The organism is uncultured Duncaniella sp. (genome assembly GCF_910578445.1).
GTDB lineage: Bacteria > Bacteroidota > Bacteroidia > Bacteroidales > Muribaculaceae > Duncaniella.
The window spans coordinates 1-57,671 of the sequence record NZ_CAJTQC010000008.1; the positions used below are offsets into that span (position 1 = coordinate 1).

Sequence of the window (57,671 nt, forward strand, 5' to 3'; positions counted from 1 at the left end):
TAGAAGATGTCTCGGAATACCGAACAGTCGCGATGGGCGTTCTGATATGCCACTGTCGATTTTGATGGCGCACGGCTTATACCGAGATGGTTGAGGTTGCCTGTGGCGGATTTCAGCCCGTTGGATATGTCCCGCACGGAGTCGCAGTTGGAAAACTGACAGAAGACCATGCTGATTAGCTGACTCCACGTGTCATAACCCTTGTTGTGCTTGTCTGTTTGGGCCTCGCGGATTATTTTTCTGATTGTTTGACGGGGTAACTGGGCGATTGTTTGTGCGAAAAGTGTTATATTTGCCATAGGAAGTAGTTGAGTTGGTCGCTCACTACTAAGGTAGTCATTTTTTGCCTTAGTAACTACTTCCTATTTTTATTTTTGCCCAAAACGTTTAGGACAATATTGCTCTAAATCTCCCCAAAAATGGAAGACAAAAAAATCACGCCACAGGAAAGTATGGCGATTATCACGAAAATGATTGAGGATTCAAAACAGCGCCTTGCCACCCCCGACACTCGTGTGTCTGTGATGTGGGCTACACTGTCAATTGTTACAGCAGTCCTTGTCTGGATTCTTTGTTCGGTTACGAATGATTCGAGATACAATTTTATCTGGTTTTCAATTCCTGTCATCGGCTTGCCTCTTAGCTTTTTAATGGGACGCAAATCAGCAAAAAAACGTGTCAGGACATATGTTGAATATGTGACAGATGGAATTTGGCGAATAGTCGGTTACATCTCGATTGCTCTTATTGCGATTTGTCTGATTTACGATCTGTTCGATTACTCGAATATATGGTTGGCTATGTTTTATTTCGCGTTTATCGTTGTCGGTTTTGCCGCTGCAGCGACAGGTGTAGTATTGAAAGAGAAGTCATATTTATTCGGAGGAATATTTTCGACTGTGGCAGGCTTGATAATTTCGGTAAGTTCTCTTTGCGGGATACCGTTACTAATGTCATGGGTTATTCCGCTCTATATCTTCTGTTTCTTTGTGATGTTTATCGTGCCGTCGTTTATTATCAGACATAAATTGAAAAAGACTGCGGAATGAAAGAGCTGAATCCATTGCTGCATTCTCAACTGCGGTTGGCTGTCATGTCTATTCTGATGAATGTGGAGGAGGCTGATTTTGTATATCTCAAAGAAAAGACTGAATCGACTGCCGGAAACCTGAGTGTGCAGCTCGACGAACTTTCGTCGGCCGGATATGTGGCGATAGAGAAGGGGTTTATCGGGAAGAAGACACGGACTGTGTGTCGCGTTACCGATTTTGGCCGAAAGGCATTTGAGGAATATGTCGAAACCCTGAAAGAGTATCTGAATCTGTAACAGGCATTGATTAGGATTACCTTGGTAATCGTCTAAAAAAAACGAGGGAGAAGCATTACGGCATAAGCTTCTCCCTCTTCTTCAAAATCAACGTCAAAACTATTGTTATATAGCGCCGTAGGTTTTGCTGTTAATCAATATGGGAAATCGGAACTATTTTTGTTCTGCCAGTGATTTTAGTGCATCAAGGTTGCGGTTGCAGTCCTTCTGGAGTTCGGGTCTCAGGATTCCTGCTTCCTGTGAATCTGTCATGTTCAGGTCTGCATAACGGTCTTCATTCATCACATATTCCTCCACGTTTCTGACCGGTTCGCTGTTAGGATATGAGGGCGATGCAGTCAGCTCGGATGAGCCGTTTGAACCGCTATTGTCAGTGCCCGGTATTGGTCGGTCGATAGACAGGGCTTTCTCACCTTTGGCATAAGCTTCCGGATTGAAGCGGTAGAGTGGCCAATAGCCTGATTCTACGGCTCTGCGTTGCTCGACGATAGAGTGCCCGAGTCCCGGCCGGATTCCGTGGGTCAGACATGGGCAATATGCGATTACGATGGCTGGCCCGGGGTAGCGTTCGGCCTCTGAAAGAGCATCTATGGCCTGTTGGTAGTTTGCTCCGAGAGAAATGGATGCGACGTAGACCGAACCATATGTCATCATCATCCGCCCGAGTTCCTTTTTTGCCACGCGTTTGCCGTCAGGCGAATATTTTGCCACCGCACTGCGAGGTGTAGCCTTAGATGTCTGTCCGCCTGTGTTTGAGTAACATTCCGTATCCATTACGAGAATCTTTATCGGTTCGCCGGATGCAAGAACATGGTCAAGCCCGGCAAATCCGATATCGTAGGCCCATCCGTCGCCACCGATACACCAGACGCTTTTCTTTCCGAACATATCGGCATCTTCAAGCAGCCGGGCGTATGCCGGATTTACATCTTTGACAGGAGTGAGCATGGCTTTCAACTGTTCGCCTGTCGCGGCCGACAGCTTTGGATCGTCTTTGGCGGAGTACCATGCCTCAAGCGGCTCTCTGAGATATGGCAGAGTGTCAGGACTGTCGATGAGCTCTTTGACCAATCCGGCTATCCTGCTTCTGCGTTGCTCGACTGCAACGAGCATTCCGTAGCCGTATTCGCCGTTGTCCTCGAATAGAGAGTTGCCCCATGCCGGACCTTTGCCTTGCGGATTGGTGCAGTAGGCGTTAGATGGGAAATTAGCACCCCAGATTGAGCTGCATCCCGTCGCATTTGCAATCAGGAGGCGTTCACCGAAAAGCTGTGTGAGGAGTTTGACGTAGGGAGTTTCTCCGCAACCTGCACACGCTCCTGAGAATTCCAGACATGGCTGTTGTAGCTGAGAGCCGTTGACGGTGGTGCGTGGAAGAAGATTGTCTTTAAGTGTGATATTCTCCTTGGCCCATTCGAGCAGAGGAATCTCTGTGTCGAGCACATCATCAAGCGGTGTCATCGTCAAGGCGTGTCCCGGACATATTATGGAGCATGACGAACAGCCAAGACAGTCTTCCGGATAGTTCTGGATGTGAAATTTGTATCCTTCCAGAGCCGGAGACCCGTGTGCATCCTTCATCGTGAAGTTCTCCGGTGCTTTCGCCGCCTCTTGGGCAGAGAGAATGAACGGACGTATGGCTGCATGAGGGCAGACGAGCGAACATTCTGCACATTCCACACATTTGTCGGCATTCCATACCGGCACACGTGTGGCGATTCTGCGATGTTCGTAGGCGGTCGTGCCCATAGGCAGTATTCCGGCCGGGTCGAGTGCCGAGACAGGTATGAGGTTTCCGAGACCTTTGATACACGGAGTGTGGATGTTTTTTATAAACGTTTCAAGCTGTGAAGATGCAAATCTCTCCTTGTGCTTTGTTTCGGTTTCAGGTTCGGTCAGCCATTCGGCTATTTCGTCGTAGTTGACAGCTTGAAGCGCGTCGACGGTCATGGCTACAGCCTTGAGATTTTTCTCTACGACATCGCCGCCTTCATGGATGTAAGTTTTCTTTATCTGCTCTTTTAGCGCAGCGATTGCCTCTTCGAATGGTATGATGTTTGTCAGATAAAGGAAAACTGTCTGCATCGGCATGTTTATGCGTGTAGCCAGCCCGCATAGGGCAGCTATCCGGTCGGCATCGATATTATAGAATTTAAGTTTCTTTTCGGCAATGGTCCTGCGCATCGCGAGCGGAAGTTTTTCGCACATCTGCCGGGGATTCCAAGGAGAGTTCAGCACGAATATGCCTCCGTCCTTGATTTTGTCTAGCATTGAGAAGCGGTTGACATATGACGCTTTGTGGCATCCTACATAGTCAGCTCCATTTATTCCGTAGGCCGAAGTGACAGGTTGGCGGCCTATGCGCAGCTGGGAAATGGTATAGCCTCCTGACTTCTTTGCCGAGTAACTGAAATAGGCCTGCGCATACAGTCCCGGAGTGTTGCCGATGATTTCTGCGACCTGTTTTGTACCGCCTACCGTGCCGTCGTTTCCGATGGCATACAGGATGGACTGGAATGTTTGTGCGGCCACGTCGGTTTCGATATTGTCTGTCACGTCGAGCGACAGATGGGTGACATCGTCGGTGATTCCTACGGTAAACGGATTCTTTGGAGTGTCTTTTGCCATTTCATCAAACACGGCCTTGACCATCGAAGGATCAAATTCTTTGCTTGAAAGGCCGTAGCGACCACCAATGATTCTGATTCCGGATGAAAGTGATGTATTGCACAGAGCCGACATGACATCCTCACACAGAGGTTCATGTTGAGCTCCGGGCTCTTTTGTGCGGTCAAGAACCGCAATTGTTTTTACGCTGTCTGGAATGGCCTTGCGAAAAGCCTCGACCGGAAAAGGACGGTAGAGACGAATTTTTATGACACCGGTTTTATAGCCTTTTTCCCGGTTAAGATAATCGACGGTCTCGCTGACCACATCTGCGGCCGAGCCGATTGCAACTATCACACGGTCGGCATCCGTTGCTCCGTAATAGTCGACGAGATGGTATTCACGTCCTGTCAACACTGCTACTTTATCCATGTAGTCTTGGACTATTGCCGGAAATGCGTTGTAAAATTTATTGGATGCCTCACGGTTCTGGAAATACACATCGGGATTCTGCGCTGAGCCTCTTTGATCCGGATGGTCAGGATTCATGGCCTTACGCCGGAACTCGTTTACCTTGTCCCAGTTTACAAGCGGACGCATGTCCTCATAGTCAATGACATCAATAGTGTCCATTTCAGACGATGTTCGCCATCCGTCAAAGAAATGTAGTACAGGAAGTGAACCTTCGATTGCCGCCAGATGTGCTACGAGCGCAAGGTCCATTGTTTCCTGCACCGAAGCTGATGCAAGCATTGTAAAACCTGTCGCACGGCAAGCCATCACGTCCTGATGGTCACCGAATATGGAGAGTGCGTGCGTGGCAAGCGACCTGCATCCGACATGGAACACCACGGGAAGCAGCTCACCGGAGATTTTATACATGTTTGGAATCATGAGCATCAATCCCTGTGATGCAGTGAACGTCGTGGCGAGTGCTCCTGCAGCCGCCGCACCGTGGACAGCTCCCGCCGCACCGAGTTCACTTTCCATTTCTTTGACCATCAACGCTTGTCCCATGAGATTGCGTCGGCCGGCAAGTCCCCATTTCTGGGCGGTCTCGCCCATGGAGGCAATTGGAGTTATTGGATAGATGGTGGCCACGTCGCTTAATGCGAACGCCACATGTGCGGCTGCGGTACATCCGTCAAGAATTTGCTTTTTCATCTCCGTTTTTCATTGATAGAGTGGTGTGTGGGTCTGAGAGAGGATAAATAGTGGACATAAGGGAATGCCATTCCCTTATGCCCTGTGATTCAGGATTCTTGGATTTGAATTAGAGCGCTGCGGAGTGTACACACATATCGGTGATCCACAACCACAACGGACAGAATCCGATAAATAAGATTACTGATAGAGTCAGTGAAGATGTGCCTTCGGCTACGTAAGTGTCGTATTCGTCGGCGATGATGATTCCCGAGAATGCCGGAGGAAGGGCAGCCGCTACAACGAGCATCTTGAGGTTGAGCGGATCCATATGGAAAATGAGTCCCATGATAAGTATGACCGCCGGCATCATCACCATCTTCAGGATTGAACCGAGTATAACCTGCCAGTCGATTGAAATTTTGATGGCTGAAAGTGTGATACCGGCTGAGAAGACGGCCATAGATGCGTTTGCACCTTTTATAAGGTCAAACGAAGGACTTGCCCATTCAGGCCAAGGTATACCGACGACAACCCAGACAACAGCGAGGATAGGCGCCCATGCCACAGGCTGCTCGAGTGCATGGATTACAGGAGCCCATGCGCTTTTGTTTTTTGACGAACCGGGATTCTGTTTTTCAAGTGACGCGTTGAGCAGGGACAGTCCCACAGGAATGCCGACCGCATTGACGACGATACCTACGATTGCAACGACGAGTGCAACTGACGGAGTCGTGCCGAAAATCGGCTCGAGTACTGCAAATCCGAGGAAGCCGATGGTCGGCGAACCACTGATAAGAGCCGAAATCGCAGCGTCAGCGCCGGTGTTCTTTTTAAACATCAGGAATACAAAGTAGACAATCATGAAGCAGAGCATGATTCCGACAAGCGAAATAAGCGAAAGCTTTATGTCTTTGGCGAGCATTTCGCGGCTTGCCTGAACGATTGACACGAACAGGGCTGCGGGAAGGGCGTAGTCAAGCACGACCTTGTTGAATTTTTTTGCATCTTCGCCTGAGAAAATACCCTTCTTTCCCGAAATGTAACCGGCCAGCATCACTACGATGATAGGGACGATGGCATAAAGGATAATGTGTTTCATAAACTATGAATTGATGATGAGTTTGACTTTTAGAGACACGGGCGCATGGCTGATTTCTATGTTTCAGATGTCAGATGCGCCCGTGTGAGTCGCGATATTTCGGGAAATTTCCTTAAACGGTGATATCCTGAAGAGGTGCAGGATTCAGATAGCCGATATGGCCTGATTCCTTTCCTGAGTCTGCGGCAAGTTGCACGTCGATGAGACATGGTTTCTTGCTTGCGATGCTTTCGCGCAGAGCCTTGTCGAGTTCGTCGGGAGTCTGGACATAATAGGTCTGAGCGCCGAATGCCGCTCCGAGCTTGTCGTAACGGGCGTGAATGTCGAGTGTGGTTGGAGCCGGGTCTGTTGTCTTGTCGAGCGGAACTCCGACGCCGTTATATATGCCGCCGTTGTTGAATATCACGACCGTTACCGGCAGATTGAAGCGACAGATTGTCGAGAAATCCATTCCTGAGAACCCGAATGCAGAGTCACCTTCAATAGCTACCACAGATTTGCCGGTCGCGACGGCTGCACCGACGGTTGAACCCATGCCCATGCCCATGATGGCCCATGTAGCGCAGTCAACGCGGTGACGAGGGAGCGACATATTGATGGCGTCGCGTGTGTCGTCAAGTGTGTTTGCTCCTTCGTTGATGAGGATTACATCAGGGTTGGATTCAATGATGGGTTTGACAACTCCGAGAGCTGTCCAGTGGTGCATCGGCATCAGCGATTTGGCTTCGGTAAGGCGGTTTGCGAATTTGGCATCCTTTTCCTTCGTCTCTTGTTGCAGCGACTGAATCCATGTCGGGTCAGTACTCATCTTTTTCCCTTCCATCTTTGCAAGCATGGCATCGAGTGCAAGCCCCATATCGCCGACGACAGGTGCGGCAATGGGGACATTGACATCAATTTCCTGTGGCTCGACATCAAGCTGGATGAATTTCATGTCGGGATTCCATTTGCCTCCGTGGCCGAACGAGAGCAGCCAGTTTAGGCGAGCGCCGATAATCATGACGACATCTGCTTTCGCCATTATGGTCGAACGGCATGACAGCGCGCTCAATGGCCCGGCATCAGGCATAAGACCTTTTGCCATGGACATCGGGAAATAAGGAATGTTGTATTTTTCTATGATTGTCTTGATTTTGTCATCGACTTGGGCGTAGGCCGCTCCTTTTCCGAGCAGGATTGCGGGACGTTTGGCTGATGTGAGGATTTCGACGGCGCGCTCAACGGCAGTGTCGTTGGGTGCTACCGGAGAGTAGATGTCGACAGGCTGGTAGAGTAGCTTTTCTGCTTCATCTCGGTCCATGATTTCGCCGAGAGCCGGAGTTGTCATGTCGATATACACACCTCCGGGGCGACCGGAAACGGCTGCTCGATACGCGCGTGCGACTGCCGAGGGGATATCCTTGGCATGGCTGCATCGGAATGCCGCTTTCACCAAGGGTTTGGCTGTGTTGAATTGGTCGAGCTGTTCGTATGTGCCCATGTTCATGTCGACCATAGTCGGATCGCTCGCGCCTGAAATCTGAATCATAGGATAGCAGTTGACGGTGGCATTGGCAGTAGCTGTCAGGCCATTCATGAAGCCGAGTGAGGAGACGGTCATAAGCACTCCGGGTTTCTTTGTCAGGAAGCCTTCGGTGGCGGCTGCCATGCCTGCCTGCTGTTCGTGGCGGAATCCCACGAAACGGATTCCCTGTCCTTGAACGAGGTAGGCAGCCTCGGTAATAGGAATACCGACAAGTCCGTAGACATTTTCGATACCTACGTTTTTGAGCGCCCTTGCCAGAATGTACATTCCGGTCACCTGTTCCGGGAAATGTGGTGACGCTTGCTGGGGTGCGATATTATTGTTGTTAGTTGCCATAAGAATAGATTTGATAGTTGATTGATAGACGTTGCTTATTGTGCTCGGGCTTTACAACTCTAAAAGAAGCGAGGGGACAATTCTCAATTGAATCTGTCTGGCAGACAATTGGAAATTGTCCCCTCGCTTATAATCGTGAAATAAATTTTAGATTTCGTTGAGTGTGAGGCTCAGAAAGCGTCAATGCTTATTTACCGGTTGGCTCGGGCTTTGGGGTAGTTGTGTTGTTGGCTGCGAATTCTGCAATCTGTTCGTCGGTATAGCCATAAGCCTTAAGGATTTCGGTCGTGTTTCCTCCGAGTTCAGGACAAGGACCGTATGTCGGCTGATAGTTTGAAAGGGTGAACGGACATCCGACAGTCACGAATTCACCGACCTTGCCGCCCTGATTGATTTTGACGAGTGTATTGCCGTCATAGAGGCTTTCGTCAGTCATGATTTCTTTGGTTGACAATACCGGGCCTACCGGCACAGCTGCCTTCGAGAGAAGTTCGGTCACTTCAAATTTGGTCTTGTTGATAGTGAACGATTCGATTCTCTTGTAGATTTCCTGTTTGTGTTTGTCGCGTGCGTCGGCGGTGTTGAAATCCGGGTTAGTAAGCCAGTCTTCAAATCCGAGGGCCTTGCAGGCAAGTTCGAAACTCTTGGCATCGCGCTGTAGAATCACATAGACGTAGGCGTTAGGATCAGTTTCCCAGCCTTTACATTTGTATGTCCAGCCAAGAACACCGCTGCCTTCCTGATTACCGCTACGCGGAACGAAGTCGCCGAATTTCTCATTGGGATATTGCGGGAACTGTGTGAGATATCCAAGACGGTCGAGTGTGAGCTGGTCACGGGTCTTGATACGGCAGAGGTTGAGACATGCGTTGTGCATCGACTGATAGACGAAGCAGCCTTCGCCTGTCTTCTCACGCTGTAGGAGTGCGGAAAGAATACCGATAAGAAGGTGCATTCCGGTGTTGGAGTCGCCAAGCGCGGCGCCCGACTGGGTAGGCACATTGTCAGGCCCTTGCCACCATCCTGTTGTAGAAGCGGCAGCTGCGGTCACCTGTGCGATAGGTTCATAGGCCTTGAGGTCTTTGTATTTTGAAGATACCGGGAATCCTTTTATCGTGCCGTAGATACATTTAGGATTGAGTTTATGGACAGCTTCCCAGCTGAAACCGAGCTTATCCATTGCTCCGGGATGGAGGTTTTCGATAAACACATCGGCAGATTCAATAAGCTTCGTGAGGATTGCTTTTCCGTCAGGAGTCTTGGCATCAAGTGTAAGCGACTTCTTGTCAGAGTTGAGCTGAAGGAAATAATAGCTTGGACAATCGGGGTCAAACTGTAGCTCTTTACGTGTTGCGTCGCCCTTGCCCGGACGTTCGATTTTGATTACATCTGCTCCGAGCCAAGCGAGCATCTGAGTACATGAAGGGCCTGATTGTACTTCGGTGAAGTCTATCACCTTGATTCCTTGAAGTGGTGCGGTGTTCATAGTTATAAGTATGAAAATTAGAATTGATGATTATTTATGTTTTGTGCTGTAGTCTTGGATTACTGGTGTTTGACCTACATACACTCCTTTATATTTATGTGTGTATTTTATGTGTGTTTTTGACTTAGACCGGCACTTCTTATATTATGCCGTTGCTTGCCCAAATCTTTATACTTATAACAAACCGATATGTGAAAAGTTGATTTTCCATCTTCTTTAACCAATTTTTTGTAAATTTGCGCCTCTAAATTATTCATGTTTCCCCTAAATTTAAATTTATTAGCTTGAATTTCAGCGTATAATTATTATTGGAGCAACAAGATGCTTAAATTTTTGATTTATGAATAATATCTGTTTGCAATTATTTATTTCGTTTTTTAAAATCGGTGCATTCACCTTTGGTGGGGGATGGGCCATGATTTCAATCATAGAAAAGGAGATTGTCGATAAGCACCGTTGGATAGAGCGCGACGAGTTTCTTGATCTTCTTGCGGTGGCACAGTCTTTGCCGGGTATATTGGCTGTTAATATATCCGTAGCCGTAGGCGACAAGCTTCGTGGCATGAAAGGTTCGCTTGCAGCGGCAGCCGGGTGTATATTGCCGTCGTTCCTGATGATTCTCTGTATCGCGATTTTCCTGACACCTGATCTGATTAAGAATAATCCGACACTGTCGGCTATATTTAAAGGTGTGCGACCCGCCGTGGTCGCCTTGATTATCGCACCTGTGATTTCATCGGCAAAAGCTGCAAAAATAGGGTGGAAGACTATTCTCATACCTGTGGGTGTGGCTCTTCTGATTTATTCAAAATGGCCTGTGGTATCTAATCCCATATTATATATTATAATAGGTGGCTTTTTGGGCTGGCTCTGGTTTTCACATCATGTGAAAACACTTCAGAAAGTTGAAAAGGAAATCAGAAAGGAGGACGAGAAGTTATGATTTATATTAAACTTATATGGTCTTATCTGAAAATCGGTCTTTTCGGTTTTGGTGGAGGCTACGCTATGCTTGCTCTTATCGAGCGTGAGATTGTTGGTCCGGGTTGGATAACAGAGCAGATGTTTACGGATATAGTGGCGATTTCACAAATGACACCGGGCCCAATCGGAATCAATTCCGCTACATATATAGGATATGTCGCACCGGCGGAGTATTCCAGCGATTTTGCCTCACCTCTTTATGGCATACTTGGTTCGCTTATCTGTACGCTTGTGGTCGTGCTGCCGTCGTTTATTCTGGTTGCTTATACAAGTCATCTGATACGCAGGCATAAAGACAGTGTGGTTGTCAAAGGTATTTTTGCAGGTTTGCGTCCTGTTGTCGTAGGTCTTATTGCCTCAGCGGCATTGTTGCTGATGAATGCAGCAAATTTTGGAGAGGAAATGTCACAGGTGCTTTGGAGCATCGCATTGTGTCTCGCCGCATTTGTCCTTGTTTATTGGGTGAAATGGCATCCCATCCTTATAATTTGTCTTGCCGGTTTTGCCGGATGGATAATATATTGAAAATATAGAGTATAATTGGTCGAATTTTAATTGTTAAGCCATGACTTATCAAGAAGCTATTGATTTTTTATATAACTCTCTCCCGGTGTTTCAGCGTGAGGGGGCTTCGGCTTATAAACCGGGGCTGGCTACTTCGGTTGCCCTTGATGATATTTTCGGGAATCCACATAAAGCATATCCTACCGTACATATAGCCGGAACAAATGGCAAAGGTTCGACAGCTCATACGTTGGCTGCTGTTCTTGCCCGTGCAGGACTTAAAGTCGGACTTTATACGTCACCGCATATTTTTGATTTCCGTGAACGCATACGTGTGAATGGTCGTAAGATTTCACAGGAAGCCGTGGTTGACTTCGTGGAGCGATGGAAAAGGTCTGCTTCGGTGGGTGAACTCTCTCCAAGTTTTTTTGAATTGACCTCGACAATGGCGTTTGAATACTTCGCCAAGGAAAATGTCGATGTGGCGGTGATTGAAACCGGGCTTGGAGGACGGCTTGACAGCACTAATATCATATCGCCATGCCTTAGCGTCATCACAAACATATCGCTTGACCATACCGGACTTCTCGGAGACACCATTGAAAAGATTGCTTATGAGAAAGCAGGAATAATCAAACCCGGTGTGCCTGTTGTCATAGGTGAACGGTCGCCGGAAAGCGAGCCGGTGTTCATAAGCAAAGCTAAAGAGGTCGGTGCTCCGATATATTTTGCTGACAGTGTCGAGGCTAGAGTGGAGAATGGTGGAATTGTCTATCCGTCGACTCCGTTCGGCAAGATTGTCGGTGAGCTTTCAGGGGAATGTCAGATAAAAAATACGGCTACTATCCTTTGCGCCATACAGCGGCTGATAGAAAACGGTTTTGCAATATCGTCAGAAGCCGTAAGGGAGGGGTTTGCAAATGTCTGTGGTGACACCGGTTTGATTGGACGCTGGATGACGATATGCAAATCGCCTCTCACTGTATGTGATACAGGTCACAACATTGGCGGATGGGAATATATTGTCCATCAGCTTTCGTCTCGCGAAAGCGGAAAGCTGCATCTGATTGTCGGATTTGTGAATGACAAGGACATCTCTGCGATTCTACAGAAGATTTCGGACATAGATGCCGATAAGATGATTTATTTTTCAGCTCCTTCAGTCCCGCGTGGGCTTAATGCCGGTGAGCTTGCGGAAAAGGCTGCGGAATTCGGTCTGTCAGGGATGGTTGTCCCTGATGTCAACGACGCTTTGTCGTTGGCCACGCAATCGGCCGGTGAGGATGATCTCATACTCGTGGCCGGTAGTAATTTTCTTGTCGCGGACATCAGACTTGAAATCTGATTGTTGATTCCCGCCGTTGAGTCGCTACAGGTGTTTGAGGAACTCGATAGGAGTAAAAAACAGCATCCTTGGTCCGGAATAGCGCATGACAACGCGAATCTTGTGGCGCATTGCCGGAGAGTAACAGTGAATCCGGCAATGTCGGCAGGAACTTTTCCGGTCTCCGAAGGGACATCGTGATAGCCGTGTCTGTGCGTAATCGAGCAGCTCTTTGCAATCATCGCATAATGTCCCATTTCTGTCATGATGACGGTGGCAATAAAGACGTATCATCATTTCGATGATGCGTTTTTCTTTTTCAATACGTGAAGATTTTGCCATTGTATTCGTGATGTGTTATGCCGGGATTCCGGGATTCAGCGACAGAATTGAGTTGTAGTATCTCGCATCGCCGGTGACTTCCTTGCCAATAAATTCAGGCAGAGGTGGTTGGCAGTCAGCCGATGGCATCTCGATTTCTGCTACGATCAATCCTTCGTGTCGCCCGTGGAAAACATCTATTTCCCATTTCCACCCCATGTGGTCGACGATATAGCGAGTCTTGTCGATTGAAAATCCTCCACAGAGGCTCTGCGCCATGTCAACGGCATCGGAGCATGGTATTGAAAATTCCCATTCGTCGCGCACAGCCCCTTTGTTGCGCCCTTTGACAGTCATATAGGCATGTGAGTCTTTGATGCGCAGGCGCACTGTCGAATCAGGATTTGTCGAGATGTATGCCTGCCGGATGTTTGTCGATGATTCGGCTATGGATATGAAAGATGTGTTGGTTACGAGGAACTTACGTTCGATTTCTTTTGCCATTCAGAAACGTTTTTTAGTCTTTTGAGTGTTAAAATAGTGAAAATGGATGGCGACAATGGTGTTAGTATTGTCGATTATATCTACTTTTGCAAAGTTAAAGAAGATTGTCACGATTTGCAACGATTCCACATGGTCAATTTGCGCCCGCGTTTGCGCATCATCATAATTTTAGTCTACATTCTATCCTCATTTAGTGTCGCCGCTGTCAATGTGACAGTGACCGGTGTGGTGCGTGATTCCATTTCACGAGAGCCGGTCCCGTTTGCCACTGTGATGCTGAAAGGAACTGAACGAGGTGTACTGACTGATGACGCAGGCCGTTATACGATTTCCACATCGCTTAGTTTTGACAGTATTTTTGCTTCGGCGATAGGTTATGGCGACAAGACTGTCGCCGTTAAATCAAAATCAGGTTCAATAAATTTGGATATAGACCTGCATCCGACAGGCGTGATGCTTGGTGAAGTGATTGCAAGGCCTAAACGCGAACATTATTCCAAGAAAAATAACCCTGCTGTCGAGTTCATGGAGAAAATCCGGCATACTCAGGACTTTAATGATCCATGCCGTAACGACAATTACAACTACGATAAGTATGAACGCATAACTCTTGCTATAAACGACTATCATCCGCAGGACTCCGGAAAAAAGGGTATAGGGGGGAGTTTCGCATTTCTAAAGGAATATGTTGATACTTCTGAAATTTCCGGCAAGCCGATACTTAACGTCGCTTTACGCGAGAAGCTTTCTTCGGTGCATTTCCGCAAATCGCCTGAGTCGCAGAAAGAATATGTCAGCGGTCTGCGTTCGTCAGGTTTTGACGATGTGCTCGACAAGCAGAGCGTCCAGACTTTTTATGAAGACGTCATGCGTGAGGTTGATGTCTATGATAATGATATAACAATATTGCAGGTGCGCTTTGTCTCTCCTCTTTCACGGATAGCGCCTGATTTCTATAAGTTTTATCTGACAGATACGGTGATGGTCGACACGACACGGTGTGTCGAGCTGACATTTGTCCCGCGCAATCCGAGCAGCCTTGGATTCACAGGCCGCTTCTATGTTCCGGTGGGAGACACAACCATGTTTATCAAACGGATAATATTGCGTGCCCCACACGACATTAACCTTAATTTCATCGAAGGACTTGTCATAAAGCAGGACTATGTAAAGGCATCTGACGGCTCACGCTTGAAGGTGAAGGACGACATGATGCTTGAAGCACGTATCTTGCCCGGCACGCCGGGACTTTACGGCCATCGTTACACCGTCTATGACGGCCACAACTTTGATCCGGCTGCCGATCAGTCGTTGTTTGACCGTGGTGCTGACCAGATTTATGCTCCCGGGGCGAGGTATCAGGACACAGAGTTCTGGACCGAGAATCGAAAAGCCGAGATAGGGCGTGGGGCGAATTCGATAGAACAGATGATGACACGTCTGCGCTCTGTCCCGTTGTTCTATTGGGGTGAAAAGACGGTTCGTCTCGTTACTTCAGGTTATGTTCCGACCGGTAGGCCATCATATTTTGATCTCGGCCCGATGACAACAATGTTCTCATATAATGCTGTCGAGGGGCTTCGTCTAAAACTCGGAGGCATTACAACGGCCAACCTTTCACCCCGTTGGTTCGGACGCGGTTACATAGCCCGCGGTTTTAAGGACCATAAATGGAAATACAGCGCTGAGCTTGAATATTCATTCCGTGACAAGGAATATCATTCGCGCGAATTTCCGGTGCATTCTATCCGTGCGACGCAGCTGTATGACATTGACCGCTTAGGCCAGTTGTCAATGATGCACAATGTCGACAACGTGTTTCTCTCGTTCCGTCGCATGCCTGACCGGCAGGAGACCTATCATCGTGTGAGCAAACTGGAATATATACTTGAGACTGAAAATCATTTTTCGTTAGAGGCGCGCATCCAGCAGGAACGTCAGTACTCCACTCGTTTCATGACATTTGTCAATGGCTATGGTGAAAACTTCGCTCACTATACCATGAATTCATTCCGTCTTCTTCTGCGTTATGCCCCCGGCGAGAAGTTCTATCAGATGAAGACTGGCCGTATGCCTATTAATCTTGATGCGCCGGTCTTTACTCTTTCCCACACTTTCGCGCCTAAAGGATTCATGGGCAATCCGTTTGCATTAAATGTCACTGAAGCCTCTGTCAGCAAGCGATTCTGGCTGTCGGCATTCGGATGTGTCGATGTCGGGATAAAGGGTGGTCATGTGTGGTCGCGCTCTCCTTACCCGAATCTGCTGATACCCGGAGCTAATCTTTCATACATCATACAGTCCGACCTTTTTTCCTGCTTGAATCCGATGGAATTTATCAACGATTCATATGCGCAGTGGGACATTACATATTGGGCCAACGGGGCTATTCTTAACAACATTCCGTTGCTCAAAAAGCTTAAGCTTCGTGAAGCTGTCACATTCAAGGGTGTCTGGGGACATCTGAGTGACCGCAACAATCCGCGTCTTAATCCGGACCTTTACGCATTTCCGGCTATCGCCGAGACTCAGGAGATGACAAATCGTCCGTATATGGAAATAGGAGCGGGACTTGACAATATATTCCGCATTCTGCGTGTGGATTACACATGGCGTCTTACCTATCGCGACAATCCCGGGGCATGTAAGAGCGGCGTGCGTTTCACATTCCATTTTTCATTTTGAAAAATCATTGTTGTCCATCCTGTGGGAATCGCAGCCTATTTTAAGCCTTTTATTGTGCAAGCTCTGTAATGCTGTTTGGATAATAGCGAAAATTTGAGTAATTTTGCAGTTCTAAAAACGTTACAAATATGGGATTCTTCAATTTCTTCTCGCGCGAAAAGAAAGAGACTCTTGACAAGGGTCTTGAAAAAACACAACGTGGACTGCTCGACCGTCTTTCACACGCTATAGCCGGAAAATCGACTATAGACGACGAGGTGCTTGACAATCTTGAAGAAGTTTTTGTCACTTCGGATGTCGGTGTCGACACTACTCTGCGTATAATCGACCGTATACAGAAACGTGTGGCAAGAGACAAATATGTCGGTTCGTCGGAACTCAACCGCCTGCTCTGTGAAGAGATTGCCGATATGCTTGCCGAGAAGAGTGAAGCTTCCTCGATGGATGATTTTACAGTACCGGCCTCGCATAAACCACATGTGATTATGGTGGTGGGTGTGAACGGTGTCGGCAAGACCACTACAATCGGCAAGATGGCCGCTCAGTTTAAAAAGGCCGGAAACAAGGTTGTCCTTGGCGCTGCCGATACATTCCGTGCTGCCGCTATCGAGCAGCTTGAAGAGTGGGGCCGACGGGCTGATGTCCCTGTCGTGAAGCAGAAACTTGGCGCTGATCCGGCATCGGTGGCTTTCGATACGCTTCAGAGTGCGATTGCCAACAATGCTGATGTAGTCATTATTGACACCGCAGGCCGTCTGCATAATAAAAAAGGACTCATGGACGAGCTTACGAAAGTCAAAAACGTGATGCAGAAACTTGTCCCTGAAGCACCCCACGAGGTGTTGCTTGTCCTTGACGGATCGACCGGACAGAACGCATTTGAACAGGCAAAGCAGTTTGTCGCAGCTACTCAGGTAAACGAGCTTGCAATCACAAAACTCGATGGCACGGCCAAGGGAGGAGTGGTAATCGGAATCAGCGACCAGTTCAAGATCCCTGTGAAGTATATCGGACTCGGTGAAGGCATTGAAGACCTTCAGGTGTTCCATAAAAAAGAATTTGTTCAATCACTTTTCGGCGAAAAGTAAAAAAGCATGTCAAAGAAGATTGCAGTCATTACTTTGGGTTGCTCCAAAAATCTTGTAGATTCGGAGCGCCTGATGAGAATGCTTGCTGATGTCGGTTATGAAGTTGCCGATGCTGCTTCAGATGAATTTATCGGTAGCGACGGCGAAAAAATAGTTGTTATTAATACTTGTGGGTTCATTGGCGACGCAAAAGAGGAGTCGGTAAATGAAATCCTTGCATGGTGTGAGGCTAAAAATGAAGGAGAGATTGATGCTCTCTATGTCATGGGCTGCCTTTCGCAACGTTATGCCGATGAGCTTCCGGCTGAAATCCCGGAGGTCGACCGCTGGTATGGGAAGACCGACTGGACCAATCTGGTTACAGATCTTGTCAACCGTGCGCCCGGCAGTGCGCCATATGACCGTATCATCACCACTCCACGCCATCATGCCTATCTTAAAATTGCGGAAGGGTGTAACCGTTTCTGCTCGTTTTGCGCCATTCCTCTCATAACAGGTCATTATAAGTCGCGTCCTGTCGAGGAAATTGTCGATGAAGTCAGGATGCTTGTGGGCAGAGGTGTCAAGGAATTCAATGTCATCGCTCAGGACCTGACTAACTATGGCAAGGATTTATACGGTCAAGTTGAGATAGCCCGTCTGGTTGATGAAATCGCCAAGGTTGATGGAGTGGAATGGATACGTCTGCACTATGCCTACCCGAAAGATTTTCCGATGGAGCTGCTTGATGTTATGGCTCGCCATAGCAACGTATGCAAGTATCTTGACATAGCCTTGCAGCATATTTCCGACAATGTCCTTGAAAATATGCGCCGTCATATCACAGGAAAGGAAACGCGTGAATTGCTGGCCGAGATTCGTCGTCGTGTCCCCGGAATACATATCCGCACTACTCTGATGGTCGGATTTCCCGGAGAAGGAGAAAAGGAATTCGAGGAACTTGTCGAATTTGTCCGTGAACAGCGTTTCGAAAGAATGGGTGCTTTTGCTTACTGCGAGGAGGAAGACACTTATGGTGCGAAGACTTTTTCCGATGATATTCCTGACGAAGTGAAACAGGACCGTCTTTCGCGTCTGATGGCCGAGCAGGAGGAAATATCGCTCTCGATTCAGGAGTCAAAGATTGGAATGGAGATGAAGGTCGTGATTGATCGTGAAGAAGATGAATTCTATGTCGGACGTACCCAATTTGATTCGCCCGAGGTCGATCCTGAGGTTCTTATCCATAAGACAGCCCCATTGAAAAAGGGAGAGTTCTACAATGTCAGGATTCTTTCTGCACTTCCGTTCGAGCTTATGGCAGAGCCGATTACTGATAACGAAACGACATTCAATTAACCGACATGAAAATTGACGAACTGACAAGGGAGGCGGTGTCTGCATGTTTGAGCCGTAGAATCCCTTTTGTTCTTTATGCCCTTCCCGGTGATGACCGGCTGGCGTTTTACGCATCGCCTGTGGGCGAGACAGGAATGTCGCCGGCATTTGTCGATGATTCGACCGATTGTTTCTTCATAAACTTTTTTGATAATGATGAGGCTTATACATCCGGAGTGAAGTTTTCGCTTGATGCCGGGACGCTGGTTCAGCTGTGCAAGGCCAAGGATTTCAAGCAGCCTCTTGCTGAGATACGTCCGCGTGTGTCGCCAACGTTTCGGGCAAGTTATCATGAAGCGTTTTCACGCATAATCCCGCGTCTGAAGGCGGAGGGAGGGAAGACTGTATTGTCGCGTCACCGCACGATCTTCACAAAACGGTCGCCCATCGATATGGTCATTGATTATTTCGGCCTGACGGATTCGACGTTCCGCTACTTGTCATATACACCTGAGACCGGTGTCTGGTTCGGGTCAACTCCTGAGCTTCTGCTTGAAAGTGATGCCGAAAGCCGAGAGGTCAGGACAATGGCTCTCGCCGGCACTCGGCCTACCGATGACAGCGAGCCGTGGGATGAAAAGAATCTCTACGAACAGTCAATCGTTACCGATTTCATCGCTGAGACTTTGAAAAAAGAAGGCCTTGACGTGGCAATAGACGATTTGTCAGAGAGACGTTTCCTTAATATAAAGCATTTGTGCACGGAAATCACTGCGCGTGGCGACATTGATGTCATCGATCTGATGCAGGAACTTAGCCCGACTCCGGCAGTTGCAGGCTATCCTCGCGATGAAGCTCTTGAGGAAATCAGCCGCTACGAGACTCATCGCAGGAATTGCTACGGAGGTTATGTCGGGGTCAGGATTAATGGCAATTATCATGCTTACGTAAACCTTCGCTGTTGTTTCATGGCCCCTGCCGTCTTTGTGCTTGACGGACAAATTTCGGGATGGCTATGTAATCTTTATGCCGGAGGTGGAATTGTGGCCGATTCGATAGAAGAGGATGAGTGGAATGAAACGAACGCGAAAACCGAAGTGCTTGCCACTGTTCTCTCGGGTCGAGATGGCTCGTCGGCTGTTGAGGGAATGATGCTGAATTCAGGTAGCATAGAAATGCTTGACGCTCCGATGGCATTCTGAAACAACTGCCGCAAATAAACAAGTCTTTGCACAATCAACCAATCAAGGATTGCAATGAAAAAAGGATCTCCAGTCATTATAATAATTGTAGCTGTGGCTATAGTGGCCATAATGTCGCTGCTCCCTCTGTCAGAGTGGAGTGGAGGTCGTATTAAGGATTTCAGTCTCGTCAGCGACATAATGAAAGAGGTCGGGATAATGGAAGGTGCGCCGTCCTACGAGACAACCGAGGACATTGACCCGGCTCTTATTCAGGCTCAGACCGAAAATGAACCTATCGACATTTCTCATGATAAAGGTGAGCCGATTGATACGATTATTTCTCCTGTGAAACCCTCAAGAGTAGGTGAACTTGTCAAGATTGAGGATTACACGACTCTCGGAGTAGGTATGTCCAATTTCAAGGCGGCTCTCGGAGAGGGTGGTCTTGCGCGTGTCGCCGTTGTTGGCGACAGCTATATCGAAGGTGATATTTTCACTCAGGATCTCAGAGCGCTTCTTCAGGAAGCATATGGAGGCGAGGGGGTAGGATATGTAAATATGCACACAAACTTCCCCGGTTTCCGGCGGTCTGTAAAGCAAAGTGGCGATGGCTGGAAAACTTTCACCGCAAACAAGAAGATCGACAGAGAATATATTGACATCGCCGAACAGTATTCGACTCCTACCGGAACGGCAAAGTCGCTCTATGAAGGAACTTCTGCTTTTCCGCAAACCAAATCGTGGTCTCGTTCCAGATTTCTGTTTATATCTCCCGATGATGTGACAATCAGTGTTAAAACTGATGATTCTGAATGGGAGGAACGCAATATATCAGGTTCGCCGTCCGTTCAATGTCTGGAAGTGGGCGGTCCTGTCTCCAAGTTCGGCATAAAGACTTCCGCCACCTCTCTGATCGGTTTTGGAGTCTGGCTTGACGGCTCGACCGGAGTGAGCGTCGACTGTATGTCATCAAGAGGATTTTCAGGTATAACGCTCACAAAGGTCAACCCGGACCTTTCAAGAGAAATGGCTGAATATATTGACTATGACCTTATCATCCTTGAATTCGGGATAAATGCAATGAGTGCCAAGCAGAAGGACTACAGCATATATTGCTCTCGCATGGTCGATGTGATAAATCATGTCAGGCTGTGTTATCCTGATGCTGATATCCTGCTTATGGGTGTAGGTGACAGAGGAGAGAAAGTCGGGTCGCAGGTGAAATCAATGTCGACAGCTTCGGCTATGATCAGCGCACAGCGCGATGCCGCACGTCGCGCACACTGTCTCTTCTGGGACACCAGAGAGGCAATGGGTGGTGAAAATGCAGTGGTCGAGTGGAGCGGGACAGGATTTATTAATAAAGACTACATCCACCTGACACATAAGGGTGGTGCACGTCTGGCCCGAGAACTTTTTAATGCTATACAATCAGATTTGAAATGACTTCGTATAATAAAATAATATCTGCTTTTACATCACTGGTTTTACCTGCGTTTGTTTATGCACAGACTCCGCTGCCTGATAACAGCGGTGATGAGGCCGCTGAAGACATTCAAAAAGAAATGCGGGAAGATATGGTCGTTATTCCCGACGAGGCTAATGACATTGATATTCCAATTCCGTCATTCATCAAACGTAATGCCAACCACATTATATATAATGGTGCGGACTGGACCGGACTTCGCAAAGCATTTGAACTGAGCAATGAGTCTCCGGTGTCGATTGTGCATATCGGCGACAGCCATGTGCAGGCCGACATTAACACGTCGACAATCAGGGAACTTCTGCAATATGATTTCGGAAATGCAGGTCGTGGGCTTGTTTCGCCGTTGAAAATATGTGGGACAAATCAGCCTACCGATTATGTGTTTCAAAGCAGCAATTCATGGAAGACTGTGAAATTGATGAACACATCATGGATGCAGACCGTAGGCTTTACAGGAACTTCCATCCGTCCTGCAAGTTCTACAAGTGAACTTACAATCGGGACAAAGGATACTGACGATTATAATCCGTTTTCATCGACGACCATTTTCCATAATGGAAAACTATCCATCAAGGAAGTGACGGATGCCGATGGCAATAAGCTGGATTTCAGGGCTATTCCATCGCGTGACTATACTCAGATTGTTTTGTCGTCGCTTGCGACTAAAATTAATGTTAAATTTGCATCAGCCGGTGACCTTACGCTCTATGGGGCGTCTCTCTCCGGCGAACGTCCGGGGGTGTTCTATCACTCTATCGGAAATAATGGTGCTACGTTCGATTCTTATAACCGAATCGGGTCTGTCGGATTGGGGATAAATCCGCTGCATCCAAATCTTGTCATCATTTCTTTGGGTACAAATGAGGCATTCGGCCGTCAGGATATTGCCCGTTTCAAACGTTCGATAGATTTACTTGTCAGCAATGTGCGTCAGGCTAATCCTGATGCGTTGATTTTGTTGACCACCCCGATGGAATGCCACCGCAGTGTGGTCACAAAAAAGAAGGTACGTGTCAGGAGAAAAGGGCGAAAAGGTTATCGCACGGTGACACGCACCAACAAAACATATGCGGTCAACATGAACATTGCCCCTCTCAGAAAGGCCATACTTGACTATGGAAAGGCTAATGGGGTGGCTGTCTATGACTGGTATGATGTTGCTGGTGGTAGCGGCGCAAGTACTTCATGGATTAACTCCGATTTGTTTGCCAAGGACAGAGTGCATCATACCCATAAGGGCTATAACCTTGAGGGACGTCTGATTTATGATGCAATCATGGATGCTCTCAGAAGCCAGAATTGAAAGTGACGGATCGAGATTCATCGTTTAATTTATATTAAAAACTTTAACACCCTCTTGGAAATTGGAAGCATTAGCTGAATTCTTTTTCGGGCTTGCGGCCAAAGCCACAACAATGCTTGAAGCTGTAAATATCGACATTGATAGACTGGTGGACGTGTTGCGGTATGACCCGCATCAGCCTTTGATGTTCAACACGGGACTATTTATGCTTCTCTTCGTGGCCTTCATGATTTTGTTTTGGATTGTGAAGGGAGTCCGTGTTTTGAAGATGGCATTGGTCATTCTTTTTTCGATATATTTCTATTATAAGTCATCGGGAATCTGTTGTCTGATTCTTCTGGGTGTGTGCGTCAGTGACTATGTGCTTGGTCTGCTCATGGAACAGGCTGATAAGCGCGGCTTCCTTTCGGCTAAAAAACTGATTGTAGGTGTAAATGTCGTGGTCAATGTCGGAATGCTTGCTTATTTTAAATATTTCCATCTCATTCTCGACACGCTTTCTAATTTCTTTACAATCAATGGCGGTTTTGAGTCACTCCTGCTGCCGGCCGGTATCTCGTTTTTCACTTTCCGCTCCATAAGCTACATCGTCGACCTTTACCGTGGCCAGCTAAGTGCATGCCATAGTCTTTTCGACTATGTGTTTTTTCTCACATTTTTCCCGCCTTTGCTTGCAGGCCCGGTTGTGAGGGCTAAGGACTTTCTTCCGCAGATTAAAGGCAATCCGATTGTGACACGGGCGATGACGTCGGAGGGTGTCTATCTTATCATGACCGGCCTTGTGAAAAAGGTTGTGATTGCCGATTTTATCAGTGGAAATTTCGTCGACCGCGTGTTTGATAATCCGGCTCTCTACAGCGGATTTGAAAACATGATGGCCACTTTGGGCTTTACCGTCCAGCTTTATTGTGATTTCTCCGGCTACAGTGATATGGCGATCGGCATTGCACTGTTGATAGGCTATCGCTTCCTCGAAAATTTCAATGCTCCGTTTAAAGCCCAGAACCCTACGGAGTTCTGGCATCGCTGGCATATATCGCTTTCAACATGGCTGCGCGATTACCTTTATATCCCATTGGGAGGAAACCGGTGTTCGCGTTCGCGCATGTATTTCAATCAGTTTGCGACAATGGTGATAGGAGGCTTGTGGCATGGTGCTTCATGGATGTATGTGATTTGGGGAGCGCTTCATGGAGGTCTCTTGGTTATCCATAAATTCTTACGCAGGGTTTTTCCGTTGACAGTCTCACGCACAGTGGTCACTGAGGCCGGTGAAGTAGTCGTTGTGGATTCCGGCTTGTCATCTTCTCCTTGGATCAAGGGATTCAACATGATTCTTACTTTTGTGATTATTTCGGTGACTTTCATGTTTTTCCGTGCCCCTTCGCTCGAAGATGTCGGTATGATGTGGCATCAGATTCTGTTTGATTTCCATCTGTCGGTGGCTCCCCAGTTTGTGGCAGGCTATCTCAACATTGTCTTACTGATAGCCGGAGCTTACCTGATTCACATCACACCATCCCGGTTGACCAATAGGCCGAGAGTGCTGTTCGAGAATGCACCTGTCATTGTTCAGGCTGTAATTCTTGCCATAGTGATTCTCGTTGTGATTCAGGTACGTCAGAGCGATATTGTCCCATTCATATACCTGCAATATTGATACTTTGATGAGGAGAGAGGCTTGTCGCCGTATTGTGATATTTATGGTTGTAATGCCCCTGTCCTGTATGTGTGGCGGCAAGTGCCGGAAATAATGTTTTAGGGGAGGAGTGGTATTTTAGTGATTTTTTTTGAACGTACTTTAAAAAAAATCGTTAACTTTGGGTTGAAATAATTTAAACACTTAAAAATGCAATTACCATGCTAAGACCCGAAGATCTTGAACTCCTGAAAAACAAAGGAATAAGCGAAGCCGAAGTCGAATCACAGCTTCAGCGCTTCGTGACAGGATTCCCTTACCTTAAAATCAATGATGCCGCCCGAGTGGGAGCAGGCATATTCCGTCTTGATGACGAAGAAATCGATGCAGCTCTCGAGCGTTGGAGTGAATACCTCGAACATGGAGGAGAAGTCTGCAAGTTTGTCCCTGCATCCGGTGCGGCTTCCCGAATGTTTAAAGCGTTGTTTGAATATGTCGACGGTGGAACTGATGAGCTTAAAGAAGGCAGTCCGGTTGCAAAACTGATTGCCGATATTGATAAGCTTCCGTTCTTGCCGGAACTTCGTGAGACAGTGAGCCGACTTTATAATAAATCTCTTGATGAGCTCCTTGCTGAAGGCCGTAACCGGGACATCATTGCTGCCATAGTAAACCCCGAGGGCATGAACTACGGAGGCCTTCCAAAAGGTTTGTTGAAATTCCATACCTATCCTGAAGGTTCTCGCACCCCGATTGAGGAGCATCTGACCGAAGGAGCACAGACCGCTGCCAACTCAAAGGGTATTGTCAACCTTCATTTCACGGTTTCTGCAAATCATCGCAAACTATTTGAAGAGAAACTTGCCGAAGTGATTCCTGCGACTGAGGAACGTACCGGTGTGAAATTCAATGTGACAATGAGCGAGCAGAAGCCGTCGACTGACACAATTGCTGTGAACCCCGACAATACTCCTTTCATGGAGAATGGCCAGTTGCTTTTCCGTCCCGGAGGTCATGGCGCGTTGATTCAGAATCTCAACGATATGGAGTCGGCTGTGGTTTTCATCAAGAATATTGACAATGTAGTGCCTGATTCAAAGCGCGGAGATACAATTCGCTTTAAGGAGGTGCTCGGCGGACTTCTGCTTCAGGTTCATGACCAGATTGAAGAAGACCTTCTTGCCATTGATGAAAAGATTTATACCAAGGAGGATATCAAGCGCATGCTCGACTATCTCAACAACGTGTTGAACGTGCGTGACGCCAAGCTTGAAAGCATGGACGACGACAGCGTCGTAGCCTATATCCGCGAGAAGCTTGACAGGCCTTTGCGTGTATGTGGCATGGTGAAGAATGAAGGTGAGCCCGGCGGCGGCCCGTTCATTGCCTACAATACTGACGGATCTACTTCTCCGCAGATTCTTGAGAGCAATCAGGTTGATCCCAACAATGAAGAATATCAGAAGATGATGGCATCTGCCACTCATTTCAATCCGGTCGATCTCGTATGCTATATAAAGGACATACATGGAAAGAAGTTCAATCTGCCCGAATATGTCGATCCTGCGACCGGTTTCATCTCGTCGAAGTCAAGTCATGGAAAGGAACTTCGGGCTATGGAGCTTCCCGGGCTTTGGAACGGAGCGATGAGCGACTGGAATACCGTATTTGTTGAAGTGCCGATTTCGACCTTTAATCCTGTCAAGACAGTCAACGATCTTCTTCGTCCCGCACACCAGCAGTAAAACGGAGCTGTTTTTGACCGGATCTGACAGGAATCCGCAGCTGCTCCACTGAGTATATCGATATGAAATAGGTTTAAATGGTATCTGTCGTCTTTTTAGACTTCTGAAGAGGTGACAGATACTTTTTTATGGCCATCATAAACACAAAGAACCTTTTTCATGTGTTATACTATCATAATTTATTATGTAATGAAACGTCGTCACGATGAGTAAGAGAGATGAAATAAAGAAAATATGGACAGAATGCTTCAAGGATTCGCGTGAATATGTCGATATGTTTTTCGATAATGTGTACCGCGATGATGAGGCTATGCTTCTGACCGATCAGTCAGGTGCGGCTGTCAGCAGTCTGTTGCTTCAGCGCTATACCATGTCATTTCACGGGGCCGAAGCGCCTGTGAGCTATATTGCCGGCGCTGCTACACGGCGTTCTAAACGCGGTCAGGGTTACATGTCAAGCCTGATGATTGAGGCTTTGCGCGAATCGGCTGGCAGAGGGGATATGTTATGCTCTCTGATTCCGGCTGATGAGGCTCTCTTCTTTTTTTATCGCAGATATGGATTCTCCACGGTGTTTTATACGAAGGAGCAACGATTCACGGCATTCCACTCGTTTCCTGTCAAGGGGGACTACCACCATGTGGAAAACGATGCGAGCGATGAGGTCTGGTGTGCGTTTGACAGGTTTCAGCGTCGCAGGCAGTGCTACGTTTTGCATTCCAGACGCGACTTCTACAATATATTGTCCGATTTGAAATCAGACAACGGCAATTTCGTTGTCATGGCTCGTGATGATGAGGACCGTGGCAGTGAAATTGTGTCGATGGCATGGGCTGTCAGGCGTGACGATATTCTGCTTGTGACAGATGTGATGGGCGAGGATTCCGATGCCCGTTGCGGTGCGCTCAGGCAGTTGCGGTGTCTTAACGGAGACATGCCGGTATTGCTTTACGGTCATCCCGACGATTCAATGGGTGGTCGTTTGATGCCACGTGGAATGGGTCGTTTCGTCAACGTCGGGAAGGCTCTTGAGATTATAGCGGCCTCCGACCCTAAATTCAGAACTTGTATCAAAGTGACCGATGAGCTCCTCCCCGAGTATAATTCCCATACATTTATTGTCGCTGACGGGCGTTGTGAGATTGACGATTCTTACAGCGGGAAACTCGATTTCGATGTCACGGTCGATGTCTTTGCCGACATTGTCTTCAGTTCTTCAGCCATTGGTTCGATAATCCGCTTCCCGTCCGTAAGGCCTATGATAAGTCTCATGCTTGACTGATGATGTCCTGACCAAATTAGCTCTAAATAAATTAAAATATGATTATTAATTCTGCACGTTTCGTAATATCAAATGCCGTAGTTGGGAAATGTCCTAAAGATTCGCGTCATGAATACGCATTCATCGGACGAAGCAATGTCGGCAAGTCATCGTTGATAAATATGCTTACCGGCAACAAGGGTCTTGCAAAGACATCGTCAACTCCGGGTAAGACTCTGCTCATAAACCATTTTCTCATCAATGACCAGTGGTATATTGTTGACCTTCCCGGTTATGGCTTTGCCTTGCGTGGAAAGTCTCAGCGCGAGGCTCTGGAGAAGATGATAAAAGGCTATATCCTTAACCGGAAGGAAATGACAAATCTGTTTGTTCTCATTGACTCACGGCATAAGCCTATGAAAATAGATTTGGAGTTTTTTGACTGGCTTGGTGAAAACGGTGTCCCGTTTTCGATAGTGTTTACCAAGCTTGACAAAATGGGGTCGCAGGCCGGTAAACGCAATGTAGAGGAGTACTGTAAGATACTTCTTGAGACGTGGGAAGAGCTTCCGCCTGTTTTCCTGACATCAAGTGAGACCCGTCGCGGTCGTGAAGAACTGCTCGATTATATAGAGCAACTCAACAAGCTTCCTATTGAGTAGGCACACCGTGTGTTCGAACCCTTTAAGCTTCCATGATGTTATAAAGTAAAAGCTATTTATTTAACAATTTGGAATTATGGAAAAAAACAGTAAAAAGGGTGTAGACAAATACCCCGGTGTAGAAACCAATGTGGCTGATGACAACAAAGTCGATGCCGCTAAAGTAAAAGAGGAAGTCAAGGAACTTAATAACAATCCTCGAAATAATGATGTTGAGATGCCTTGATGTCTCACCATCCATCTTCATCTAAGATTAATTTGGTTAGAAAACAAAACCTACAGCCGTCGATTGTTTCAATCAGTCAGCGGCTGTGGTTGTGTAATATCGCTTGCAGAAGTTTTTAGCTAAATATAACATCCCGGTAAATATTATGGTGTTGTCGTATTTAGGATTATTTATTAATTTTGTAGGTTGAGAAACCAAAAAGATTCAATTGTGTCTACATCGATGAACCGCTTCTTTGCCACAATACTTCTGTCGTCGGTCATTTGTCCTGCATCCGTGTATGCCTCACAGCTTATATGGGATGGGGGAAATAGGACTGTTATCAGCATAGTCCCTTCAAATACTACAGGCTTGGCTGAAATCTGTGTGGCCTATGGCATGGAGGGGAGGAGCGTGTCTTTTCCGGCTTCGTCTGCTGCGGATGTGAAGTGGTATCGTTATTCGAATCTTGGTGCGGGTTTTGCTGAAGAAATTTCCGGAGCTGTATTCACCGACGGACTGTCGACATTGACCACGGTTGAAGGCGACATGGGTTATGTGGTTGAGACCGGCGGTAGGCAATACTGTTTCTGGGTGGTTGATTATTTGCGCCATCCATTCTCTGTGACATCGATTACGGAATCATCCGAGCGCGATTGTGACTTTACCCGGCTTGATGTCGACGGGACCGGGGCGGAAATTCCCTATTATGGGGTCAATGGCCGTCGTTTTATTCTTGACAGAGAGATTTCACTGGCATACAGGACTCTTGTGCCTGATGTCGAAAATATGACTTTCATCGAGACAAGGCGAGAGGTTTCATTGGAGTCTCTTGACAATCCGTTACGCGTGGAGGGTGTGTTTTGTCCGACAGATTTTGTGATTACAGGTGATCGGTTTTTACGAGAGTGGAACGATGCAGTCGAATATACGTCGCCTGTCATTCAGCCATATTCTGTAAGTGCGATAACATCTGCTGCCCAGACCGAGCGTGAGAATGACAATGAAGTGAATCCCGGTTCGGGGGATGCTTCTTTCGGAGGTTCCGCACCCTGTGAAGTCTCTTTTGAGGCTGCTGTTACAGACGGCGCTCTTTTCAGAGAATGGCAGTTGTCGAGGTTCGAGGATTTCGATGTCATTAATCTGAGTTTTCAGGATTTGAAGTTTGACTACACGTTTACAGAAGAGGGTACGACATACGTACGGTTTATATGTGCCAATTCTGACGGCTCGTGTGAGCATCACAGTGACATATATACTGTATCTGTCGGAGCATCATCTTTGAAATGTCCCAATGCCTTTTCGCCGAACGGTGATGGTATAAACGACGAGTGGAAAGTGAGCTATTCTGGCATAATCAGCTTCGAATGCACTATTTTTGACCGTTATGGCCATAAGATGATTTCATTTTCCGATCCATCGCAGGGCTGGGACGGAAAACATAATGGTAAGAATGTGCCATCAGGTGCTTACTATTATGTAATCAAGGCCCGCGGTGCAGACGGAAAGGACTATAAGTTGTCGGGCGATATAAATATTGTGAATTATAGTAAATAAGTTCACCTGAATGAAAAAACACATTTAACTTATTTAAAATTACAGACAATGAACAACTATCATAAATCATTTATCGGTTCGGTTGCAGTTCTTGCCGCTTTGGCATTTTTTGCTCCTGCAGAGGATTTGCAGGCTTTGACTCCTGCAGAGGAAGCGCCTGACGTGGAGAATGCTCAGAATTATTCTGAAGTCATCAATCCGCGCATCCCTAAAACTATTAAATTTGCCGGACAAAAAGTCGATCTTGACAAGACTGACAGATGGGAGCGTCTCGACCGTGAACTGACGGCGATGGCCTATACGCATGGCAACACACTTTTGGCCATAAAGCGGGCAAACCGTTATTTCCCTGTGCTTGCGCCTATTCTGAAGAAAAATGGAATTCCGTCCGATCTGATATATCTCGCTGTGATTGAAAGCACCTTGAATCCACGCGCGCTTTCTCCTGCAAAGGCTGGAGGTCTGTGGCAGTTCATGCCTTCGACGGCAAAAGAATATGGGCTGGAGGTCAATGAATATGTTGACGAACGCTATGATCCGGTCAAAGCGACTGAAGCTGCCTGTAATTATCTTAAAAAGAGTTATGCAAAATATGGCAACTGGGAGTCAGTGGCTGCAAGCTATAACGGAGGTGTGGCCCGCATTACAAATGAACTCGCTGCCCAACAGGTAGATACAGCCTATGACCTTTATCTGGCTGATGAGACCATGCGATATATGTTCAGGCTGCTTGCCATGAAGTTGATTATGGAAAATCCGCAGGATTATGGTTTCAGGATTTCAGCCGATCAGCTTTATCAGCCTCTTGAGTATAAAACGGTCGAAGTCAGCGGTCCGGTTGAAGATTGGCCTGCATGGGCCAAGGCACAAGGCATCGACTATATGACACTCCGTGACAACAATCCGTGGATACGGGCGAAATCGCTGCCTAACAAGACAGGCAAGACATATACAGTAAAGATTCCGACAAAAGATTCCATGTCGCGTGCGCGACAGAAAAAGTCGGTCTACAACCAAGCTTGGGTGACAGACTGACAGAAATGTCCGATTAAAGAGCAATGATAACCCCTGAGAATAATCCTACTAACAAAATTATCAGGCCATTGAGCAAACTCAGTGTGCAAGGCGCGAGGGTTCACAATCTGAAGAATATAGATGTGGATATTCCTCACAACACGCTTACCGTAATTACCGGCTTGAGTGGAAGTGGCAAATCATCACTTGCCTTCGACACCATATTTGCCGAGGGGCAGCGGCGCTACATAGAGACATTTTCGGCATATGCGCGAAATATGCTTGGAAATCTCGAACGGCCGGATGTCGATAACATCACCGGGCTCAGCCCGGTGATTGCAATTGAGCAGAAAACTGTCAACAAAAATCCACGAAGCACCATAGGGACGACAACCGAGGTCTACGATTTCCTTCGTCTGCTCTATGCAAGGGCCGGTCAGGCGGTAAGCTACGTGACCGGTGAGCCTATGGTCAAATATACACGTGAACAGATTGTCAATCTGATTCTCACCCGTTTCTCGGGGCGCAAAGTATATATTCTTGCTCCATTGGTCAAAAACAGAAAAGGACATTATAAGGAACTGTTTGAACAACTGCGCAAAAAAGGCTTTCTCACTGTACGTGTCGATGGCGAGCTCCGTGATCTCACTCTCAATATGATGGTTGACAGATATAAGAATCATGATATTGAGCTGGTGATCGACCGCCTGAAGGTGTCGGATAAAGATATTACCCGGCTTGATGCTACCGTGCAGGATGCCTTGCGTCAGGGCGACAAGCAGGTGATGGTCTATGATGTCGATGCTGATAAGGTGACGTATTTTTCTCAGGCATTGATGGATGCGGCGAGCGGAATATCATACCGTGAACCTGCGCCACATAATTTTTCGTTCAATTCTCCGCTTGGCGCTTGTCCGTGTTGCAAGGGACTTGGCTATGTCAATATAGTGGATAGGGGTAAAATCATCCCCAATCCATCGCTGTCGATTCATGAGGGAGCGATAGTACCGTTAGGGAAATATCGCAATGCCATGGTGTTCTGGCAGATTGATGCAATCTGTAAAAAATATGGGTGCACGATAAAGACTCCTGTGGCCAATCTGCCTGAAGAAGCTATGGGAGAGATACTCAATGGCACATCCGAACGCCTTGTGATTGAGAATGACACTATGGCTACCTATAACTATTTCCAGACCTATGACGGTCTTGTGAAATACATAGAAATGCAACAAGCCGATGAGGCTTCGGCTTCGGCGAAAAAATGGAGTGAAGGCTTTTTCTCGCGGGGCGTGTGTCCTGAATGCAATGGCGACAGGCTCAACCGTGAAGCGCTTCATTTTTTTGTGGACGGAAAGAATATCGCTGAATTATGCCGGCTTGACATCTCGGATCTCTACGAGTGGTCGAAAGATGTTGAGAGCAGGTTGTCGCCTACGCATGCCGTAATTGCCCATGAGATTATGAAAGAAATCCGTAGCCGTCTGAAATTCTTGATTGATGTCGGACTTGACTATCTTCAGTTGAACAGGGCGTCGGCTACTCTTTCGGGAGGCGAAAGCCAGCGTATCAGGCTTGCGACACAGCTTGGCAGTCAGCTCGTGAATGTGCTGTATATCCTCGATGAGCCTTCAATCGGACTTCATCAGCGTGACAACCGCCGTCTGATAGATTCGCTCAAACAGTTGCGCGATGCCTCAAACTCGATTCTTGTTGTCGAGCATGACAAGGATATTATGCTTGATGCCGACCATATAATAGACATCGGTCCGAAGGCAGGGCGTAAAGGCGGGGAAGTGGTGTTCAGTGGCACTCCTGAGGAAATGCTTGCGACAGACACACTTACGGCTCGCTATCTCAACGGGAAAGATGTCATTCCATGGCAATCGACTCCACGCAATGGAAGCGGAAAGAAACTCGTGTTGCGTGGGGCGAAAGGGAATAATCTGCGGGATGTGACACTTACTCTTTCGCTTGGACGACTTATCTGTGTCTCCGGAGTGTCGGGCAGTGGCAAGTCTTCGCTTGTCAACGGAACGTTGCAGCCGATACTGAGCCAGAAATTTTATCGTTCACACACTGCTCCGCTCCCTTACGACACGATTGAAGGACTTGAAAATATTGACAAGGTTGTCACGGTTGACCAATCGCCACTTGGTAAATCTCCACGCTCTAATCCGGCGACATATACAGGCGTTTTCACTGCTATCCGTGACTTGTATGCTTCACTCTCTGAGGCAAAAATCAGAGGCTATCGACCGGGACGATTTTCATTCAATGTGGCCGGTGGACGATGTGAGACCTGCATGGGCAATGGCTATAAGACTATCGAGATGAACTTCCTGCCCGACGTGCTTGTCCCCTGTGAGACTTGTGGCGGAAAACGGTATAACCGTGAGACACTTGAGGTCCGCTTTAAAGGGAAATCGATTGCCGATGTGCTTGACATGACCATAAATCAGGCTGTGGAGTTCTTTAGTGGAATTCCGTCCATTATAAATAAAATAAAGGTGCTTCAGGATATCGGTCTCGGATATATCAAGCTTGGCCAGCCTTCGTCAACACTTTCCGGCGGAGAGAACCAGAGAGTCAAACTGGCGACTGAGCTTTCGCGACGCGACACGGGCAAGACGCTTTTCATCCTTGACGAACCCACAACCGGGTTGCATTTCGATGATATTCGGGTTTTGCTTAACGTGCTTAACCGTCTGGTCGACAAGGGCAATACTGTGCTTGTGATTGAGCACAATCTTGATGTGGTGTGTTCAGCCGACCATATTATAGACATGGGCCCGGGAGGTGGTAAGAACGGAGGTTATATAATTGCAACCGGCACACCGCTCCAGATTGCAAAGTCTGATTCTCCGACAGCATCGTTTGTCCGTGAGACTCTTCAACAGCAGGGCGTCGATGTCAGTTTGCGCCAGTAAAACCTCGGGACATGGTATGATTCAAAAAATGAAGTTCAAAATATAGGCCGGAAGTAATGATTAATATCATGATTTCCGGCCTGTGTTTTGAACTATGGTAAATGCGGTGGCGTTTAATAATTGTAAAAACGAAACAAAAATTATTAAACGTGAGGCATTACTTCATTTCAATACTGTATATACTTATATTACCTTTTGCATTGGATGCCGGAAACTTGGAGAGTGACGTCCGTGCATCAGACGTGATATCACCTGACGCATGTGAGTCGGTGAATCAGGACTCGCGATTTCATTTCGCTCTACGCAGCAACGGATTGCTTGATATTGCTTTAATTCCGAACGTGACGTTTGAATTTGGCCGTGGCCGATATAGCGGAAGCGCCACGTGGGCTGCTGCGTGGTGGGGTGGCCGCAATAAATGTTGGCGCATGTATGGCGGAGAAGCCGAATGGCGTTGCTATTTTGGGAAGGCTTCCGGATGTCAGACGTTTGCCGGACATCACGCCGGTGTATTTGTCGGATTGTTTACCTATGATATAAAGCTTGGCGAAGTCGGGCGGCAGTGTCCTGATGTTGCGGCAAGCTGGGGAGTGAGCTATGGCTATTCCTTTCCGATAGCCCGTCAGCTGAATCTTGATTTGAATATTGGTTTAGGTTTCATCCATTCCCACTATACGCGTTATCGCTACATGTGTGACCAGCATATCTGTGACGGCAACCGCAAGTTGCATTATTTCGGACTAGTAAAGGCCGAGGTGTCTATTGTGTGGATTCTTGGTAAATAAAGCCGTCAGAGTCATTGACATTGGTGGCGGTCGTGTTGTGGATGTTTTGACTATGTCTTTTTGTCGGCTATATTATTTAATGTGGTTTGCGTGAAACATGGTTTTAACATCCTCTTAATGTGGTTTGTGTCAATGGCTAAAGTTTTGAGCCATTGTTGCGGCGAGATGCTTTTTACATATAGTTTTTGTGGTTCGGTCGAATTAAGCTTGAATTTTAGATAGGAATTTATTAAATTTGCATGTTAAAACAAGCTCAGAACTCATGAAAACAACAAGCAAATTAATAGCTTTTTCTCTTGCGACTCTTCTTGCCTCATGCTCAGGAGGCAACAAATGGCATCTTGACGGCAAGATTTCAGGACTTGGCAACGATGATGTCGTGGTGCTTGAAGGCAATAATCAAGGATATTGGTATCCAATGGATACGTTGAAAATCTCATCTGACGGCTCGTATTCCTATAGCCGTGAGGCTCAGGGATATCCGGATATTTATCGTCTGAGGGTAGGTGAGAAGTCTGTATATTTCCCCATTGACAGCATCGAATCTGTCACTCTCTCGGCCGAAGCTCCCGATATTGATTCACATTATACACTGGCCGGTTCGCCTCAGGCTGAAAATCTTGTCAGGGTTGACAGTATGCTTCTTGCTGTGGCTGCCAGAAACGGAGCTGCTGCAGTCAGCACTGATGCTGAACTTAAGCGTGAACTCGGCAAAATGATTATTGCAGATCCTGCCGGAATCGTCACCTATTATATAATAAACAAGAGCATCGCCGGAAAACCTTTGTTTAATCCTGCCGAGAAGTCGGATTTGCGTATTATCGGAGCTGTGGCCAATGCTTTTAATGAGCGTCGTCCGGAAGATCCCCGTTCGGGTTATCTTCGTCGGCTCTATCTCGGCAATCGTCCGAGAACCTCTCAGTCTGCGAGTGGAGAAGCCCCTGTCGCTAATGAGGTGCGTGCTTTTGACATCAGACTGTTTGATAATACAGGCAAGGAGCATTCTCTGCTCGAAGAAACTTCGAAGGGTAAGGTTGTGCTTCTGAACTTTACAGCCTATACCGCTGATGAGTCGCCTGCGTTCAATGTCGCACTCAACAAGATATATGAGAAGTATCATTCGCAGGGACTTGAAATTTTTCAGGTGGCTTTCGATGAAGATGAATATGCGTGGAAACAGACAGCCAAGAATCTGCCGTGGATTACAGTGCTGAATGGTCCGACTGATGGCGACAAGGCGTTGCGTGACTATAATGTCGGCTCGCTTCCGGCGATATTCATTTTTGACAGGAATGGCGATGTTGTCGAACGAGTGACTGATATCACAAAACTTGATTCTGCTGTCAGCCGTAGACTTTGAAAATTTACGGATTGCAATTTTGTAAATAATCTCTCCTCAGACTAAAATTAAGGTAACGATTTTCTGACACTAAAGCCACTGAGTTGAAAACATTCTACAGGATTCTTCGTTTCGTCCTTGTGTGTGTGCTTGTGCTACCGTTGGCAGTACCTTTAATCCTCTATGTCCTTTTATCGTTGCCTTCAGTACAGAACAGTATTGCACAACGTGCCGAACATGAGCTTTCTGCTCTGCTCGGCACTGACGTGCATTTAGGGGGAGTGTCTGTCGCTCCATTCAACCGTATCGTACTTAGCGATGTTGTCGTCAGGGATCAGTCGGGGGTTGAGGCGCTAAACGTAGGGCATATAGGTGCGGGTATTTCGTTGATGGAGAGTCTGTGGAGTAAACGGCCTTTGATTTCATATGTCGAACTTATCGACATGGATGTCAATCTCTACAAGGACAGCATAGGCGCTCCCTTAAACATTCAGCCGATAATCGACCGTTTTAAATCGGACGGCAATAAGCCTCCGACAGCTTTTGACCTTGCCGTCAATCTGGTGGTTATCCGTCGGAGCTCTCTGAGTTACGATGTCCTTGACACCACTCTTGCCGATTCGACACGGTTTGACAAAAATCATATATCGGTTTCAGATTTCAGAGCCGACATAAGTGCGCCACTGATAGCCAATGACCGTCTGTCGGTCGACGTTAAGCGTCTTGGCGCTGAGGAACGCTCGGGCTTGTCTCTTAAAGATTTCACTGTGTCTGTCATTGCCGATAAGGATGCAATGCAGATAAATGATCTGGTCGTAGAGATGGGCCATTCGCGCATTGCATTTAATAATTTGGCTGTGGCTTCTCCATTCGGGCCTGGCTTTAAACTGCAAGATGCGATGCTGTCGTCTGTCGAGACTCTTCCCGATACATATCTGACACTCTCGGATCTTTCGCCATTTGTCAAGGAATTCAGGGATATAGATGATCGTGTTGGGATTGATTTTGAACTTGACGGCCGTCCCGACAGCTTGGTTATAAGGCATTTCAATCTTGAAGTCGCCGACCGTAATTCCCGGTTGGGGACTCACGGACTTATTGAAAATCTGACTCTTGGAAGTGATTCTGTCCTAATCGACTTGCATCGGTTCAATCTTGTTGCAAATGTGTGGGATGTACTTGGATTCATGGCTTCTCCCTCAGGTAAGCTACATCATCTCTATGAAAAATTGCTTCCGTTGCGTGCGCTTGGCAATATAAATTTGCTTGGCGATGTGACTCTTACCACCCATAGCGTTGATTTCAATGGCGCATTGGGTACGGACTGTGGCAATCTTGATCTGGATTGTGGTATTTATAAAAAAGGAAAAAGTGGTCCTCTCAACATCGATGGCAGGGTGAATTCATCGTCGTTTGATCCTTCGCAATTGCTTCCGGGACTTGCCCCATTGACACGTGTTTCTTTTGAAACTCTTGTTGACCTTGTCATTGGGAAAAAAGGGTTTATCAAGGGAAATGCGGATTTGGCGATTCCTGAAATCGAATGGAATGGCTTTGTTTTCTCGGACATTGCCGCTCAAGCCCGATTTTTTGGCGATAAGATGGAAGGCATGGTGCGATCATCATCCCCGGGGCTTGATTTCGTGGCTACAGGCGGGGCTGACTTCATCGGAGAAAAACCATTGAATGAATTTTATGCAGAGATAAAAAATGTGTCGCTTGCTCCGTTTGTTAAAAACGGTCGCTTTCATGACTATTCAGTGGCCGGTGGTATCGACGTGTCTGTTCAGGGCCGTAATCCTGACACTATGACCGGCTGGGTCAAGATTGAAGATATAAAATTTGCCGGATCAGATGGCAATACACTCGTTGTTCCTTATGTGGAACTCGAAGCCGCCGACAGAGATTCATTAAGACTTATCACGTTGAGAAGTCCTCAGGCCGATGCCGACCTTTCCGGCTGCTTCAGCCTTAAAACACTTGGTAAGGATATCGGCAACATTGTGTCGTCGGTTTATCCATCATTGATAAGATCCGGTGAAGACCACCTGAACCGGATTGATTGCCGTTTGAATCTGACAGTGAAGGAAGATTCGATGCTGTCGCGTTTCTTTAAGTTGCCGGTCGATTTTATCTATCCCGTAAAAGTGAATTCCTATGCCAGTGGCGGCGACAACCCTACTTTGGGATTGTCGGTCGACATGCCTTTCCTGAGAAATAAGAATAAACTTATCGAGGGAAGCAGTCTGTCGCTGCTTATTGACGGGGCTGCGAGGAAAATGGAGTTTTTGGCGCATACTTCTCTGCCGACCAAAGACGGTAAACTCGACTTGAATCTGAAATCTATGGGGCATACCGACTCTATAGCCACCGATATTTCATGGGTCGTGGACCGCGATAAGGAATTCAGAGGCAATTTGAGTTTCGACACTGATTTCCGGCGTGACACAATTGACAATAATCTGTTCACTGATATAGTGATTAACAAGTCGAAAATGGTGTTTAACGATTCGATGTGGACAGTCAATCCTGCACGAATCAACATTGCTCCACATCGGATTGAAGTTGACAACCTGAGCGGAGGCCGTCATGGTCAGTCTCTTTCAATCAATGGCGTTGCTTCGGCCGATTCTACGGAACTGTTGGTGATGAAGCTTCAGAACATTGACCTTGATTATATTTTTGAAAGCCTGAATATTGGCGAAGCTGTTCAGTTTGGAGGATGTGCCACAGGTGATTTCTATGGCCTTATGCTCCTTTCTTCAGAACCGGTGCTTTACACTCCACGCCTGAAGGTCGATGGCTTGAAGTATAATAAATGCGTCATGGGTGATGCGGATATACGTTCATATTGGAATCACGACGAAAAAAGCGTTGTGATAAAGGCTGATATACGTCAGCCGAACTCCGACCTGTCAGTAGTCGACGGATATATCAAGCCGATGACAGAGGAGCTTGATTTCAGATTCACTGCTAAAAATGCTCCGGTCGGGTTCATGGCTCCGTTCATGTCGGCGTTCACTTCGAAAATATCAGGACGAGTCTCGGGCGACGCGCATCTCTATGGCACATTCAAGGATCTTGACCTTAAGGGTGATGTTTTTGCAGACAACCTTTCGGTCAAACTTGATTTCACCAATGCCACATATACGGCGACCGACAGTGTGCACATCGAACCGGGTATAATAAGGTTTAACGACATAAAGCTTACAGACAAAAACAATAAAGAGGCTAACCTGAGCGGTTATGTCAAACATAACTATTTCCATGATGCGTCATTTAAGTTTGACATAACCGGCGCAAAGGATTTTCTTGTCTATGATATAAGTGGCAATCAGACTGAAGACCCTTGGTATGGACGTATTTTCGGTAATGGCCGTGCTCTTGTGAAAGGTGGTCCGGGACATGTGGATATTGATGTCGATATGTCTACTGCTCCGAATTCGAATTTTACATTCGTGCTGAGTGACGCCGAACAGGCAATGGATTATACTTTCATCACTCTGCGAGACCGCGATAAGGCAAAGAAGGATTCTCTGATGATGCTTGATCCGAAGCAGGTGATAATCCGTAAGATGAATGAGCGGATCAGACATGATGAAGAGGGAGTCGCATCGGTCTATTCGCTGACGTTTAAGGTTGGCATAACCCCCGATGCGACCATTACTCTACTTATGGACCCGGCAGGAGGTGACAAGATTACTGCACATGGCAATGGCAATCTACGCATGACATATACGTCTGACGGCGATATGAAGATGTATGGAAACTATACGATTAACAGAGGAAAATACAATTTCACGCTTCAGGACATAATCCTGAAGGACTTCGATATACGTGAAGGAAGTAAGATTTCGTTCCTTGGAGATCCATATGCGGCTCAGCTTGACATCACGGCATCCTATTCGCTCAATGCAAATCTGAGTGAGCTTGACGAATCGTTCCTTGAAGACCGTGAGCTTAACCGAACGAATGTGCGTGTCGATGCGCTCATGTTTGTGAAGGGCGACATCCGTCAGCCTGACATCACGTTTGATCTGGAGTTCCCGAGCCTTTCGCAGGAGATATATCGCAAAGTGCGCTCGATAGTCTCGACAGAGGACATGATGAACCGTCAGATAATATATCTACTTGCGCTTAACAAGTTCTATACTCCCGATTATATGACCGGCACTCATGGCAACGAGCTCGTTTCAGTTGCTTCGTCCACCCTTTCATCGCGTCTCGGCTCGATGCTTGGACAATTGAGCGACAACTGGAGCATAGCTCCGGCCATACGTAGCGACCGTGGTGATTTCTCCAATGTGGAGGTTGATGTCGCGCTGTCGAGCCATCTTCTAAACAATAGGCTTCTGTTGAACGGAAACCTTGGGTATCGTGATAAATCATTGAACAATAATAGTTTCATCGGTGATTTCGACATCCGATACCTGCTCAATCGTTCCGGCTCAATACAGCTTAAGGCATATAATCGTTACAATGATCAGAACTATTATCTGAAGAGTGCTCTTACGACACAAGGCATAGGCATTGTGTTCAAACGTGACTTTGATAATATCTTCTCCTTCCTGCGTCGTAGAAAAAAAACTTCTGAAGATAAGCCAAAGGGTGAAGCAGTGCCGGATTCTGTGAATGACGGTGTGCTTGAGAAGAGAAAACGGATACCGGCCGATAGTATATTTGACGGCAGCGCAGGTCCGGAGTGATTTTTTATTAAAAAATTTGCTTCGGTCATGTAACTAATCGAGGTGATTTTTCGTCTAATATATAATATAGGTGCACAACTTGGCCTATATTCGATATTAAGTAGCCTTAATCAGATATATCAAATCTAATCATATTAATTATCACATTATGAGAAAAAGTATTGTTTCACTGGCTCTGTTTGCCGTTTCGGCATTCGGAGTTTCGGCAGCCCCTTTGTGGTTGCGTAATGTGGCTATTTCTCCTGATGGCTCGACGATTGCATTCACCTACAAGGGTAATATCTTCACAGTGCCTGTGAAGGGTGGTGAAGCTCGCCAGTTGACATCGGGAAGCAGCTACAACACCAATCCGGTATGGAGTCCGGATGGCACAAAGATTGCGTTCGGAAGTGACCGTGAAGGTTCGATGGATGTATTTGTTGTCAACAGTCGGGGAGGTGTTCCCAAACGTCTTACCACTAATTCAGGCAATGAGGCTCCGCTGGCATTCAAAGATAACAATCATGTGCTATTTTCAGCGACATTGCTTCCGTCACCGACAGCTGCTCAGGGCGGTTTCAACCAGCAGGTCTACAGTGTGGATCTTGAAGGGCATCGTCCGCAGATGTTCATTTCGTTGACCATGCCTGCGCTCAGCGTCGGTAAGGACGGCCGTGTGCTCTATCACGATAAGAAAGGAGTGGAAAACGCATGGCGTAAGCATGAACGTTCGTCAGGCACATCAGATGTCTGGTTGCTTGATAACGGGAAACATACGAAGCTTACCGATTTCAATGGCCATGATTTAAATCCTGTCTGGGCGCCTGACGGTTCTTTTTATTTTGTCAGCGAGGAGGACGGCACTCTTAATGTCTACAAACGTTCGATAGACGGCAAGCAAAAAAAACAGCTCACATCGTTTACGACACATCCTGTCCGTTCGCTCTCGGCATCGAATAATGGAACTCTTGCTTTCAGCTGGGACGGTGAGATTTATACAATGAACGAGAACGGCAAGCCTGAAAAGGTCAATGTCGAAATCATTACCGACGAATATGCGTCGCCTGCCGAAAAGTCATTGCGTCGTTCAGGTGCGTCGAGCATTGCTGTGTCGCCCGACGGTGAGCTGGTGGCCTTTGTGCTTCGCGGTGATGTGTATGTAACCTCCACCGAGTTTAACACCACCCGTCGCATCACCGACACTTCTGCTCAGGAACGTTCGGTCGACTTCGCGCCTGATGGTCGCAGCATCGTGTATGACAGCGACCGCGACGGAATCTGGCAGCTGTTCACGACTGAAATCAAAGATCCTGCTGAAAAGTCGCTGCTCTATGCTACGGAACTTGTCGAGAAGCCATTGTATAAGAGTAATAAGCCTGCATTTTTCCCTGACTACAGTCCCGACGGTAAAAAAGTGGCTTTTCTTGAAGACCGCACCACGCTGCGTGTCATTGATGTCAAATCCAAGAAAGTGACAACCGCTCTTGACGGAAAATTCAATTACAGCTATCAGGACGGAGATGTCGGTTTCGAGTGGGGACCGGACAGCAACTGGCTTCTTATTGACTATATAGGTGTCGGTGGCTGGAATAATTCGGATATCGCTCTTGTAAAAGCCGATGGCAGTGAAGTAGTCAACCTTACAGAGAGTGGCTACAACAACAGCAATCCCCAGTGGGTTCTCAATGGTAAGGCCGTTGCCTATACTACAGCTAAATATGGCTATAAGAGTCATGGCAGCTGGGGTAATGAAGGCGATGTGCTCCTCATGTTCCTTGACGGCGAGGCTTATGACCGCTTCAACATGACCGAAGAGGAAGAAAAACTTGCCGATAAAGCAGAAAAAGATAAGAAAGACAAAGAAGGCAAGGATAAGAAAGATAAAAAAGACGGCAAGAAGGACTCAAAAAAAGGAAAGAAGGACGATAAGGATAAGAAAAAAGATGGCGAAGCAGAAAAGAAAGAGTCAAAACCTTTGGTCTTCGATTTCGCTGACCGCCGTCACCGCCTCGTACGTCTGACAGGTTCATCCTCGAAACTTGGTGCATATTATGTGTCACCGAAGGCTGATAAACTTTATTATGTCGCATCAAGTCCCGATGGCCGTTCGCTCTATGAACGTGATCTTAAGAAAGGCGACACAAAGACTCTTGCCAAAGGGCTGAGTGCATGGACCATGATTCCTGATAAGGACGGAAAGAACGTGTTCGTTATGGACCATACCGGCATCAAGAAAGTCACTCTTGCATCAGGAAAACAGACTCCTGTGGCTTTTGAGGCCGAATACACACGTCGTGCGGCGGATGAGCGCAATTACATCTACGAGCATATGTGGCGTCAGGTACTTGACAAGTTCTATGATCCGGAACTTCATGGCGTTGACTGGGCAAAGTATCGCGACGAATATGCAAAGTTCCTTCCCTATATCAATAACAACTATGATTTCTCCATCCTTCTCAGCGAAATCCTTGGAGAACTCAATGCCTCGCATACCGGTGGTGGCTATCGTGGCGGAGGTAACCGTCTGCCGACATCTCATCTTGGAGCGTTCTTCGATGAAAACTATGACGGTGACGGCTTGAAGGTGGTCGAGGTCATAAAACGTGGCCCTCTTTCACCGAAAAATGTCGGAGTTGAGCCCGGCGACATAATCATGGCTATAAATGATTCCACGATTCTTGCCGGTCAGGACTATTTCCCGCTGCTTGAAGGCAAGAAGAAAATTAAACTCGGCATAAAGAAACGCAACGGTGACAAGAAAAATGTCTATGTCAAGACAACAACAGCCGGAAATATACGCAATCTCCTTTATCATCGCTGGATTGAACGCAATGAGCGGATTGTCGACAGTGTGTCCGGCGGCCGTATAGGCTATGTCCACGTGGAAGGCATGGACGCTTCAAGTTTCAGTGAGGTCTATGACCGTCTTCTTGGCAAGTTCCGCAATTGCGACGCTGTGGTTGTCGATACACGTCACAACGGTGGTGGCTGGCTTCACAATGACCTCGCTCTTCTCCTCGGCGGTAAAGAGTATGTGCGTTTCAGCCCTCGCGGACAGTATATCGGCACAGAGCCGTTCTCTCAGTGGACCAAGCCATCCGTGATGCTTGTCGACGAGAGCAACTACAGCGATGCTCATGGTTCGCCATACGTCTATCAGACGTTGAAAATCGGTGATGTGGTCGGAGCGCCTGTGCCGGGCACTATGACTGCCGTGTGGTGGGAGACTCAGATTGATCCTACTCTTTATTTCGGCATACCTCAGGTGACATCGCTCGATATCAACGGTCAGCCACTGGAGAACAAGCAGCTCAATCCCGACGTGCTTATTTACAACACTCCTGAAAATGTTCTCAACGGTGTTGACGACCAGCTCATCGGTGCGACCAAGCATCTCATGAATAAGACAAAGGCGGTGAAGAAGTAAAACCGTTCTTCATGCTCAAGGCAGCGACTTGTCTGCCGGCTTAAAAACAGACTGACGATGATCCGTTTATCGTCAGTCTGTTTTTTTGCACCGGAGATGATGATTTTGATGTGTGAATAATATTTGCTACCTTTGCAGTGCCGATTATAAGCTTGCGTTTTGTAATCCTCATCGGAGGGCATGATAATGATGCTGGATAAGATGACCGGGTAAAACCACGATTCTTATGCGGCTATTTTTATGTTTAACTTTAATAAAGCGAGTTTTAGAGATGAAACGTGATGCTATTGATCTTGGTAAGGTAAACATTCCGACTCTTTTTAGAATTTATCTTGTCCCTACGTTGCTTGGAATGTTATCGTTGTGTGCGGTTACGGCGACCGACGGTATTTTCGTAGGGCGCGGTTGTGGCAGTGATGCCTTGGCAGCCGTGAATATCTGTATTTCTCCCACAATGGTCATGATGGGCATCGGACTGATGCTTGGAGTCGGGGCTTCAGTGGTGTCGTCGGTCCATCTGGCAAACAACAATGCCAAGGCTGCGAGACTCAACATCACCCAGTCGCTGCTTGTGGCAACAATTGTCGTATGTGTGTTTCTGGCACTGACACTGCCTTCGGTGTCTGCAACCGGACGGCTGCTTGGTAGCTCTGAAAATCTGTTGCCATTGGTAAGGGAGTATATGCCTTGGATTTTCGCCACATGTCTGTTTCAGGTCTGGTGTGCGATAGGGCTGTTTGTTGTTCGTCTTGACGGCTCTCCGAGATATGCGATGTGGTGCAATGTCCTTCCCGGATTGCTAAATGTCATTCTCGACTATGTTTTTATATTCCCACTCGGGATGGGCATAAAAGGTGCGGCATTGGCTACATTTCTGAGCTGTATGGTAGGCGGCGGCATGGTGATGGCCTATCTTGGATGGTTTGCATCGACACTTAAAGTTATAAAGATTAAGATTAGCCGCAAGAGTCTGATGTTGACCATACGCAACATTGGCTATCAGTGCCGGATTGGTATTTCCGCTCTGCTCGGTGAAGCAACGATGGGTGTTCTCATGTTGATGGGAAATCTCATGTTTATGCGCTACATGGGTGATGACGGAGTCGGGGCATTCAGCATCGCCTGCTATTACTGTCCCTTTGTGTTTATGATTGGTTATGCAATCGCTCAGTCCGCACAACCGATAATAAGCTACAATTATGGTCTCGACCAGCGAACGAGGATTGCAGCTACCGAACGGCTTGCCATCATCACCTCCATTATATGTGGCGCAACAGTCACAGTTGCCTTCAATCTGTTTCCTGAGAGCATGGTATGTCTGTTTCTTGACATGGATACCGAGGCTGCTGAAATAGCAGTGGCCGGTTTTCCGTTGTATTCCACGGCTTTCATATTTTTTATTTTCAACCTTACTGCAATCGGCTATTTCCAGAGCGTGGAAAAAGTATTGCCTTCGATTGTATTTGCCTTGCTGAGAGGGGTGTTATTCCTGATACCGTCATTCATAATACTTCCGGTCATTTTGGGCGATAATGGCATATGGCTGGCATTAGCCGCATCCGAAGTCATGACATCGGTGTCGATTATAGGTTATTACTTATTCGTGAGATGTAAGGATTGAAAGATTGATACGGCTATTGATTTTTTGAAATAGCTTTGAATACATATTTGGTTTTATATATGTTAGGATAGATGACCGGGTCTTGGTTGGCACAAGTGACATGCAGCTCCTTGTCAGTCAGTTTGTCGATAAGCCAATAAGTCATGGAATAGCCATCGCTGAAATAAACGACTGAAAATGTGTCGTTTGTGAAAGCCCATTGAAAATAGGTCACAGTGTCATCTTTGTCTGGGTCAGGATTCACATATCGACAATAGCCCTTGCCTGAAGTCTCGAAGCTATATATTTGATTGCCATTATCATAGACTTCGGGCTTCATGTCGGGGTATGTGACTGATTGGACTACCCAATTGTATGCGGTCAGTCTCGCCACCACGCTTTCCTGTTCAGCCCCAATATATCCTGTCTTTTCACATGCGGCAAGTATGATTGTTGTCACTGCCGTTATGATTGCCGTAATGACTGTTTTTTTCATTTTGAGAAACTGATAGAGACAGGACTGTCATCAAGCAACGACGAGCCTTTGATTTTAACTGACTCGCGGTTTGCATCGATGCCGAACATAATCATATAGTCTTTGGGTATGGTCGTTCCTACGCCCGCAATGACTATTGTCGCCCGGTCTGTATCGTTATTGTCGCAAAACGAAAGTTGCGAGACGTAGAATGTCGAGCGTGGCGATGCGGCTACGTTCATCTGTATGTTTTCCGGTAGACGATAGAGCGTGGCATCGGTCTTACGTCCGCTTATATCGACATTTCCGAGAAATCCCGATCTGCTTATTTCATTTGCGAACCGGTTGACTTTAAGATAGCTTTCGTTTGTGCCTGTCCGCACATGGCTGTTTGAACATGTCGAGTAGACCATGGCACTGACATGTGGCGCATCACGGAGTGTTTTCAGTATGACGTTGGCGTCATTCATCTCGCTTAGAAATCGGTCACGGTTTATGTCGCTGACTGAGCCAAGCTCCTCGCGACCATGATTCACAACATAGTCTGTAACTGCTATTTTTTTGTCGGCATTGACATAAAACAGCCCGGTTGAGGCATCAATGTCGACGAACTGAGCCATAATTTCAGCGTCAGTCTGATAGTCGCGTATCTGTGAGGGTGTCTCGTAGGCACGACGATTGTCTGTGCAGCCTCCAAGGAGCAGGCAGACAAACAGAAGAGAGAATATCTTAGTCATAATGTGATCGATTTTTATAGTTGCAAATATCAGTATTAAATCTGAATAAAACAATCATGAGAAATGATAAAATCACAGTGTAACGTATGGTTACGTTTTTTTAACACTGAAATCTGCATAATTGCCACTGACTCCTGACATTAAGCTTCTACTACTAAAAAATATCCCTGTCAGCCATCACATTGCCTGACAGGGATTTATATTCACAAACTAAAATAAATTCGATTATTCGTCAAATGTCATTTCGTCAAAACCGGCAGCGTCAAATTCGTCTTCGTTAAATTCGGTCGAACCATAGAAATCATCATCAAGATCTGACGAAACTACTGATTGTGCGGCTTTTGCATCAATCTTTGCATCAAAGTCATCAAGGTCTACGAATTGAGAGGGGGCTTCGCCCATTGAAATCGTACAGAGTGGGTCGTGGAGATTTTTACCGGGAATCGACTTTTTCATTTCAATGAAAAATGAACGGTCTGTCATATAATCAAACACCCATACGAGGCGTTGACCGTCATCTTCGATAAAATCACTCAACGGGGTGTCTTCCATCAGATAGACATCCTCCGATGAATCCGATCCCATATCTTCCAGACAGATTTCCTGATTGCGTTCCCATCCGTCCTCACACATAAAGAATGAACTGAATTGCCCCTTGTCGTAGCCAACAGAGTCACAGATGGCATTGCGAAGGTCAAGAAATGTGGCGTCAGCGTCGATTTGTATTTCACGCTTGAAGTTGTCGACTTCGTCAGAGACGATACGAAAATTGAATATCATATTGAATCGTGTATTGTTTTTCTTTCTATTTTCTCAATGGCCACGACTGTTTTTTCATGGTCACCGTTCTGTACTGCGAAAGTAATAACTTTTTTTTAAAACGAAAACACTTTAGTGAAAAATTTCAGTCTGGCGGTCTCTATATATGAAATCAGATATACCTGCTTCAGCGGTTTCTTAATCGCGCAGTGATTTGTTTTATCATGGCATTATTCTTTAGTGGATGAATGTGGAATAGTTACAAAGTTAATAAATAGGTATTAATTTAAAAACTAAAAGGGTCGTAAAATTGACTTATTCCATGCATTTTTGTATTATCGCATCTTTTGCAGTGATTTAACGGTGTAATTTTGTGTCATAAATGGACAATTAAATGAATTTCAGATTATGGAAGACTATGTATTAAACCGAATTAAGGCTATCATAGAAAAGACAGATGGTTTGTTGGCGATAAATAGATATAATAAAATCCGGCTGCATTTCTGTGACGCAGCCGGACGGAAGTGTTGTTGTGCTTATAATAATGTTATATCCCACAGACTATGGGTTGAGAACCATAGTCTGGTGCTATAGTCGGAATATTATTCCCATGAAACCTTTAAATCGCGGATTAAAGTTGCTGATGCGCCTACAGAACCGGTGTGTTGGATGGCGAATGAATTGTGAGTGGTGGGTATTGCAGCTTTAGCTGAAATGCTCACGGCAGGCTTCACGTCGGGATTGCTGCTGCCGACGGCCGGAGCTTCAGTTGACGCGTTGGCGCTAAGAATGCCATCTCTGAGTTCGAGTGAGATATGACATGGATTGCGGAAACAGTTTGAAGCGACAGGTGTGCTGATTGGAGAGACTTTTCCGTCGGCATAGCGGACAAGTGTGAATGTGACGGCTTTATCATAGTCGGGAGTGCGTTCGATTCGCAATCCGTAGCCTGAAAGTGTCTGCGGATCGAATCTGATACAGATGTCCATATACTGGCCGGTAGCGCTTCCAAAACCCTGTCCCGGACCTTTACACGGCTCGGCTATGAGTGAAAGTTTCATTGCCTTGCATTCTGTAATCGTAGGGGTGTAGGATAAACGAGCTCCACGGGTTGCCTGTACTAGTCCTGTCCCTGTCGACGCATCGGTTCCCTGACCGTAATACCAGCTCAGATTCGGGTCTGCTGTCCAGTCGTGGAGCTGCGTGTCGGCCGGTTTATAAGAGTCGAAATGCCAGAAGCCCGGTTTTCCTCCTTTTGTCTTTCTGATAGGAATTTCCGCAAATGATGTCACGAGTGTACGTTCTTTCTTCGGCGAAGCCTTTGATATTTTTTTAGTGATTTCACCACATTCGAGTCTGGCGCTTTGGCGTGTTCCTTGGCGAGTGTCATCAAGTTTAGGCGAAACGGCTGCTGTTATGAAAAATCCGTGATCGGCGCTTGAAAGGGTATAAGTTGCTCCGCTTAGTCCTCTGCCGTGGCGAACAGGGATGCTGTCAGCTCCGTCAGGCCGGGTCGAACGATACCATACGATGTAGCTTTCGTCGTTTCCGTCTTCTGAAAGTTTATAGTTTACTTTTGCGATACCTTTTTCGACTGTCACAGACGGAGCTGCGGAAAATTCAGGAGCGTCTTTGAGGAATGGCTCTACAACGACTTTTGTAGCGCCGACAAGGCCGTCGGATGTCGTGGCTGTGATTATGCTTTCTGCTTTTCGTGGAAACAGATTTGAGCTGGTGGCGGTTGCTGTCAGGCCTGAGGTTGAAAGCTTGATGTTTGTCGGTGCGGACCAGCGTATTCTATTATATCTCCCGGTTGTCGGATAGTCGCCCCAGCAGACAGGAGTGGTGGAGATATGCAGCGTGTCGCCTTGAGCGGCAAGCGGACGTGATGAGATGTTTATTTTCAGTGCGACCGGGAGCGAGGTCAGAGATTTGGATTGTGAGGCTTCTGCTTTTTTTATTTCCGGAAGCATCCCAAGTGGATCCCATCCGTCGTTTCCTCCGAGAAGGTTAGAGGTATTATAGATAGTTTTTCCTCCGCTGATGACTTTGTAGGCTTCAAGTAGCGGGGAATTGGTAATGTCGCTGCTGAGATCAGGACGTTCTGCATCGATGACGGCGGGTTTGCCGTTGAGTGTGACTCCGCTTTGATAGCAGCGTATCGGTGAAACGTCGCGTGTCCATTGTAGTTTTACGGGATTGTCTGCGGTAAACCGGGTGTCAATCATAGTGACCATGCCGGGGGCTTTGGTTAGGTATTGGACACCGTTGACAAGTGTATGTATGTCGCAATTGAGAAAAATAGCTCCTGTGGATGCGGTGGAGTAGAACGGTTTTCCGCTGTGGAATGTAAATTTGCAGTCGAGATACACGGCAGAGCCGGTGAGTGCGTCGTCCGTACATTCAAAATAGCAGTCTTTATAGAGCGAGCGCCGTCCGCCGACAAACGGACATAGGTTCAGACGGCTGATAAACCGGCAGTTTCTGGCAAAGACCCTGTCAGTGCCTTCACATATGCCAAGTTGGGCCTGCACGATGGCTTCGCGTCGTTTCTGACGGTTAAACGATGGATTTTTAGGATAGACGAGGTCTACGTTACAGTAGTTTCCAAATGTCATGTTTTCAGTGTGCAGACTTTTGCCTGTGAAACGGAGCATCGTATAGTTGCCCAATGCTCCCTGTGTCTGTCCGCGGTTGACTGCAAAAACCACATCATCAGGATTATCGGCAAGTCCGATTATGGAAAGTGTGTCGCATCTGATTTCGGCTGCATACGGAATGCTCCCGGAATTCTTTGGGTTGCGGCGGATTTCGGGATCGTCAGGATTATCGAGCCAGTAGACCGACGGCTCGACAAACAGTGTCACGTTTGATGCTCCGGAATTGTTGATGGCATTGATGGCTGAAAGCGCATCGTTGAATACGTAGGGTGATGAGCTTTTTCCTGAAGTCAGCAAGAGTGCTGACGGACTGAGGGGATAGCTGTGGCCGTTCAGGCTGATTGATGAATAGTCGGGACTGACAGAAAAATCTCCGGCAAGGGCGTGTGTCCCGGAAAATAGCAGAGATGCCGTTAGCAGTAGAGGTTTAATCATGGTTAGAGATGGTCTTTAATAAAAATAGCGCGGACGCTTTTTGGTATCATCAGAAGCTGTCTTGATTTTTCAATGTGCTTTCTGTCGATACTCAAAAAAGCGCCCGTGCTATTGAGTAAGTATATTATACTTCAAGGTTGAGATTGAATTTCTCGTTCCAAGGGAGGCCGTTTTTGGCGAGCTCGTCGAGGAATGGATCCGGATCGAATTCTTCGACATTGTTCACACCGGGCTTAACCCATTTTCCTGTAAGGAACATCATCGCTCCTACCATTGCGGGGACACCGGTCGTGTAGCTGACAGCTTGCATGCCTGTTTCGCGATATGCTTCCTCGTGAGAGCAGTTGTTCCAGATGTAATATGTAAGGTGCTTGCCTTCTTTGTCGAGACCTTCGATGCGGCAACCGATTGAAGTTTCGCCGTGATAGTTCTCACCGAGGTCCTGAGGATTGGGAAGGACAGCCTTGAGGAACTGGAGAGGAACGATCTTCTGTCCGTTGAATTCCACTTCGTCGATGCGTGCCATGCCGATGTTCTGGATTACACGGAGGTGTGTGAGATATTCCTGTCCGAATGTCATCCAGAAACGTGCGCGCTTGATTGAGGGATAGTTCTTGACGAGTGATTCGAGTTCCTCGTGATAGAGAAGGTAGCTTTCGCGCTCACCGATATTCGGATAGGTGAGAGTCTTGTGGATTTCGAGCGGACCTGTGGTCACCCATTTGCCGTCCTCGTAATAACGTCCGTTCTGTGTGATTTCGCGGATGTTGATTTCGGGGTTGAAGTTGGTGGCGAATGCCTTGCCGTGGTCTCCGCCGTTGCAGTCGACGATGTCGAGATATTCCATGTCGGAGAAATAGTGCTTGGCCGCATATGCTGTAAACACGCCGGACACTCCGGGGTCGAATCCGCAACCGAGGATTGCGGTCAGGCCGGCATCCTCGAAACGCTGCTTGTAGGCCCACTGCCATGAATATTCGAAGTGTGCCACGTCCTTGGGCTCATAGTTTGCTGTGTCGAGGTAGTTGACTCCGCATATAAGGCAGGCATCCATGATGGTAAGATCCTGATAGGGGAGAGCTACATTGATGACGAGTTCAGGCTTGTGGCGGTTGAACAGTTCGACAAGCTGAGGAACGCTGTCGGCATCAACAACGTCTGAACTGATGTTGGGTTTGCCGATGGCTTCGACAATTGCGTCACATTTACTGCGGGTGCGCGAAGCGATGACGATTTCTGTGAAAACTTCAGGGTGCTGGGCGCACTTGTGAGCGACAACGGTTCCTACGCCGCCTGCTCCGATAATTACGACTTTTGCCATGTTCTCTATTTTATAAGATAGGATTTTTAGATCAGAGTTTGTGTATAGCTAAATTTTTTTACTGCTGAGCGACGGAAATGCAATCCGTCGCTCAGCAGATTTATTTTTCAGGATAGATAGTCTGTCAGTCGCGCTGGCTTCCGAAGAATCTGAGGAGATAGATGAAGAGGTTGATGAAGTCGAGATAGAGTGTGAGCGCGCCGATTGTAGCGAGGTGTCCTGCATATGCCGACGGTGTCACGAGTGCCATCTGCTTGATTTTCTGGGTGTCCCATGCGGTGAGGCCGACAAAGATAAGCACACCTGCTATCGAGATGATCCAGTCAAGGGTAGAGCTCTTGGTGAAGATATTGACAACAGAAGCGATAATCAGACCGATAAGCGCATAGAACAGGAAATTGCCCCATTTTGTAAGGTCCTGAGTTGTGAAATAGCCGTAGACACTCATAGCTCCGAACGTTCCTGCGCAGATAAAGAATGTCTTGGCGATGGAAGTCATTGTATAGACGAGGAAAATCGGAGCGAGAGCCATGCCGTTGATAGCTGCGAATGCGTAGAACAGCAGTGTTGCCGCTATGGATGACATCTTCATCACTCGTGCTGACAGTACGAATACAAGTACGAGTTCGGCGATGAAAAGACCCCAGTAGAACCAAGAGTTGGTCGCCATAAAGGTCATGTAGCTCATCGAAGTCGAACAGAAGAGAGAGACGAATGCGGTCACGAGAAGACCGAGAAACATTTTGAAGTAGACGCGCTTCATCACTGAAGTGGTGGTCTGGACCACCTCTGCCTGTGAGGCATGGTAGCCGTTGTAGTTATTGCCTCCGCCATAGTAAGGGGGAGGGGTCTGCTGATTGTAACTCATGTTTTAGATGCGTTTTTAGTTTGTGTGAAGTGAATTAGAGAGTAGATATATAAAAACGTATTAATGACGCAACATGTTTGTTGGACTATTGGCCGTGAGCCGTTTTACATTCTTTCGGGAACTTCAATTCCGAGTAGGCCCATGCCGGTCTTTACTACTCGTGCTGTCTGACGGCTCAATTCGAGGCGGAGCGAACGTTTGGCAGCGTCGCTTTCCTTCAGGATAGAGCAGTCGTGATAGAACTGGTTGTAGCTCTTCACGAGATCATAGATATAGTTGGCGATGAGCGCCGGACTGTAGCTCTGTCCTGCTGCCTGTACGGTTGCCGGGAAATCAGCCAAAGACTGAATAAGGGTGATTTCACGCTCTCCCGGAGCGACATTGCTGTAGCCTTCGATTTTCATACCTTCGTCCTCGGCCTTGCGGAGCACTGAGCAGATTCGAGCGTAGGTATATTGTATGAAGGGGCCGGTATTGCCGTTGAAGTCGATTGATTCCTTGGGATTGAAAGTGATGTTTTTTCGGGGATCGACTTTCAGGAGGAAATATTTGAGCGCTCCAAGGCCTACCATCTCGGATATGCGGGCTATTTCTTCGTCGCTGAGACCGTCGAGTTTGCCGAGTTCGGCCGAAACGGTTTTGGCTGTCGCCACCATGTCGTCCATCAGGTCGTCGGCATCAACGACAGTTCCTTCGCGCGATTTCATCTTGCCTTCGGGAAGTTCGACCATGCCGTAGGAGAAGTGTACGAGATCTTTGCCCCACTTGAACCCAAGACGGTCAAGGAGAATGGACAGGACTTGGAAATGGTAGTTCTGTTCATTGCCCACGACATATATCATCTTGTCGATGGGATAATCCTCATAGCGCAGTTTGGCAGTGCCTATGTCCTGAGTCATGTAGACAGATGTGCCGTCGCTGCGCAACAGAAGTTTGTGGTCAAGTCCTTCGCCTGTAAGGTCGGCCCAGACAGAGCCGTCCTCTTTGCGGTACATTTTTCCTGCTTCAAGGCCTTCGAGCACTTTGCCTTTGCCTTCAAGATAGGTTTCGCTTTCGTAATAGATTTTGTCGAAGTTTACGCCCATTCGCTTGTAGGTCTCGTCGAAACCGGCATAGACCCATGAGTTCATTGTCTCCCATAGGGCACGGATTTCGGGATCTTTCTGTTCCCATTTCACGAGCATTGCGCGCGCTTCTTTCATCAATGGTGATGCGGCTTCGGCTTCCTCCTTGGTCATGCCCTGCTCTTCAAGAGCTTTGAGCTCGGCTTTGTAGTGTTTGTCGAAGAGCACATAGAAATCGCCGATAAGGTGGTCGCCCTTCTTGCCGGCCGATTCCGGGGTCACGCCTTCGCCCCATTTCTGCCATGCGAGCATTGATTTGCAGATATGGATGCCTCGGTCATTGACTATGTTGGTTTTCACGACGCGGTTGCCGCAAGCCTTGAGGATTTCAGCGAGGCTGAAACCGAGAAGATTGTTGCGGATGTGGCCGAGGTGAAGAGGTTTGTTCGTATTTGGTGATGAATATTCGACCATTACGAGAGGCGAGTTTGCGTCGGCAGCCTTCAGGCCATAGTCGGGTGTGTCGGCGATATGGCCGAGTACCGAATTCCAGAATTTTGGAGCGACCGTGATGTTGAGGAAGCCTTTGACAACGTTGAATTTTTCAACGGCTTCTTCGTTAGCCTCAAGCCATGCGCCGATTTCCTGACCGACGGCATCGGGCGCTTTGCGCGCAGCCTTGACCCAAGGGAAAACAACAACTGTCAGGTTACCCTCAAATTCCTTACGGGTGGCCTGTGGTACTATGGTTTCTGCGGGAGTGTCGATACCGTAAAGCTCTTTGACAGCTTTTGAGACTGCCTGTGCAATGATGCTATCAATAGACATTTTTATTGTTCGGATTTTGTCTTTAATAAATAAAAAATTTCCTCTGATGATTATGTTTTGCAAGAGAGCATGATGCTCCCATGCTTCAAATCACAAAATTACAATAAAAATGCGAATATCCGAAATATTTGTCATCCTTTGTCCCATAACTCTCCTCTTTTGGGATATTTTGATCCGCCGAGAAGCAGGCGCAGTGATGTGTTATAGCTGAAATATGCCCATATCCAGTTGATGACTACGTTGATTTTGTTTCTCATGCCAAGCAGTGAAATCAGATGGATGAACATCCATGCGAGCCATGCCACGAATCCCGATAAATGTATGCCGTGGAGGTCGGCCACCGCCCTGTTTCGGCCGATTGTGGCCATAGAGCCTTTGTCGGCATATCTGAATGGCTTGTCAAATTTGCCGGAATTCAGGCTTTTGGCAAGAAATCGCCCTTGTTGGATGGCCACTTGTGCGAGCTGGGGAAGGCCTTTGGGATATTTCTCGGTTGTCAGCAAGCCGATGTCTCCGATGGCATAAATATCGTCGAGCCCTTCGACCCGGCAATATTGGTCGGTTGGAAAGCGTCCGCCACGTCCGGCTTTATAGTCAACACCTGAAAATTCTATAGGCACGCCGGTCACACCAGCGGTCCAGATGACCATCTCGCTGTAAATCGTCGAGCCGTCATCAAGTGTGATTACATTTTCATTATACGTCTTCATGAGACGTCCGAGTCTCACGTCGACCATTAGCTGGCCAAGGTCTCGCAATGCTGTGTCAGAAGCCTCCCGGCTCATAGTACCCAACAGGCGGTCAGCCCCTTCGACGATTGTTATGCTAAGTTCGTCAGGCGAAATGCCGGGGTAGTCGCGTTTAAGGATATAGCGTTTCAGCTCTCCGACAGCGCCTGCGATTTCGACTCCCGCCGGACCGCCGCCGATGACAACGAAACTCAACATGCGGCGACGCTTTTCGCGGTCAGTCTCGACTGCGGCACGTTCGCAGCGAAACAATATTTCGTTGCGTATCCTGATGGCCTGATCAGTCGATTTCAGTGTGTAGACATTATCTATAAGGCTGTTGTTGCCGAAAAAATTATTGGTTGTGCCGATTGCCATTACGAGCTTGTCGTAATGGATGGTTTCATAATCGGTTGAGACTTGTTTTGCCACCACGTCTATATTCCGGACCTTCCCGATATGGAAAGTCGTCCCGTGACAGTTGCGTTTGCGCAATTCACGGCGCAAAGGGAAGCAGATGCTTGTCGGGTCAAGTTCCGACGAAGCTACCTGATAAAACAGAGGCGGAAAGGTGTGATAATTGTGTTTGTCGACAAGTATTACATCAAATTTACTTTTGTCTATCTTCTTGACAAAATTCAGACCGGCGAAACCACCGCCGACCACAACTATTTTCTGTTTTGTTGACATAAGCAGGAAAGACAAATTGCGTTTATCGTTTTGTTGATTCTATAACGCATTGCTTCTCCTGTTGGTTTTATTCCGTTGTGTCTGATGAAATATAATCGAGGGTCAGGGTTCTGTGATTTTCAGACTATTGTCCGGTTTTCGCATGTCAGAATTCGGGCTGGGAATTGCTCTACGAGCGATAGGTTGTGTGTTGCCATTATGACTGCGGTTCCTTTGTTCGCAATCTCATGCAGACGGCTGACGATGGCCTCACCTGTCACCGGGTCAAGGTTGCCTGTCGGTTCGTCGGCAAGGATTATGCGCGGGCTGTTGAGGAGTGCGCGGGCTATCACTATGCGCTGCTGTTCGCCTCCTGATAGTTCGTGAGGATTTTTGTAACTCTTGTTAAGCATCCCGACTTGTTTCAGTACCTCCTCTATGCGCTTTTCGATTTCGGCTTTGTCGTGCCAGCCGGTCGCTTCAAGCACGAAACGCAAATTAGCGTAGGCGCTGCGGTCGGTCAGGAGCTGAAAGTCCTGAAAGACGATGCCGATTTCTCTTCTCAGATATGGAATCTGTCTGTTGCGTATTGTGTTGAGGTCGTAATCAAGCACCCGCGCCTCACCCGAAGCAATGGGTATGTCGGCATAGATGGATTTGAGCAGGCTTGACTTGCCGCTCCCGACTTTGCCCATGAGATAGACAAATTCGCCTTCGTCGACCGAAAGGTTGACGTGTTTCAGAGCTATCAGGTCCTGACGGTGAAGCTCGACATCCTTATATTCTATGACTTTTCCCATGCTTTCGAGTTATGGTGGCAGATGTGAAATTTTTTGCGCGTGGTTAATTGCCCATCTCTGACATGAATTTTATTCTCATCAGGCGGATTTCGTCTTCCGTAAAGTCTTCTCCGAGTTCGCGGTAAGCTTCGTTGAGATCGTCGGTCTGACATTCTTTGAAGAAATCGAAAATTTCTTCTTGAGAATCTTCGTCGATAATCTCGTCGATATAATAATTGATGTTGATTTTTGTGCCTGAATACACGATAGCTTCGATGTCGTCGATGAGTTCGCTGAAATCAAGGCCTTTGGCAATTGCTATTTCCGGCAGTGGGATTTTGCGGTCTACAGCCTGTATGATGAAATATTTTGTAGAATTTCGGCTTGGCACGCTGCGCACACGGAAGTCCTCGGGGCGTTCGATTTCATTGTCCTCGACATGACGCTTGATTACTTTGACGAATTCTTCGCCATAGCGTTTAGCCTTGCCTTGGCCTACACCGGGGATGTTCTGAAGTTCCTCTATTGAAATCGGGTAGGTCGTGGCCATCGCTTCGAGCGACGGGTCTTGGAATATCACATAAGGAGGCAAGCCGAGCTTTTTGGCAATCTTCTTGCGCAGGTCTTTAAGAATGCTGAAAAGTTCATCGTCGGCTGCACATGAGCCTCCGCTCTTCAGGATTTCGGGTTCCGGCTCCTCGCTGAAATCAGTGTCCTCGACTACTTTGAACGATTCAGGACGCGAAAGGAATTTTTTGCCTTTCGATGTGATTTTTAAAAGTCCGTAATTCTCGATATCGCGTTCGAGATAGCCGGCAAGAATAGCCTGGCGGATTACGGCACTGATAAGGCGCTCGTCTGCGCCTTGTTCGCTGCCGAACACTTCAAGCTGGTCATGCTCATAGGATTTGACATCTGAGGTTGCCCGTCCGAGCACAACGTCGGTAACATGGTCGGCCTTGAATTTTTCTTTTAGTGCGATGACGGTTTCCAACACCGCGCATAAATCATCTTTAGCTTCCACTTTTTTCTTTGGATTAATGCAGTTGTCACAGTTCTGGCAGTTGTCTTGTCCGTATTCTTCGCCGAAATAAAACAGCAGCGAACGTCGGCGGCAACTGCTTGCCTCAGCGTAGCTTTGGGTTTCAATCAGGAGCTGCCGCCCGATTTCCTGCTCGGCAAGCGGTTTGCCTTGCATGAATTTCTCCATTTTCTGAAGGTCCTTGGCCGTGTAGAAGGTGATGCACTGTCCTTCACCTCCGTCTCGGCCGGC

General features: G+C 47.3%; 41 protein-coding genes (1 of these 41 running past the window's edge). 24 read left to right on the forward strand and 17 right to left on the reverse strand.

Annotated elements, in window-relative coordinates:
• A partial coding sequence (locus tag QZ311_RS05055) for a DUF4372 domain-containing protein (RefSeq protein WP_297064881.1) occupies positions 1-299 on the reverse strand: 299 nt, incomplete at its 3' end.
• A 120-nt stretch (positions 300-419) separates the two neighbouring features.
• On the opposite strand from QZ311_RS05055, the gene QZ311_RS05060 reads away from it, so the two are divergent.
• Positions 420-1,049, forward strand: coding sequence for a hypothetical protein (locus QZ311_RS05060; RefSeq protein WP_297064884.1), 630 nt, complete (start codon positions 420-422; stop codon positions 1,047-1,049).
• The gene (locus QZ311_RS05065; protein WP_297064887.1) at positions 1,046-1,327 is read left to right on the forward strand and encodes a transcriptional regulator; all 282 of its coding nucleotides are present in this window, start codon (positions 1,046-1,048) and stop codon (positions 1,325-1,327) included. Before QZ311_RS05060 ends, QZ311_RS05065 begins: the two co-directional genes overlap by 4 nt.
• A 153-nt stretch (positions 1,328-1,480) precedes the next feature.
• Here the strand turns inward: QZ311_RS05065 and nifJ are convergent, their stop codons facing one another.
• The 4 genes from nifJ to frc all read right to left on the reverse strand — a co-directional run bounded on the left by nifJ (position 1,481) and on the right by frc (position 9,526).
• Complete coding sequence (gene nifJ, locus QZ311_RS05070) at positions 1,481-5,098, reverse strand: pyruvate:ferredoxin (flavodoxin) oxidoreductase (protein WP_297064890.1); 3,618 nt, start codon at positions 5,096-5,098, stop codon at positions 1,481-1,483.
• 109 nt (positions 5,099-5,207) lie between these two features.
• A complete protein-coding gene (locus QZ311_RS05075; protein WP_297064892.1) occupies positions 5,208-6,179 on the reverse strand; it encodes an AEC family transporter in 972 nt (323 codons plus the stop codon).
• Between the two features lie 112 nt (positions 6,180-6,291).
• Positions 6,292-8,040, reverse strand: a complete 1,749-nt coding sequence (gene oxc / locus QZ311_RS05080; protein WP_297064895.1) for an oxalyl-CoA decarboxylase — start codon at positions 8,038-8,040, stop codon at positions 6,292-6,294.
• A gap of 187 nt (positions 8,041-8,227) precedes the next feature.
• Positions 8,228-9,526 (reverse strand): formyl-CoA transferase, encoded by a 1,299-nt coding sequence (gene frc, locus QZ311_RS05085; protein WP_297064897.1) that lies wholly within the window; start codon positions 9,524-9,526, stop codon positions 8,228-8,230.
• 340 nt (positions 9,527-9,866) lie between these two features.
• Here frc and QZ311_RS05090 point away from each other — a divergent pair, with 340 nt between their 5' ends.
• The 3 genes from QZ311_RS05090 to QZ311_RS05100 are packed head-to-tail and all read left to right on the forward strand — an operon-like array spanning position 9,867 to position 12,359.
• On the forward strand, positions 9,867-10,469 hold the full coding sequence (locus tag QZ311_RS05090; protein WP_297064900.1) for a chromate transporter: 603 nt from the start codon (positions 9,867-9,869) through the stop codon (positions 10,467-10,469).
• A complete protein-coding gene (locus QZ311_RS05095; RefSeq protein ID WP_297064903.1) occupies positions 10,466-11,035 on the forward strand; it encodes a chromate transporter in 570 nt (189 codons plus the stop codon). The genes QZ311_RS05090 and QZ311_RS05095 overlap by 4 nt, the downstream gene beginning before the upstream one ends.
• Positions 11,036-11,075: 40 nt before the next feature.
• Complete coding sequence (locus QZ311_RS05100; protein WP_297064905.1) at positions 11,076-12,359, forward strand: folylpolyglutamate synthase/dihydrofolate synthase family protein; 1,284 nt, start codon at positions 11,076-11,078, stop codon at positions 12,357-12,359.
• Between the two features lie 24 nt (positions 12,360-12,383).
• Here QZ311_RS05100 and QZ311_RS05105 read toward each other — a convergent pair whose 3' ends face one another.
• Both QZ311_RS05105 and QZ311_RS05110 read right to left on the reverse strand, forming a co-directional pair.
• Entirely contained in the window at positions 12,384-12,680 is a 297-nt protein-coding gene (locus QZ311_RS05105; RefSeq protein WP_297064908.1) for a nitrous oxide-stimulated promoter family protein, read from the reverse strand.
• A gap of 15 nt (positions 12,681-12,695) precedes the next feature.
• The gene (locus QZ311_RS05110) at positions 12,696-13,163 is read right to left on the reverse strand and encodes a CYTH domain-containing protein (RefSeq protein ID WP_297064911.1); all 468 of its coding nucleotides are present in this window, start codon (positions 13,161-13,163) and stop codon (positions 12,696-12,698) included.
• 129 nt (positions 13,164-13,292) lie between these two features.
• On the opposite strand from QZ311_RS05110, the gene QZ311_RS05115 reads away from it, so the two are divergent.
• The 19 genes from QZ311_RS05115 (at position 13,293) to QZ311_RS05205 (ending at position 45,096) form a co-directional block, all read left to right on the forward strand.
• Positions 13,293-15,848 (forward strand): DUF5686 and carboxypeptidase-like regulatory domain-containing protein, encoded by a 2,556-nt coding sequence (locus QZ311_RS05115; protein WP_297064914.1) that lies wholly within the window; start codon positions 13,293-13,295, stop codon positions 15,846-15,848.
• Between the two features lie 128 nt (positions 15,849-15,976).
• Positions 15,977-16,936, forward strand: coding sequence for a signal recognition particle-docking protein FtsY (gene ftsY, locus QZ311_RS05120; RefSeq protein ID WP_297064916.1), 960 nt, complete (start codon positions 15,977-15,979; stop codon positions 16,934-16,936).
• A 6-nt stretch (positions 16,937-16,942) separates the two neighbouring features.
• Positions 16,943-18,274, forward strand: coding sequence for a 30S ribosomal protein S12 methylthiotransferase RimO (gene rimO / locus QZ311_RS05125; RefSeq protein ID WP_297064919.1), 1,332 nt, complete (start codon positions 16,943-16,945; stop codon positions 18,272-18,274).
• 5 nt (positions 18,275-18,279) lie between these two features.
• Positions 18,280-19,455, forward strand: coding sequence for a chorismate-binding protein (locus QZ311_RS05130; protein WP_297064922.1), 1,176 nt, complete (start codon positions 18,280-18,282; stop codon positions 19,453-19,455).
• A gap of 54 nt (positions 19,456-19,509) precedes the next feature.
• Positions 19,510-20,883: a hypothetical protein gene (locus QZ311_RS05135; RefSeq protein ID WP_297064925.1), complete on the forward strand. Its 1,374-nt coding sequence runs from the start codon at positions 19,510-19,512 to the stop codon at positions 20,881-20,883.
• Positions 20,880-22,229, forward strand: coding sequence for a GDSL-type esterase/lipase family protein (locus tag QZ311_RS05140; RefSeq protein WP_297064927.1), 1,350 nt, complete (start codon positions 20,880-20,882; stop codon positions 22,227-22,229). Before QZ311_RS05135 ends, QZ311_RS05140 begins: the two co-directional genes overlap by 4 nt.
• A gap of 61 nt (positions 22,230-22,290) precedes the next feature.
• The gene (locus QZ311_RS05145; protein ID WP_297064932.1) at positions 22,291-23,889 is read left to right on the forward strand and encodes an MBOAT family O-acyltransferase; all 1,599 of its coding nucleotides are present in this window, start codon (positions 22,291-22,293) and stop codon (positions 23,887-23,889) included.
• A gap of 200 nt (positions 23,890-24,089) precedes the next feature.
• Positions 24,090-25,613 (forward strand): DUF4301 family protein, encoded by a 1,524-nt coding sequence (locus QZ311_RS05150; protein ID WP_297064935.1) that lies wholly within the window; start codon positions 24,090-24,092, stop codon positions 25,611-25,613.
• A 205-nt stretch (positions 25,614-25,818) separates the two neighbouring features.
• On the forward strand, positions 25,819-26,895 hold the full coding sequence (locus QZ311_RS05155; protein WP_297064937.1) for a GNAT family N-acetyltransferase: 1,077 nt from the start codon (positions 25,819-25,821) through the stop codon (positions 26,893-26,895).
• 38 nt (positions 26,896-26,933) lie between these two features.
• Positions 26,934-27,536 carry a ribosome biogenesis GTP-binding protein YihA/YsxC gene (gene yihA, locus QZ311_RS05160; protein ID WP_297064940.1) on the forward strand — a complete coding sequence of 201 codons (603 nt, stop codon included), beginning with the start codon at positions 26,934-26,936 and terminating at the stop codon, positions 27,534-27,536.
• Between the two features lie 76 nt (positions 27,537-27,612).
• Positions 27,613-27,762: a hypothetical protein gene (locus QZ311_RS05165; protein ID WP_297064944.1), complete on the forward strand. Its 150-nt coding sequence runs from the start codon at positions 27,613-27,615 to the stop codon at positions 27,760-27,762.
• 222 nt (positions 27,763-27,984) lie between these two features.
• A complete protein-coding gene (locus QZ311_RS05170) occupies positions 27,985-29,298 on the forward strand; it encodes a gliding motility-associated C-terminal domain-containing protein (RefSeq protein ID WP_297064947.1) in 1,314 nt (437 codons plus the stop codon).
• A 48-nt stretch (positions 29,299-29,346) separates the two neighbouring features.
• On the forward strand, positions 29,347-30,333 hold the full coding sequence (locus QZ311_RS05175; RefSeq protein ID WP_297064952.1) for a lytic transglycosylase domain-containing protein: 987 nt from the start codon (positions 29,347-29,349) through the stop codon (positions 30,331-30,333).
• Between the two features lie 23 nt (positions 30,334-30,356).
• A complete protein-coding gene (gene uvrA, locus QZ311_RS05180) occupies positions 30,357-33,239 on the forward strand; it encodes an excinuclease ABC subunit UvrA (RefSeq protein WP_297064956.1) in 2,883 nt (960 codons plus the stop codon).
• Positions 33,240-33,481: 242 nt separating this feature from the next.
• Entirely contained in the window at positions 33,482-34,024 is a 543-nt protein-coding gene (locus tag QZ311_RS05185) for a DUF3575 domain-containing protein (RefSeq protein ID WP_297064958.1), read from the forward strand.
• A 262-nt stretch (positions 34,025-34,286) separates the two neighbouring features.
• Positions 34,287-35,384: a TlpA disulfide reductase family protein gene (locus tag QZ311_RS05190; RefSeq protein ID WP_297064961.1), complete on the forward strand. Its 1,098-nt coding sequence runs from the start codon at positions 34,287-34,289 to the stop codon at positions 35,382-35,384.
• An 83-nt stretch (positions 35,385-35,467) separates the two neighbouring features.
• Positions 35,468-40,069 carry a translocation/assembly module TamB domain-containing protein gene (locus QZ311_RS05195; RefSeq protein ID WP_297064964.1) on the forward strand — a complete coding sequence of 1,534 codons (4,602 nt, stop codon included), beginning with the start codon at positions 35,468-35,470 and terminating at the stop codon, positions 40,067-40,069.
• 148 nt (positions 40,070-40,217) lie between these two features.
• Positions 40,218-43,475 carry a S41 family peptidase gene (locus tag QZ311_RS05200; protein WP_297064967.1) on the forward strand — a complete coding sequence of 1,086 codons (3,258 nt, stop codon included), beginning with the start codon at positions 40,218-40,220 and terminating at the stop codon, positions 43,473-43,475.
• Between the two features lie 271 nt (positions 43,476-43,746).
• Positions 43,747-45,096 carry an MATE family efflux transporter gene (locus QZ311_RS05205; RefSeq protein WP_297064970.1) on the forward strand — a complete coding sequence of 450 codons (1,350 nt, stop codon included), beginning with the start codon at positions 43,747-43,749 and terminating at the stop codon, positions 45,094-45,096.
• Between the two features lie 13 nt (positions 45,097-45,109).
• Here the strand turns inward: QZ311_RS05205 and QZ311_RS05210 are convergent, their stop codons facing one another.
• The 10 genes from QZ311_RS05210 to recQ all read right to left on the reverse strand — a co-directional run.
• On the reverse strand, positions 45,110-45,571 hold the full coding sequence (locus QZ311_RS05210) for a hypothetical protein (protein WP_297064972.1): 462 nt from the start codon (positions 45,569-45,571) through the stop codon (positions 45,110-45,112).
• A complete protein-coding gene (locus QZ311_RS05215; RefSeq protein ID WP_297064975.1) occupies positions 45,568-46,287 on the reverse strand; it encodes a hypothetical protein in 720 nt (239 codons plus the stop codon). The genes QZ311_RS05210 and QZ311_RS05215 overlap by 4 nt, the downstream gene beginning before the upstream one ends.
• A 225-nt stretch (positions 46,288-46,512) precedes the next feature.
• Entirely contained in the window at positions 46,513-47,067 is a 555-nt protein-coding gene (locus QZ311_RS05220; protein ID WP_297064977.1) for a hypothetical protein, read from the reverse strand.
• A gap of 581 nt (positions 47,068-47,648) precedes the next feature.
• Positions 47,649-50,141, reverse strand: coding sequence for a hypothetical protein (locus tag QZ311_RS05225; RefSeq protein ID WP_297064979.1), 2,493 nt, complete (start codon positions 50,139-50,141; stop codon positions 47,649-47,651).
• A gap of 124 nt (positions 50,142-50,265) precedes the next feature.
• Positions 50,266-51,462, reverse strand: a complete 1,197-nt coding sequence (locus QZ311_RS05230; protein WP_297064983.1) for a saccharopine dehydrogenase family protein — start codon at positions 51,460-51,462, stop codon at positions 50,266-50,268.
• 124 nt (positions 51,463-51,586) lie between these two features.
• Positions 51,587-52,330 (reverse strand): Bax inhibitor-1/YccA family protein, encoded by a 744-nt coding sequence (locus QZ311_RS05235; protein ID WP_297064986.1) that lies wholly within the window; start codon positions 52,328-52,330, stop codon positions 51,587-51,589.
• 104 nt (positions 52,331-52,434) lie between these two features.
• Positions 52,435-54,222 (reverse strand): arginine--tRNA ligase, encoded by a 1,788-nt coding sequence (gene argS, locus QZ311_RS05240; protein ID WP_297064989.1) that lies wholly within the window; start codon positions 54,220-54,222, stop codon positions 52,435-52,437.
• A gap of 131 nt (positions 54,223-54,353) precedes the next feature.
• A complete protein-coding gene (locus tag QZ311_RS05245; RefSeq protein ID WP_297064991.1) occupies positions 54,354-55,640 on the reverse strand; it encodes an NAD(P)/FAD-dependent oxidoreductase in 1,287 nt (428 codons plus the stop codon).
• Positions 55,641-55,759: 119 nt separating this feature from the next.
• Positions 55,760-56,419, reverse strand: a complete 660-nt coding sequence (locus QZ311_RS05250; protein WP_297064994.1) for an ATP-binding cassette domain-containing protein — start codon at positions 56,417-56,419, stop codon at positions 55,760-55,762.
• 43 nt (positions 56,420-56,462) lie between these two features.
• Positions 56,463-57,671 carry the 3' portion of a DNA helicase RecQ gene (gene recQ / locus QZ311_RS05255; protein ID WP_297064997.1) on the reverse strand. It continues 966 nt past the right edge of the window, so the window shows 1,209 of its 2,175 coding nt (coding positions 967-2,175); its start codon lies beyond the right edge, outside the window — the gene reads right to left on this strand; its stop codon occupies positions 56,463-56,465.

What these genes read in the sequence shown, in the direction of transcription:
- QZ311_RS05060 (WP_297064884.1), top strand. Translation starts at nt 420, where the DNA reads ATGGAAGACAAAAAAATCACGCCACAGGAAAGTATGGCGATTATCACG.
- QZ311_RS05065 (WP_297064887.1), top strand. Translation starts at nt 1,046, where the DNA reads ATGAAAGAGCTGAATCCATTGCTGCATTCTCAACTGCGGTTGGCTGTC.
- nifJ (WP_297064890.1), bottom strand. Translation starts at nt 5,098, where the DNA reads ATGAAAAAGCAAATTCTTGACGGATGTACCGCAGCCGCACATGTGGCG.
- QZ311_RS05075 (WP_297064892.1), bottom strand. Translation starts at nt 6,179, where the DNA reads ATGAAACACATTATCCTTTATGCCATCGTCCCTATCATCGTAGTGATG.
- oxc (WP_297064895.1), bottom strand. Translation starts at nt 8,040, where the DNA reads ATGGCAACTAACAACAATAATATCGCACCCCAGCAAGCGTCACCACAT.
- frc (WP_297064897.1), bottom strand. Translation starts at nt 9,526, where the DNA reads ATGAACACCGCACCACTTCAAGGAATCAAGGTGATAGACTTCACCGAA.
- QZ311_RS05090 (WP_297064900.1), top strand. Translation starts at nt 9,867, where the DNA reads ATGAATAATATCTGTTTGCAATTATTTATTTCGTTTTTTAAAATCGGT.
- QZ311_RS05095 (WP_297064903.1), top strand. Translation starts at nt 10,466, where the DNA reads ATGATTTATATTAAACTTATATGGTCTTATCTGAAAATCGGTCTTTTC.
- QZ311_RS05100 (WP_297064905.1), top strand. Translation starts at nt 11,076, where the DNA reads ATGACTTATCAAGAAGCTATTGATTTTTTATATAACTCTCTCCCGGTG.
- QZ311_RS05105 (WP_297064908.1), bottom strand. Translation starts at nt 12,680, where the DNA reads ATGGCAAAATCTTCACGTATTGAAAAAGAAAAACGCATCATCGAAATG.
- QZ311_RS05110 (WP_297064911.1), bottom strand. Translation starts at nt 13,163, where the DNA reads ATGGCAAAAGAAATCGAACGTAAGTTCCTCGTAACCAACACATCTTTC.
- QZ311_RS05115 (WP_297064914.1), top strand. Translation starts at nt 13,293, where the DNA reads ATGGTCAATTTGCGCCCGCGTTTGCGCATCATCATAATTTTAGTCTAC.
- ftsY (WP_297064916.1), top strand. Translation starts at nt 15,977, where the DNA reads ATGGGATTCTTCAATTTCTTCTCGCGCGAAAAGAAAGAGACTCTTGAC.
- rimO (WP_297064919.1), top strand. Translation starts at nt 16,943, where the DNA reads ATGTCAAAGAAGATTGCAGTCATTACTTTGGGTTGCTCCAAAAATCTT.
- QZ311_RS05130 (WP_297064922.1), top strand. Translation starts at nt 18,280, where the DNA reads ATGAAAATTGACGAACTGACAAGGGAGGCGGTGTCTGCATGTTTGAGC.
- QZ311_RS05135 (WP_297064925.1), top strand. Translation starts at nt 19,510, where the DNA reads ATGAAAAAAGGATCTCCAGTCATTATAATAATTGTAGCTGTGGCTATA.
- QZ311_RS05140 (WP_297064927.1), top strand. Translation starts at nt 20,880, where the DNA reads ATGACTTCGTATAATAAAATAATATCTGCTTTTACATCACTGGTTTTA.
- QZ311_RS05150 (WP_297064935.1), top strand. Translation starts at nt 24,090, where the DNA reads ATGCTAAGACCCGAAGATCTTGAACTCCTGAAAAACAAAGGAATAAGC.
- QZ311_RS05155 (WP_297064937.1), top strand. Translation starts at nt 25,819, where the DNA reads ATGAGTAAGAGAGATGAAATAAAGAAAATATGGACAGAATGCTTCAAG.
- yihA (WP_297064940.1), top strand. Translation starts at nt 26,934, where the DNA reads ATGATTATTAATTCTGCACGTTTCGTAATATCAAATGCCGTAGTTGGG.
- QZ311_RS05165 (WP_297064944.1), top strand. Translation starts at nt 27,613, where the DNA reads ATGGAAAAAAACAGTAAAAAGGGTGTAGACAAATACCCCGGTGTAGAA.
- QZ311_RS05170 (WP_297064947.1), top strand. Translation starts at nt 27,985, where the DNA reads ATGAACCGCTTCTTTGCCACAATACTTCTGTCGTCGGTCATTTGTCCT.
- QZ311_RS05175 (WP_297064952.1), top strand. Translation starts at nt 29,347, where the DNA reads ATGAACAACTATCATAAATCATTTATCGGTTCGGTTGCAGTTCTTGCC.
- uvrA (WP_297064956.1), top strand. Translation starts at nt 30,357, where the DNA reads ATGATAACCCCTGAGAATAATCCTACTAACAAAATTATCAGGCCATTG.
- QZ311_RS05190 (WP_297064961.1), top strand. Translation starts at nt 34,287, where the DNA reads ATGAAAACAACAAGCAAATTAATAGCTTTTTCTCTTGCGACTCTTCTT.
- QZ311_RS05200 (WP_297064967.1), top strand. Translation starts at nt 40,218, where the DNA reads ATGAGAAAAAGTATTGTTTCACTGGCTCTGTTTGCCGTTTCGGCATTC.
- QZ311_RS05205 (WP_297064970.1), top strand. Translation starts at nt 43,747, where the DNA reads ATGAAACGTGATGCTATTGATCTTGGTAAGGTAAACATTCCGACTCTT.
- QZ311_RS05210 (WP_297064972.1), bottom strand. Translation starts at nt 45,571, where the DNA reads ATGAAAAAAACAGTCATTACGGCAATCATAACGGCAGTGACAACAATC.
- QZ311_RS05215 (WP_297064975.1), bottom strand. Translation starts at nt 46,287, where the DNA reads ATGACTAAGATATTCTCTCTTCTGTTTGTCTGCCTGCTCCTTGGAGGC.
- QZ311_RS05220 (WP_297064977.1), bottom strand. Translation starts at nt 47,067, where the DNA reads ATGATATTCAATTTTCGTATCGTCTCTGACGAAGTCGACAACTTCAAG.
- QZ311_RS05225 (WP_297064979.1), bottom strand. Translation starts at nt 50,141, where the DNA reads ATGATTAAACCTCTACTGCTAACGGCATCTCTGCTATTTTCCGGGACA.
- QZ311_RS05230 (WP_297064983.1), bottom strand. Translation starts at nt 51,462, where the DNA reads ATGGCAAAAGTCGTAATTATCGGAGCAGGCGGCGTAGGAACCGTTGTC.
- QZ311_RS05235 (WP_297064986.1), bottom strand. Translation starts at nt 52,330, where the DNA reads ATGAGTTACAATCAGCAGACCCCTCCCCCTTACTATGGCGGAGGCAAT.
- argS (WP_297064989.1), bottom strand. Translation starts at nt 54,222, where the DNA reads ATGTCTATTGATAGCATCATTGCACAGGCAGTCTCAAAAGCTGTCAAA.
- QZ311_RS05245 (WP_297064991.1), bottom strand. Translation starts at nt 55,640, where the DNA reads ATGTCAACAAAACAGAAAATAGTTGTGGTCGGCGGTGGTTTCGCCGGT.
- QZ311_RS05250 (WP_297064994.1), bottom strand. Translation starts at nt 56,419, where the DNA reads ATGGGAAAAGTCATAGAATATAAGGATGTCGAGCTTCACCGTCAGGAC.